The 56425-nt window shown below is 61.5% G+C and carries 57 protein-coding genes (1 of these 57 cut by a window edge); 23 read left to right on the plus strand and 34 right to left on the minus strand.

Annotated elements, in window-relative coordinates:
* Positions 1-109 precede the first annotated feature (109 nt).
* Together speD and speE are read left to right on the plus strand one after the other, a co-directional pair.
* Positions 110-634, plus strand: coding sequence for an adenosylmethionine decarboxylase (gene speD, locus E0501_RS06830; protein WP_137700562.1), 525 nt, complete (start codon positions 110-112; stop codon positions 632-634).
* Positions 631-1476: a polyamine aminopropyltransferase gene (gene speE / locus E0501_RS06835; protein ID WP_137700563.1), complete on the plus strand. Its 846-nt coding sequence runs from the start codon at positions 631-633 to the stop codon at positions 1474-1476. Before speD ends, speE begins: the two co-directional genes overlap by 4 nt.
* Before the next feature lie 73 nt (positions 1477-1549).
* Here the strand turns inward: speE and E0501_RS06840 are convergent, their stop codons facing one another.
* Positions 1550-1972, minus strand: coding sequence for a PaaI family thioesterase (locus E0501_RS06840; RefSeq protein ID WP_137700564.1), 423 nt, complete (start codon positions 1970-1972; stop codon positions 1550-1552).
* 58 nt (positions 1973-2030) lie between these two features.
* Between E0501_RS06840 and E0501_RS06845 the strand changes: the two genes are divergently transcribed.
* Together E0501_RS06845 and E0501_RS06850 are read left to right on the plus strand one after the other, a co-directional pair.
* Positions 2031-2816: an enoyl-CoA hydratase gene (locus E0501_RS06845; protein WP_137700565.1), complete on the plus strand. Its 786-nt coding sequence runs from the start codon at positions 2031-2033 to the stop codon at positions 2814-2816.
* A 22-nt stretch (positions 2817-2838) separates the two neighbouring features.
* Positions 2839-3696: a DMT family transporter gene (locus tag E0501_RS06850; protein WP_137700566.1), complete on the plus strand. Its 858-nt coding sequence runs from the start codon at positions 2839-2841 to the stop codon at positions 3694-3696.
* Here E0501_RS06850 and E0501_RS06855 read toward each other — a convergent pair.
* A complete protein-coding gene (locus E0501_RS06855; protein WP_137700567.1) occupies positions 3693-4475 on the minus strand; it encodes a carbon-nitrogen hydrolase family protein in 783 nt (260 codons plus the stop codon). The genes E0501_RS06850 and E0501_RS06855 overlap by 4 nt on opposite strands.
* Positions 4476-4660: 185 nt before the next feature.
* On the opposite strand from E0501_RS06855, the gene E0501_RS06860 reads away from it, so the two are divergent.
* The 4 genes from E0501_RS06860 to gluQRS are packed head-to-tail and all read left to right on the plus strand — an operon-like array spanning position 4661 to position 8932.
* Positions 4661-6025, plus strand: coding sequence for a cytochrome-c peroxidase (locus E0501_RS06860; protein ID WP_235857757.1), 1365 nt, complete (start codon positions 4661-4663; stop codon positions 6023-6025).
* 39 nt (positions 6026-6064) lie between these two features.
* A complete protein-coding gene (gene trmFO / locus E0501_RS06865) occupies positions 6065-7420 on the plus strand; it encodes a methylenetetrahydrofolate--tRNA-(uracil(54)-C(5))-methyltransferase (FADH(2)-oxidizing) TrmFO (RefSeq protein WP_137700568.1) in 1356 nt (451 codons plus the stop codon).
* Positions 7421-7442: 22 nt separating this feature from the next.
* The gene (locus E0501_RS06870; protein WP_137700569.1) at positions 7443-8057 is read left to right on the plus strand and encodes a class I SAM-dependent DNA methyltransferase; all 615 of its coding nucleotides are present in this window, start codon (positions 7443-7445) and stop codon (positions 8055-8057) included.
* Positions 8054-8932: a tRNA glutamyl-Q(34) synthetase GluQRS gene (gluQRS, locus tag E0501_RS06875; protein WP_137700570.1), complete on the plus strand. Its 879-nt coding sequence runs from the start codon at positions 8054-8056 to the stop codon at positions 8930-8932. The genes E0501_RS06870 and gluQRS overlap by 4 nt, the downstream gene beginning before the upstream one ends.
* Here the strand turns inward: gluQRS and hisI are convergent.
* Complete coding sequence (gene hisI / locus E0501_RS06880) at positions 8929-9291, minus strand: phosphoribosyl-AMP cyclohydrolase (protein WP_137700571.1); 363 nt, start codon at positions 9289-9291, stop codon at positions 8929-8931. The two genes, gluQRS and hisI, sit on opposite strands and share 4 nt — an antisense overlap.
* A gap of 66 nt (positions 9292-9357) precedes the next feature.
* Here hisI and E0501_RS06885 point away from each other — a divergent pair, with 66 nt between their 5' ends.
* Positions 9358-9807, plus strand: a complete 450-nt coding sequence (locus tag E0501_RS06885) for an iron-sulfur cluster assembly scaffold protein (protein ID WP_137700572.1) — start codon at positions 9358-9360, stop codon at positions 9805-9807.
* Positions 9808-10001: 194 nt separating this feature from the next.
* On the opposite strand, the gene E0501_RS21670 is transcribed toward E0501_RS06885, so the two are convergent.
* From E0501_RS21670 to sciP, 5 genes are all read right to left on the minus strand, one after another.
* Positions 10002-10124, minus strand: a complete 123-nt coding sequence (locus E0501_RS21670) for a hypothetical protein (protein WP_268888881.1) — start codon at positions 10122-10124, stop codon at positions 10002-10004.
* 110 nt (positions 10125-10234) lie between these two features.
* Positions 10235-12325, minus strand: coding sequence for an ATP-dependent DNA helicase RecG (gene recG / locus E0501_RS06890; RefSeq protein ID WP_137700573.1), 2091 nt, complete (start codon positions 12323-12325; stop codon positions 10235-10237).
* Positions 12322-14442, minus strand: coding sequence for an NAD-dependent DNA ligase LigA (gene ligA, locus E0501_RS06895; RefSeq protein WP_193555875.1), 2121 nt, complete (start codon positions 14440-14442; stop codon positions 12322-12324). The genes recG and ligA overlap by 4 nt, the downstream gene beginning before the upstream one ends.
* 348 nt (positions 14443-14790) lie before the next feature.
* Positions 14791-15507, minus strand: coding sequence for a response regulator transcription factor CtrA (gene ctrA / locus E0501_RS06900; RefSeq protein ID WP_137700575.1), 717 nt, complete (start codon positions 15505-15507; stop codon positions 14791-14793).
* A 95-nt stretch (positions 15508-15602) separates the two neighbouring features.
* The gene (gene sciP, locus E0501_RS06905; RefSeq protein ID WP_137700576.1) at positions 15603-15881 is read right to left on the minus strand and encodes a CtrA inhibitor SciP; all 279 of its coding nucleotides are present in this window, start codon (positions 15879-15881) and stop codon (positions 15603-15605) included.
* A gap of 123 nt (positions 15882-16004) precedes the next feature.
* Here sciP and mnmA point away from each other — a divergent pair, with 123 nt between their 5' ends.
* On the plus strand, positions 16005-17147 hold the full coding sequence (gene mnmA, locus E0501_RS06910) for a tRNA 2-thiouridine(34) synthase MnmA (protein ID WP_137700577.1): 1143 nt from the start codon (positions 16005-16007) through the stop codon (positions 17145-17147).
* A gap of 76 nt (positions 17148-17223) precedes the next feature.
* On the opposite strand, the gene lpxB is transcribed toward mnmA, so the two are convergent.
* From lpxB to pyrH, 13 genes are all read right to left on the minus strand, one after another.
* On the minus strand, positions 17224-18372 hold the full coding sequence (lpxB, locus tag E0501_RS06915; RefSeq protein WP_137700578.1) for a lipid-A-disaccharide synthase: 1149 nt from the start codon (positions 18370-18372) through the stop codon (positions 17224-17226).
* The gene (locus E0501_RS06920) at positions 18369-19271 is read right to left on the minus strand and encodes an LpxI family protein (protein ID WP_137700579.1); all 903 of its coding nucleotides are present in this window, start codon (positions 19269-19271) and stop codon (positions 18369-18371) included. Before E0501_RS06920 ends, lpxB begins: the two co-directional genes overlap by 4 nt.
* A gap of 4 nt (positions 19272-19275) precedes the next feature.
* Positions 19276-20058, minus strand: a complete 783-nt coding sequence (gene lpxA, locus E0501_RS06925; RefSeq protein ID WP_137700580.1) for an acyl-ACP--UDP-N-acetylglucosamine O-acyltransferase — start codon at positions 20056-20058, stop codon at positions 19276-19278.
* A 5-nt stretch (positions 20059-20063) separates the two neighbouring features.
* On the minus strand, positions 20064-20525 hold the full coding sequence (gene fabZ / locus E0501_RS06930; RefSeq protein WP_137700581.1) for a 3-hydroxyacyl-ACP dehydratase FabZ: 462 nt from the start codon (positions 20523-20525) through the stop codon (positions 20064-20066).
* A gap of 72 nt (positions 20526-20597) precedes the next feature.
* Complete coding sequence (locus E0501_RS06935) at positions 20598-21206, minus strand: OmpH family outer membrane protein (protein ID WP_137700582.1); 609 nt, start codon at positions 21204-21206, stop codon at positions 20598-20600.
* Between the two features lie 4 nt (positions 21207-21210).
* A complete protein-coding gene (gene bamA / locus E0501_RS06940) occupies positions 21211-23553 on the minus strand; it encodes an outer membrane protein assembly factor BamA (protein WP_407943402.1) in 2343 nt (780 codons plus the stop codon).
* Between the two features lie 151 nt (positions 23554-23704).
* Positions 23705-23833, minus strand: coding sequence for a hypothetical protein (locus E0501_RS21675; RefSeq protein WP_268888882.1), 129 nt, complete (start codon positions 23831-23833; stop codon positions 23705-23707).
* Between the two features lie 94 nt (positions 23834-23927).
* Positions 23928-25271 (minus strand): RIP metalloprotease RseP, encoded by a 1344-nt coding sequence (gene rseP / locus E0501_RS06945; RefSeq protein WP_137700583.1) that lies wholly within the window; start codon positions 25269-25271, stop codon positions 23928-23930.
* 37 nt (positions 25272-25308) lie between these two features.
* The gene (gene dxr / locus E0501_RS06950; protein ID WP_137700584.1) at positions 25309-26481 is read right to left on the minus strand and encodes a 1-deoxy-D-xylulose-5-phosphate reductoisomerase; all 1173 of its coding nucleotides are present in this window, start codon (positions 26479-26481) and stop codon (positions 25309-25311) included.
* Positions 26478-27266 carry a phosphatidate cytidylyltransferase gene (locus E0501_RS06955; RefSeq protein WP_137700585.1) on the minus strand — a complete coding sequence of 263 codons (789 nt, stop codon included), beginning with the start codon at positions 27264-27266 and terminating at the stop codon, positions 26478-26480. The genes dxr and E0501_RS06955 overlap by 4 nt, the downstream gene beginning before the upstream one ends.
* Positions 27263-28000 (minus strand): polyprenyl diphosphate synthase, encoded by a 738-nt coding sequence (gene uppS, locus E0501_RS06960; RefSeq protein ID WP_137700586.1) that lies wholly within the window; start codon positions 27998-28000, stop codon positions 27263-27265. The genes E0501_RS06955 and uppS overlap by 4 nt, the downstream gene beginning before the upstream one ends.
* A gap of 37 nt (positions 28001-28037) precedes the next feature.
* Positions 28038-28607: a ribosome recycling factor gene (frr, locus tag E0501_RS06965; protein WP_137700587.1), complete on the minus strand. Its 570-nt coding sequence runs from the start codon at positions 28605-28607 to the stop codon at positions 28038-28040.
* Positions 28608-28696: 89 nt separating this feature from the next.
* On the minus strand, positions 28697-29428 hold the full coding sequence (gene pyrH, locus E0501_RS06970) for a UMP kinase (RefSeq protein WP_137700588.1): 732 nt from the start codon (positions 29426-29428) through the stop codon (positions 28697-28699).
* Between the two features lie 117 nt (positions 29429-29545).
* Between pyrH and miaA the strand changes: the two genes are divergently transcribed.
* The 7 genes from miaA (at position 29546) to E0501_RS07005 (ending at position 39012) form a co-directional block, all read left to right on the plus strand.
* A complete protein-coding gene (gene miaA / locus E0501_RS06975; RefSeq protein WP_137700589.1) occupies positions 29546-30418 on the plus strand; it encodes a tRNA (adenosine(37)-N6)-dimethylallyltransferase MiaA in 873 nt (290 codons plus the stop codon).
* A gap of 88 nt (positions 30419-30506) precedes the next feature.
* The gene (locus E0501_RS06980) at positions 30507-31301 is read left to right on the plus strand and encodes an AraC family transcriptional regulator (protein WP_137700590.1); all 795 of its coding nucleotides are present in this window, start codon (positions 30507-30509) and stop codon (positions 31299-31301) included.
* Between the two features lie 249 nt (positions 31302-31550).
* Positions 31551-33218, plus strand: coding sequence for an ABC transporter substrate-binding protein (locus E0501_RS06985; RefSeq protein WP_137700591.1), 1668 nt, complete (start codon positions 31551-31553; stop codon positions 33216-33218).
* Between the two features lie 121 nt (positions 33219-33339).
* Complete coding sequence (locus tag E0501_RS06990; RefSeq protein WP_137700592.1) at positions 33340-34425, plus strand: ABC transporter permease; 1086 nt, start codon at positions 33340-33342, stop codon at positions 34423-34425.
* 543 nt (positions 34426-34968) lie between these two features.
* Positions 34969-36138 carry an ABC transporter permease gene (locus E0501_RS06995; RefSeq protein ID WP_137700870.1) on the plus strand — a complete coding sequence of 390 codons (1170 nt, stop codon included), beginning with the start codon at positions 34969-34971 and terminating at the stop codon, positions 36136-36138.
* A 133-nt stretch (positions 36139-36271) separates the two neighbouring features.
* On the plus strand, positions 36272-38371 hold the full coding sequence (locus E0501_RS07000) for a dipeptide ABC transporter ATP-binding protein (protein ID WP_137700593.1): 2100 nt from the start codon (positions 36272-36274) through the stop codon (positions 38369-38371).
* A 98-nt stretch (positions 38372-38469) separates the two neighbouring features.
* Positions 38470-39012, plus strand: coding sequence for a VOC family protein (locus tag E0501_RS07005; RefSeq protein WP_137700594.1), 543 nt, complete (start codon positions 38470-38472; stop codon positions 39010-39012).
* 24 nt (positions 39013-39036) lie between these two features.
* On the opposite strand, the gene E0501_RS07010 is transcribed toward E0501_RS07005, so the two are convergent.
* A complete protein-coding gene (locus E0501_RS07010; RefSeq protein ID WP_137700595.1) occupies positions 39037-39624 on the minus strand; it encodes a lytic transglycosylase domain-containing protein in 588 nt (195 codons plus the stop codon).
* A gap of 188 nt (positions 39625-39812) precedes the next feature.
* Here E0501_RS07010 and ssb point away from each other — a divergent pair, with 188 nt between their 5' ends.
* Positions 39813-40292 (plus strand): single-stranded DNA-binding protein, encoded by a 480-nt coding sequence (gene ssb, locus E0501_RS07015; protein WP_137700596.1) that lies wholly within the window; start codon positions 39813-39815, stop codon positions 40290-40292.
* A 215-nt stretch (positions 40293-40507) separates the two neighbouring features.
* Positions 40508-41470, plus strand: a complete 963-nt coding sequence (locus E0501_RS07020; RefSeq protein ID WP_137700597.1) for a GNAT family N-acetyltransferase — start codon at positions 40508-40510, stop codon at positions 41468-41470.
* Here E0501_RS07020 and E0501_RS07025 read toward each other — a convergent pair.
* Positions 41409-42557 carry a deoxyguanosinetriphosphate triphosphohydrolase gene (locus tag E0501_RS07025; RefSeq protein ID WP_137700598.1) on the minus strand — a complete coding sequence of 383 codons (1149 nt, stop codon included), beginning with the start codon at positions 42555-42557 and terminating at the stop codon, positions 41409-41411. The two genes, E0501_RS07020 and E0501_RS07025, sit on opposite strands and share 62 nt — an antisense overlap.
* 85 nt (positions 42558-42642) lie before the next feature.
* Between E0501_RS07025 and E0501_RS07030 the strand changes: the two genes are divergently transcribed.
* Positions 42643-42966, plus strand: a complete 324-nt coding sequence (locus tag E0501_RS07030) for a HesB/IscA family protein (RefSeq protein WP_137700599.1) — start codon at positions 42643-42645, stop codon at positions 42964-42966.
* Between the two features lie 5 nt (positions 42967-42971).
* On the opposite strand, the gene E0501_RS21305 is transcribed toward E0501_RS07030, so the two are convergent.
* Genes E0501_RS21305 through E0501_RS07045 form a run of 4 tightly spaced genes read right to left on the minus strand, consistent with a single transcriptional unit; the run spans position 42972 to position 45515 of the window.
* On the minus strand, positions 42972-43331 hold the full coding sequence (locus E0501_RS21305; protein WP_193555877.1) for a hypothetical protein: 360 nt from the start codon (positions 43329-43331) through the stop codon (positions 42972-42974).
* The gene (locus E0501_RS07035; RefSeq protein ID WP_193555878.1) at positions 43332-43892 is read right to left on the minus strand and encodes a hypothetical protein; all 561 of its coding nucleotides are present in this window, start codon (positions 43890-43892) and stop codon (positions 43332-43334) included.
* The gene (locus tag E0501_RS07040; protein WP_137700600.1) at positions 43889-44965 is read right to left on the minus strand and encodes a DUF6902 family protein; all 1077 of its coding nucleotides are present in this window, start codon (positions 44963-44965) and stop codon (positions 43889-43891) included. Before E0501_RS07040 ends, E0501_RS07035 begins: the two co-directional genes overlap by 4 nt.
* 55 nt (positions 44966-45020) lie before the next feature.
* A complete protein-coding gene (locus E0501_RS07045) occupies positions 45021-45515 on the minus strand; it encodes a DUF6749 family protein (RefSeq protein ID WP_137700601.1) in 495 nt (164 codons plus the stop codon).
* 325 nt (positions 45516-45840) lie between these two features.
* Between E0501_RS07045 and xth the strand changes: the two genes are divergently transcribed.
* Positions 45841-46620: an exodeoxyribonuclease III gene (xth, locus tag E0501_RS07050; protein ID WP_137700602.1), complete on the plus strand. Its 780-nt coding sequence runs from the start codon at positions 45841-45843 to the stop codon at positions 46618-46620.
* 10 nt (positions 46621-46630) lie between these two features.
* Here the strand turns inward: xth and pgi are convergent, their stop codons facing one another.
* Genes pgi through zwf form a run of 3 tightly spaced genes read right to left on the minus strand, consistent with a single transcriptional unit; the run spans position 46631 to position 50375 of the window.
* A complete protein-coding gene (gene pgi / locus E0501_RS07055; protein ID WP_137700603.1) occupies positions 46631-48253 on the minus strand; it encodes a glucose-6-phosphate isomerase in 1623 nt (540 codons plus the stop codon).
* Positions 48250-48924 carry a 6-phosphogluconolactonase gene (gene pgl, locus E0501_RS07060; RefSeq protein ID WP_137700604.1) on the minus strand — a complete coding sequence of 225 codons (675 nt, stop codon included), beginning with the start codon at positions 48922-48924 and terminating at the stop codon, positions 48250-48252. Before pgl ends, pgi begins: the two co-directional genes overlap by 4 nt.
* On the minus strand, positions 48921-50375 hold the full coding sequence (gene zwf, locus E0501_RS07065; RefSeq protein ID WP_137700605.1) for a glucose-6-phosphate dehydrogenase: 1455 nt from the start codon (positions 50373-50375) through the stop codon (positions 48921-48923). The genes pgl and zwf overlap by 4 nt, the downstream gene beginning before the upstream one ends.
* A gap of 178 nt (positions 50376-50553) precedes the next feature.
* On the opposite strand from zwf, the gene E0501_RS07070 reads away from it, so the two are divergent.
* A complete protein-coding gene (locus E0501_RS07070; RefSeq protein WP_137700606.1) occupies positions 50554-51504 on the plus strand; it encodes a radical SAM protein in 951 nt (316 codons plus the stop codon).
* On the opposite strand, the gene E0501_RS07075 is transcribed toward E0501_RS07070, so the two are convergent.
* Complete coding sequence (locus E0501_RS07075) at positions 51501-52595, minus strand: anhydro-N-acetylmuramic acid kinase (RefSeq protein WP_137700607.1); 1095 nt, start codon at positions 52593-52595, stop codon at positions 51501-51503. The two genes, E0501_RS07070 and E0501_RS07075, sit on opposite strands and share 4 nt — an antisense overlap.
* 61 nt (positions 52596-52656) lie before the next feature.
* Here E0501_RS07075 and tyrS point away from each other — a divergent pair, with 61 nt between their 5' ends.
* Entirely contained in the window at positions 52657-53913 is a 1257-nt protein-coding gene (gene tyrS / locus E0501_RS07080) for a tyrosine--tRNA ligase (protein WP_137700871.1), read from the plus strand.
* 7 nt (positions 53914-53920) lie between these two features.
* Here tyrS and E0501_RS07085 read toward each other — a convergent pair whose 3' ends face one another.
* The 3 genes from E0501_RS07085 to E0501_RS07095 all read right to left on the minus strand — a co-directional run.
* Complete coding sequence (locus E0501_RS07085) at positions 53921-55246, minus strand: HlyC/CorC family transporter (protein WP_137700608.1); 1326 nt, start codon at positions 55244-55246, stop codon at positions 53921-53923.
* 80 nt (positions 55247-55326) lie between these two features.
* A complete protein-coding gene (locus E0501_RS07090) occupies positions 55327-56262 on the minus strand; it encodes a site-specific tyrosine recombinase XerD (RefSeq protein ID WP_137700609.1) in 936 nt (311 codons plus the stop codon).
* Position 56263: 1 nt separating this feature from the next.
* Positions 56264-56425: the 3' portion of a hypothetical protein gene (locus E0501_RS07095; RefSeq protein ID WP_235857758.1), read on the minus strand. Its footprint extends 1347 nt past the window's final position; the window shows 162 of its 1509 coding nt (coding positions 1348-1509); its start codon lies beyond the right edge, outside the window; it ends in the stop codon at positions 56264-56266.

Below are 56425 nucleotides of genomic sequence, written 5' to 3' on the forward strand. Positions count from 1 at the left end.
CCCCCCTAAATGCCCCCTCACTTTCGGAACCGATCCCAACTTCGAGTTGTCTTCGGGGGGGCGCTAAGGGACCGACTGGAACGCACTACTGGATTGAAAGGGGAGCGCCATGACGGACGCCAGCCTCTTCCAACTGGGGTACGGTCTGGAGACAGGCGCCCAAGAGGAAGATACCGCCCGCGGTTTCGAAGCCGCGAACGATGACCAACCGATTGCCCGTGATATCTTTGACGAGACACGCGACGACCATTTCATTCGCCGCGATGGCACCGTGTTCGCCGGCACCCATCTCATCATCGAGGTGGTCAACGGCACCGGGCTGGACGACGAAGCCCGCATCCAGCAGGCCTTTCGCGACTGTGTCGATACCTGCGGCGCCACGCTTCTGCATATCCACACGCACAAGTTCAGCCCCCAGGGCGTCAGCGGCGTGGCGGTGCTGGCCGAAAGCCATATCTCCGTGCACACCTGGCCCGAGATTGGCTACGGCGCCTTCGATGTCTTCATGTGCGGTGACGCGCGCCCCTGGCTGGCCGTCGATGTGCTCAAGGCCGCGTTCGACACCGCGGATGTGCGTGTGAAAGAGCTCAAGCGCGGCGAAGGCGTGGTCAGCGAAGCCGGAGTGGCGGCATGAGCGAGTGGTCGACCGAAACCCTGCATGCCGATTACGCGCAGTCCCTGCGCATCGAGCGGCTGCTCTATGACAGCGAGACCGAGCATCAACGCCTCAGGGTCTTCGAAAACCCGACCTTCGGTCGCGTGCTCACTCTAGACGATGTCGTACAGACGACGGAAGGCGACAATGCCATCTATCACGAAATGCTGACCCATGTGCCGATCCTGGCGCATGGGGCGGTCCGCCGTGTCTGCATCGTCGGCGGCGGCGATGGCGGCATGGCCCGCGAAGTGCTGAAACATGCCGGCATCCAACATGTCACCATGGTCGAGATCGACGCGGGCGTGGTTGAGTTCTCGAAACAGTACCTGCCGAACCTGTCGCAGGGGGCTTTCGACGATCCGCGGCTGGAACTCGTCATCGCCGATGGCGCGGAGTTCATGAAAGCCACCGACGGCGGGTTCGACGTCGTCATCGTCGATTCCACCGATCCCGTCGGTCCTGGCGAAGTGTTGTTTACCGATACGTTCTACGGCCACGCCAAACGCGCGCTGGCCGAAGGCGGCATTCTTGTCACGCAGAACGGCGTGCCCTTCCTGCAAGGCGACGAACTGGCCAACACCATGCGTGCTTTCAAGGCGCTCTTCGCGGATGCCACCTGCTATCTCGCCACCATTCCCACCTATGCCGGCGGGCCGATGGCGTTCGGCTGGGGCACCGATGGCGATGCGCGCGCAACGCCGCTCGACGTGCTTGCGGGCCGGTTCAGCGCCTCGGGGCTCAGCCCCTTCTACTACACACCGGCCGTGCACCAGGCGGCTTTCGCCCTGCCCGGTTATGTCCAGCGGCTGATCCCCTAGGCCCGCGCCGCTCTTTCATCTTGCCTTGAAATATCCCGGGGAGCGCGAGGGGCTGGCCCCTCGCTCCGCGCTCTCAGCCTTTCGGTGGGATCGAATAGGTCAGCGATGCCCGCGCCACCGGCGCGTCCATCCCGTCGGAAAACAGCAACGCCTCGCCCACGGCCAGCACACGGCCCAGCTTCAGCAGCCGGCACCTGGCGATCAGGTCGACCCCCGCCTGCGGTTTGCGCATGAAGTCGATCGAGGCATTGGTGGTGACGGCCAGCGCCTTGCGCCCCACCATCGCCAGCGTGATGGCGTAGACCGCGCAATCAGCCAGCGAAAACATGCTCGGCCCCGACACGGTCCCGCCCGGTCGCAGATGCCGGTCCGCCACCTTAAGGCGCATATCCACTTCCATGTCGGCCAGCCGGTCGACGGCAAAATCGTTTTTGACTTGCGGAAAGACTTCTTCAAGGTAGTCCATCAACTCGTCTGCATTCATCTGTAGCGGCATGTCTTCCCTCCTTGCGCCTGCGCGCATAGAGTTGCCGCCAAAGACAGGAGAGAACAAGATGGCATTGCTGGAACGTAACGACACTGGCGGGATCGCCCGCCTTCACCTCAATGACCCGGGCAAGCTCAACGCCCTTTCCGACGAGATGCTGGCCGCGCTGCAGTCGCAGTTCGACGCGCTCAAAGAAGATACCTCCATCCGCGCCGTCGTGCTCTCGGGCGAGGGCAAGGCGTTCTGCGCGGGCCATGACCTCAAGCAGATGCAGCAGGGCCGCCAGGCCGAGGATGGCGGTAAGGCCTATTTCAAGGATCTCTTCGACCGCTGCACCCAGATGATGCTGAGCATCCGTAGCCTGCCGCAACCGGTTATCGCCATGCCGCATGGTATCGCCACCGCCGCGGGCTGCCAGCTTGTCGCCTCCTGCGACATGGCTGTCGCCGCCGAAGGCACGCGATTTGGCGTCAATGGTGTGAATATCGGGCTCTTCTGCTCCACGCCCATGGTCGCGCTCAGCCGCAACGTGCCGCGCAAGCAGGCCTTCGAAATGCTGACCACGGGCGAATTCATCGACACCGATCGCGCGCTGGCCATCGGTCTCATCAATCGTGTCGCATCCCCCGAGGCGCTCGAGGCGGAAACGATGGCACTCGCCGAGACCGTCGCCTCGAAACTGTCCGCGGCGGTCAAGATCGGCAAACGTGCCTTCTATGACCAGATCGAAATGACGCTCGATCAGGCCTACGCCTATGCTGGTGACGTGATGGTCGAAAACATGCTCTACCGCGACACCGAGGAAGGCATCGCCGCCTTCATCGAAAAACGCCCGCCGGACTGGCAGCAATGACACCTCAAAGCCGGAAGGCTGAATGACGCTTTTCGGCTTTTCCCTCGTCATCTTCGCGGCCGTCTGCCACGCGACATGGAATTTCCTGGTCAAGCGGATCAACGCGGGTCCGGAACTCGTTTTCCTGTTCTCGGCCATGTCGACGCTGGTATACCTGCCGCTGGCGCTCTGGTATGGACGCTCGCTCGCCACGTTCGAACCGATCCATTACCTGTTTCTTTTCGGCACGGCGCTTCTGCACACAGGCTATTTCGTCATGTTGCAGACGGGCTATCGCCACGGCGATCTGTCTCTTGTCTATCCCACCGCGCGGTCCACCGGCCCGATGCTGTCGGTCACCTTCGCCATCCTCGTTCTGGGCGAGGCCGCCTCGTGGCAGGCGATTGCCGGCGGTGTGCTGATCATCTTCGGCGTGCTGATGCTGGGCGGCGGGCTCAAGGCGCGCAAGGGCGACGGCACACTGCGCTCGATCGGGTTCGGCCTTGTGGTGGGCTGTTTCATCGGCGCCTATACGGTGTGGGATGCCTATGCCGTGGCGCATCTGATGATCGCACCGGTGCTGATGGACTGGTTTTCCAATCTCGGCCGCACCCTGATCATGACACCTGTTGCCCTGCGCCGGCGCGCAGCGCTGCGCCTTTTGTGGCAGAACCACTGGCTCGAGGCGCTGCTCGTCGGGATCATCTCGCCCCTGGCCTATATCCTCGTGCTCTACGCCATGACCTTCACACCGGTGCTCTACGTCGCACCGCTGCGGGAAACCTCGGTTCTGCTCGCGGTGTTGCTCGGCTCCTGGCTCCTGCACGAGGGCGATCTGCCCCGGCGGCTCAAGTGGGCGACGGTGATCGTCGGCGGAGTGGCGCTGCTGGCGACCGGCTAGTCCAGCCGCAAACTGTCCCGTTCGGCCAGATAGGGCAACCGTGCCTGCGCCGCCGCCACCCGTGCCGGGTCCAGGTCGGCGATCAGCATCTGCTCGCCTGCCCCCGCGCGCGCCAGTTCCTCGCCATCCGGCGCCGCGACAAAGCTTTCGCCAAGATAACGTAACCCGCCTTCTTCGCCGCAATGGTTGGCATAGGCCAGAAAGACCCCGTTTTCGAAGGCGCGCGCCGGCACCATCTGCCGGGAGACCCAACCCCAGTTGTCTGACAGGGCCGTCGGAACCAGGATTACCTGCGCCCCCTGCGCCGCAACATGCCGCGCGGGTTCGACGAACTCGATGTCATAACAGACGAGCGAGGCAAAGCGCATTCCGCCCAGATCGAAGAGCGCACAGCCCGCGCCGGGGGAATAATAGTCGCGCTCGGGCCCGGGCGGGATCGCCAGCTTGCGCTGATGAACCAGCCTCGCGCCGTCCGGTCCGTAGCATTGCACGGCATTGTAGATGCGGCCCTGGTCCGTTTCGGCAAAGCCGCAATGCACCGCGATGCCATGCGTCCGTGCCATGTCCGACAGGGTTCGGGCGATTGCCCCATCGGCGGGTTCGGCCCGGTCGGCGATACGCTTACCGATATTGTATCCTGTTGCGAACAGTTCCGGACAAAGCGCCAGGTCGGCGCCCCGCTTTGCGGCCTTTGCCAACCGTCCCGACAACCAGACCAAACGCTCCGCAACGTCGGCCAGCGCGGCCGGTGCCTGCAAGACGGCCAATCGCACGCTCATTCTCTCAGTCCGCCCTCGCCGCTGTTACGTATCTTCGCCCCGCATATTCCACGTTTTCGTGGAAACAAACCGATGCCGAGCGGCAGAACTGTCCCGAAACCGGCAGCCGGGCACGATCGTTTCCATTTCGCAGCCCGATTTTTTCCACAATTGCCATTGTTCTGCCCCAATTCACTTTGGTAACCATGTCAGCAACCGAAAGCATGAGTGAAATGAATTCCATCATGCGCAAGTGGGTCACCGCCGGCATCCTGTCTCTCCAGGCCACTCTCTCTCAGGCCGCCGATCTTCCGAACCCGGTGACCCACTCGGCCTTCCCCGAGTTTGCCTTTTCGACCTTCCTTCTGGGCCGCGATCTTTTTTATGATCCCATCCTGTCGGGCAATCGCAACATCGCCTGCGCCACCTGCCACCATGCCGTGCTGGGTTCCGGCGATGGCACGGCGCTTGGCATCGGCGAAGGCGGTGTGGGGCTTGGCCCCAATCGCCACGCAGAGCCCGGCACCCCGGCCCGCGCCCATGTGCCTCGTAACGCGCCGGCCCTGTTCAACCTCGGGGCCTCGGAATTCACCACGCTGTTTCACGATGGCCGCGTCATGCGTGATCCCGCCGCGCGTATGGGTCATGCCATGCCCGAGGGCCGCGCGCTGGAACGCCCGGTGCCACTGACGCTTGCCGCGCAGGCCCTGCTTCCCATCCTGTCGCCGGAGGAAATGGCCGGTGCCCCCGGCGAAAACGACATTGCCGACGCCGTGGCGCGCGATGAAATCCGCGGCCTGAACGGTGCTTGGCAGATGCTGGCCGAACGGGTCGAGGCCGTGCCGGAATACCGCCGCCGCTTCAATGCGATCATCGGCCCGGACGAGCCGATTCACATCACTGACATTGCCACCGCGATTGCGGCCTTCATCTCGTACGAGTTCCGCTCGACCGACAGCCCGTTCGACGCCTGGCTGGCTGGCCGCAGGAACGCGCTGACCCCGCCGCAGCGTCGCGGGGCCGAGCTGTTTTACGGCAAGGCGCAGTGCAGCAGTTGCCATGCCGGGCCGTTCCAGACGGATCACGCCTTTCATGCCATCGGCATGCCGCAGATCGGTCCCGGCAAGGATTACGACGTGCCGGGGGCAGATCGTGGCCGGGCAGCGGTCACCGGGGATGACTCTGACGCCTATCACTTCCGCACGCCGTCTCTGCGCAATGTGGCGCTGACCGCGCCCTATGGCCATGCCGGGGTTTATGCCACGCTCGATCAGGTCATCCGCCATCATCTCGATCCATTGGCGGCCCTCGATCGGTTCGATCCGGCTTCGGTGCAGTTGCCCGCGCTGGACGGTCCGGGAATGGTGCCCGCCACCGGCTCCGACAAATCCGAGATCGAACGGATCAAGGCCGCTGCCGAAATCGACCTGCCGCCGCTTGCCGAGGCCGAAATCGACGCGCTGATAGCCTTTCTCGACGCGCTGACCGATCCCAATGCGGTGATCGGCCGGCTCGGCGCGCCCGGGAGCGTGCCCTCGGGCCTTCCCGTCGACCAGATGACATTGCACTGACCCTTTCCAAACCCGGTGCAATCGCCTACATCGCGCGGCATGACCGATACTCTTCATATCGTTGGTGGCGGGCTCGCCGGGGCCGAAGCTGCATGGCAGGCCGCCCGGATGGGCGTGCCCGTGGTAATCCATGAAATGCGCCCCCAGGTCGGCACCTTTGCCCACAAGACCGGTGATCTGGCCGAAATGGTCTGTTCTAACTCGTTCCGCTCGGATGACAGCGAACAGAACGCGGTGGGCCTGCTGCACTGGGAAATGCGCGCGGCCGACGGCCTGATTATGCAGATGGCCGACCGCCATCGTCTTCCCGCCGGTGGTGCCCTCGCCGTCGATCGTGACCCCTTCGCCCAGTCGGTCACCCGGGCGCTGCTCGATCATCCGCTTGTAACGCTGGAACCGGGTGAAATCACCGCCCTGCCCGAGGACGGCCGCTGGATCATCGCCACGGGTCCGCTCACGTCCTCGGCACTTGGCGCGGCAATCCAGGCCGAAACCGGGGCCGAACGCCTGGCCTTCTTCGACGCCATCGCGCCCATCGTCTATGCCGACAGCATCGACATGTCCGTGGCCTGGATGCAGTCGCGCTATGACAAGGGCGAAACCGAAGCCGAGCAGAAGGCCTATCTCAACTGCCCGATGACAAAGCCGCAATACGAGGCCTTCATCGACGCACTGCTGGCCGCCGACAAGACCGAGTTTCACGAGGGCGAGACCGCCAAGTACTTCGATGGCTGCCTGCCGATCGAGGTTATGGCCGAGCGAGGTCGCGAAACCCTGCGCCATGGCCCGATGAAGCCCGTTGGGCTGACCAACGCGCACAAGCCCGATGAAAAGCCCTATGCCGTGGTCCAGCTGCGCCGTGACAACGCGCTTGGCACGCTCTACAACATCGTCGGCTTCCAGACAAAGATGAAGTACGGCGCGCAAACGGATGTTTTCCGGATGATTCCCGGGCTTGAGAACGCCTCCTTTGCACGTCTTGGCGGCATCCATCGCAACACCTTCATCAATTCGCCGACGCTGCTGGATGATCGGATGAGGCTGAAATCACGGCCCAATATCCGCTTCGCCGGTCAGGTCACAGGGGTCGAAGGCTATGTTGAATCTGCCTCGATGGGCCTGCTGGCGGGCCGCATGGCCGCAAGCGAAATCCTCGGGCGTGATCTGCCCCCGCCGCCGCCCGAAACTGCTACCGGCGCGCTGATCACCCACATCACCGGCGGCGCCGAGGCCAAGACGTTTCAGCCGATGAACGTGAATTTCGGCCTCTTCCCGCCTGTTGACGGGCTCAAGGGCGGGCGGCGTGGCCGCAAGGATCGCTACAAGGCCTATACAGACCGGGCCAAAACCGCCTGGGCCGACTGGCTCGGCCAATCCGCTCTGGACGCGGCCTGAGCCCGGGCCTTATGCTCAGCCCATGAGCAAAGGATTTCTTGATCAGGCCTATCACGTGCCCGAAGGCGGCGATACGCGCAGGCTCTATTCCGAATGGGCCGAAACCTACGAGCGCGAGCTGAGCGACAACGGCTATGTCACACCACAACGCATCGCCGCCGCCCTGGCAAAATTCACCAAGGATCCGGCGGCGCCTCTCCTCGACTATGGTTGCGGTACAGGCATGTCCGGCGAGGCCCTGCGCGCAGCAGGCTTTTCCACGATAGACGGCGTCGATGTCACAGCGGAAATGCTCGACATCGCACGCGCCAAGAGTATCTATCGCACCATCACGATTGCCGATCCGGCCGAACCGGCCCCGGTCACGCCCGGCGCCTACCCGATGATTGCCGCGATCGGTGTGATCGGCATCGGCGCGGCGCCCCTGTCGCTGTTCGATGAATTGATGCACGCTTTGCCTAAGGGCGGGCTCTTCGCGCTTTCGTTCAACGATCACGCGCTTGAGCATCCCGAGTACGAAGCCAAGGTCAATGAATGGGTCGATAGCGCCGCCGCGCGTCTCTTGATGCGCGAATACGGGCCGCATATCCCCGGAAAAAACCTCAACGCTAACGTTTACGTACTTGAAAAAGCGTGACTTTCAGAACCCGTTTCGCCCCATCCCCGACCGGCCCGCTGCATCTCGGCCATGCCTTCTCGGCGCTGTTGGCCTATGATCTGGCACAGGCTTCGGATGGCGAGTTTCTGCTCCGGATCGAGGATATCGACCAGTCCCGTTCCCGTACGCTGTGGGAAGATCAGATATACGACGATCTCAGCTGGCTCGGCCTGAAATGGCCCGCGCCCGTCTTGCGCCAATCCGACAGGCAAGGCGTCTACCGCGCGGCACTCGCGCATCTGTGGTCGCGCGGCCTGCTCTATCCCTGCACCTGCAACCGGCGCGACATCGCCGCCGCGACCAGCGCGCCGCAAGAGGGGGGTGAACCGCTGATCGGTCCCGATGGCATCGTCTATCCCGGCACATGCCGGCCCGCGCACCCGCCCACCGGTTCCCTGCCCGACGCGGCACTGCGCCTCGACATGGCGCGCGCCGTCGCACTGCTGCAGGCCCAACCGCTGCGCCCGCCCCTTGCATTCGTCGAAGCCGGTGCCGGTCCCGAGGGTGAAACCGGTCTTGTGAGCATCGAGCCCGACTGGCTTATCACCCATGTCGGCGACGTGGTGCTGGCGCGGCGAGACATGGGAGGTTCCTATCATCTCTCGGTGGTGCTGGACGACGCCGATCAGGGCATCACCCACGTGGTGCGCGGACAGGACCTGTTCAGCGCCACGGCCATTCACGTGGTGTTGCAACGCCTGCTGCAACTGCCCACGCCGATCTATCATCACCACCGGTTGATCCGCGATGAAACGGGCAAACGGCTGGCCAAACGCGATGATGCCCGGGCGATTTCAACCTACCGCGGCGAAGGCAAAACCCCGCAGGACATCCGCACCATGGTCGGGCTTTAACCCTCCATCGGCGCCATGATCTCCACCTCGTCGCCCTCACGGACAGCAGTATAGAAACAGCTGCGCCGGTTCGTGTGACAGGCCGGCCCAGTCTGCCGCACCAGAACCAGCAGGCAATCGCGGTCACAATCCACCCGCAACTCCACCAGTTCCTGCAGATGACCGCTCGATTCTCCTTTCACCCAGAAGGACTGCCGCGAGCGGCTCCAATAGGTGACCCGCCCGCTCTCCAGCGTCCGGCGTACTGCCTCGGCGTTCATCCACGCCATCATAAGCACCTCGCCACTCTCGGCCTCCTGGGCGATGGCCGGGATCAACCCCTTGTCATCGAATTTCAGGCTTTCGGCGTCAAAGCTCATTCCTGCCCCCTTTGCATCTCCGGCCATGGGGTCTATCTATGGCATAACTCCGCGGAAGGAAAAGCCATGAGCGACACAGACCTCATCAAGCTCTATTCCGAGCGCATTCTTGCGCTTGCCGCGGATATTCCGCATCTCGCCAGGCTGGATGCACCCGATGCCACGGTCAAACGTCGCGCGCCTCTCTGCGGCTCCACCGTGACGGTGGATATCAAGGTCAAGGATGGAAAGATCGTCGACTACGGCCAGGACGTGAAGGCCTGCGCTCTTGGCCAGGCCGCGGCCAGCGTCGTCGGTGCCAACATCATCGGCCGCACCCGGGACGAGGTCGAAGCCGCGCGCGACGCCCTGCGCGACATGTTGAAGAACGATGGCCCCACGCCGCCGGCGCCGTTCGACGGGCTTGAAGTGCTGCGCCCGGCGCGTGACTACAAGAACCGCCACGCCTCCATCCTTCTCACGCTCGAAGCGACCGCCGAGGCTTTCGAGCAAGCCGCCCAAAGCAACTGCGCATAAAAAAACCGCCGCGCTTGGAAACCCAAGGCGGCGGTCAGGTGCGTGATCCCGTCTGACCCTGTCAGAAATTCGGGGCGGTTGAGGCAGGCCCCTCAGGACATTTGGGACAGGCAGTGTCAGTCTCGGCGCGATTGGGACAGGAAGGGCGCCGCCGACAGGGCCTTTGGATCACGTGGCAGAAACTTGAAATCGGGTCAGGCAAGCCCCGGCAGATGCAGCCCGGCAATCAGCAGAACCATCAATGACACCGCGCCGATCGCATCTTTCCAGATGGTGTCCTGGCTGCGTTCAACGACGGCTTTGATCTGGCTGAACATGTCGGTCTCTCCTGCTCTCGGGCTTGTTTGTTGCTCCTTTGTTCTCACTTTTGTTCCGGTCTGTAAAGAACTTTTTAAGAACATTCGTGAACTTTTCGTGATTCGGAAGGCTAACCCACTGAAATCAAACGAATTGCCTGATCCTGTTCCATCAGCCAGAGAAGAACACGCGCCGCCCGCCCGCGTTCCGTGTCCAACTCCGGATCATCCGTCAGCAGTTTGCGCGCATCCGTCTGTGCCACCGCCAACAGGGCCGCCTGGTTTTCCATGTCGGCCACCCGAAACCGAGGCAGACCCGATTGCGCCGTGCCGATCAGGTCACCGGCGCCGCGCATCTCCAGATCCACTTCCGCGATCCTGAACCCGTCCTCGGTGTCGCGCAGCGTGGTCAATCGGCGCTCGCCGCTTTCGCTCAGCGGCGCCTGGTACATCAGAAGGCATGTCGACGCCCCCGATCCGCGCCCGACCCGCCCGCGCAGCTGATGCAGCTGTGCCAGGCCGAAAATCTCAGCCCGTTCGATCACCATGATCGTAGCGTTGGGCACGTCGACGCCGACCTCGATCACCGTAGTCGCCACCAGAACGCTGGTTTCTCCGCGCTGAAAGGCCGCCATCGCCGCGTCCTTTTCGGCCGGCGGCATCTGGCCATGCACCAGCCCCACCCTGCCCTCACCCAGGGCGGCCCGCAGGTGTTTGAAACGCTCTTCGGATGCGGTCAGGTCGACGCTCTCGCTCTCTTCGACCAGCGGGCAGACCCAATAGGCCTGCTTGCCCTCTGCCACCGCCTTGCGCAGATGATCTACCACCTCGTCCATCCGCACGGTCGAGACCATCGCCGTCTTGATCGGTTGCCGTCCGGGCGGTTTTTCATCCAGCACCGAAACGTCCATATCGCCATACTGCGCCAGCGCCAGGCTGCGCGGTATGGGTGTGGCCGTCATCACCAGAACGTCGGCCCCGGCGCCCTTCTTGCCCAGCTCCAGCCGCTGGCGCACACCGAAACGGTGCTGTTCATCGACAATGGCCAGTCGCAGATCGTGAAATTCCACGTCTTTCTGGAAAACCGCGTGTGTGCCCACCAGGATCTGGATATCGCCACGCTCCAACGCCGCCAGCTTGGCCTTGCGCTCGGCCCCCTTGTCGCGCCCGGTCAGGATTTCCACCACCACGCCCGCGCTTTCGGCCAGCGGGCGCAGCCCATCCAGGTGCTGCCGCGCCAGGATTTCGGTGGGGGCCATCATCACCCCCTGCCCGCCCGCCTCCACGGCAATCAGCAAGGCCATGAAGGCGACAAGCGTCTTACCCGCGCCCACATCCCCCTGCAGCAGCCGGTTCATCCGTTGCGGCTTGCCCATATCGGCGGCAATCTCGTTGATCGCCCGGGTCTGCGCCCCGGTCGGCCGAAACGCGAGGTTCTCCAGCACCCTTGCCTGCAGTTTGCCCGTGCCATGGCTTTCGCGCCCCTTGGCGCGCCGCAGCTTCGCGCGCGCGAGCGCCAGAGTCAGCTGATGCGCCAGGAATTCGTCATAGGCCAGCCGTTCGCGGGCCGGCGCGGTGGCGGCCAGGTCGGCCAGTGACGTGGGCGCATGCGCAGCGCCGACCGCCTCGTGCCAGTCGGGCCAGCCGGCCTTGGCCTTTTGCAGCGGGTCGATCCATTCCTGCAACTCCGGCGCCCGCTCAAGGGCCGAGCGTGCGGCCTTGGCCATGGTTTTCTGCGTCACGCCCGCGGTCAGCGGATAGACCGGCTCGAAGGCGGGAATGTCCCCGGCTTCCTCGGGCAGCACGACGTGATCGGGATGCACCATCTGTGCGATCCCGTCGAACAGCTCCACCTTGCCCGATACCACCCGTTTGCTGCCCGTGGGCAGGATGCGGCGCAGGTATTCATCGCGGGCATGGAAATAGACCAGCTGGAACCCGGTCTGCGCATCCTCGACATTGATGCGATAGGCCCCGCCCCGGCTGCGCGGATGGCGATGCTGGCCCACCGTCACCTCGACCGTCAGCGTCGCCGGCAGATCGGCCCCCTGCACGCTGGCGCGCCGCCGCCGGTCGATCACCGAATAGGGCAGCGTGAACAGCATGTCGCGCGGCTTGTCGATATCGATCTGCGCCAGGTGCTTGGCAATCTTCGGCCCAACACCTTCCAGCGTCTCGATATCCGCAAATAGCGGGAACAGGGGTTCCGGCCGCTTGCTCATAGCCCCTCGATCATCTCAAGCCAGGTGTCCTCGTCGATCATCTCGACGCCCAGTTCTTCGGCCTTTTTCGCCTTCGATCCGGCCCCGGGGCCGGCGATCACCAGGTCGGTCTTTTTCGACACGCTGCCCGACACCTTGGCGCCCAGGGCCTCGGCGCGCGCCTTGGCTTCGGCGCGGGTCATCTTCTCCAGCGTGCCGGTAAAGACCAGCGTTTTGCCCGCAACAGGGCTTCCCGCGGCCTGCACCTGTTCGGCAGGTTCGATCTCCAGATGCGCGACCAGCCGATCGATGCTGGCCCGCTCGGCCTCCTGCGCAAAGGCGGTCACCAGTGATGTCGCCATCACCGTGCCAACCCCGTCGATGTTCATAAGCTCGTCCCAGGCCGGCCCTTCCAGCGGCGCGGCCTTTTCCATCGCCTGTTCGAAGGTCTCCCAATCCCCGTAGTGCTGCGCAATCAGCCGCGCCGCGGCTTCGCCCACATGCCGGATGCCAAGCGCAAAAAGAACGCGGGCAAAGCCGATGCTGCGCCGCTCGTCGATGGCATTGAACAGGTTGCGCGCACTGGTTTCGCCCCAGCCATCCCTGTTCTTCAGCCGGGCGAGGTTTCTTGTATCCCGTTCTTCCAGCGTGAAAATATCCGCAGGCTCGCGGATGGGCAGCACCTCGTCGGCATAGAACATCTCGATCTGCTTGGCGCCCAGCCCTTCGATGTCAAACGCCTTGCGACTGACGAAATGCTTGAGTTTTTCCATCGCCTGCGCCGGGCAGATCATCCCCCCGGTGCAGCGCCGCACCGCGTCGCCTTCCTCGCGGATCGCCTCGCTGCCGCATTCGGGGCAGACCGTGGGGAATTCGTAAGGCCGGGCATCTTCGGGCCGTTTCGACAGGTCCACATCCGCCACTTTCGGGATCACATCGCCTGCGCGGTACACCTGTACCCAGTCGCCAACGCGAATATCCTTGCCGTCGCGGATCTGCTCGCCCGAGCTCGACCGGCCCGCGATGTAATCCTCGTTGTGCAACGTTGCATTCGAGACCACCACGCCGCCCACGGTGACCGGGTGCAGCCGCGCCACTGGGCTCAGCGCGCCAGTCCGGCCAACCTGGATGTCGATCGCCTCCAGCCGTGTCCAGGCCAGTTCGGCGGGAAACTTGTGCGCAATCGCCCATCGCGGCGTGGTCGAGCGGAACCCCAGCCGTCGCTGCAGGGTCAGGTCGTTGACCTTGTAGACCACCCCGTCGATGTCATAGCCCAGCGTCGCGCGCTGTTCCTCGATCGCACGATAGTGGCGCAGCATGTCGTCCAGCCCGCTGCACAATTCCGTCAGCGGGTTCACATCGAAGCTCAGGCTTTTCAACCGCGCGATGGCCTCCATCTGGGTCTCGCCCAGCGGTTCGCTCAATTCGCCCCAGGAATAGGCGAAGAATTTCAGCGGCCGGTCGCGGGTGATCGCCGCATCCAGTTGCCGCAGCGATCCGGCGGCGGCATTGCGCGGATTGGCGAAGGTTTTGCCGCCGCGTTCGGCCTGGCGTGTGTTCAACGCCTCGAAATCGGCGTGGCTCATATAGACCTCGCCGCGCACCTCCAGAATGTCGGGCGCGCCCTCGAGCCGATGCGGAATGTCATCGATTTCGCGGGCATTGGCGGTCACGTTTTCGCCGGTCTCGCCATCGCCGCGCGTTGCCGCCGTCACAAGCTGCCCGTTCTCATAGCGCAACGACAGGCTCAGCCCGTCAATCTTCGGCTCGGCCGTATAGGCGATGGTGTTCTCGATGCCCAGGTAGCGCCGCACACTCTCGTCGAATTCTGTCACGTCGGCGTCTTCGAACGCATTGGCAAGGCTCATCATGCGGACGGCATGGCGTACCTTGGAAAACCCCTCGGCCAGCTCGGCGCCCACCTGATCGCTGGGGCTGTCGGCGCGTTTGAGATGCGGAAAGCGTGTTTCGATTGCCTGGTTTCGCGCCTTCAGCGCATCATAGGCAGCGTCCGTAATCTCCGGGGCGTCATGCGTGTGATAGGCCGTGTTGGCGGCCGCGATTTCCTCGGCCAGCCGCGCCAGTTCCGCCTCGGCTTCGGCCGCGCTCAGCTCCTCTACCGGCTTCTCGCTGTTCACTGTCGCCCCCCGCGCCTGTCGGCATCCTTCCGCCGCCCCGTCAGGGAAGGTGATAGCACGCCGCGCGTCAAGGTCCAGACCAACCAGGCAGTCTCCCGGCAGCGGGTCCCGGGCCTGCCCAGTCCGTCGCCTGCCGGTTCTTTGCCCGTCACCTTCTTTGCCCGTCACCTTCTTCGCCCGGCATCCTTCGATGTCGCGGCCCTGCAGCGCCATGTTTATGATCCGCGCCGGCGAAACCCTGGCCGCAGATGAAATGTGCCGCGCGGGACAAACCCGCGCGGCACAGATTCGTGAGTGGTTTTCTTTCCGGCGCAGCGGCCCGGGCGCGCGGCGCTCTGCGGCAGTTGCCTAGGCCCCCATGGCGATCTTGCGGTTCGGTTGATTCAATTCGCCCGGGTCGCGCAGAACATAACCGCGGCCCCAGACCGTCTCGATGTAGTTTTCCCCTTCCGTCGCCGTGCTCAGCTTCTTGCGCAGCTTGCAGATGAACACGTCGATGATCTTCAGTTCCGGCTCGTCCATGCCGCCGTAAAGATGGTTGAGAAACATCTCCTTGGTCAGCGTCGTGCCCTTGCGCAGCGACAGCAGCTCCAGCATCTGGTATTCCTTGCCCGTCAGGTGCACGGGTCGGCCGTCCACCTCCACCGTCTTGGCATCCAGGTTCACGCTGATCCGCCCGGTCTTGATCACCGATTGCGAATGCCCCTTCGAGCGCCGGATGATCGCGTGAATCCGCGCGACCAGTTCCTCGCGGTGGAACGGCTTGGTCAGGTAATCGTCCGCACCGAAGCCGAATCCCTTGAGCTTGTTTTCCGTGTCATCCGCGCCCGACAGGATCAGGATCGGGGTATCGATCCGCGCCATGCGCAACTGTCGCAGCACTTCATGCCCGTTCATGTCTGGCAGGCCGAGGTCGAGAAGGATCAGGTCGTAATCGTAGAGCTTTGCCAGATCTATGCCTTCCTCGCCCAGGTCCGTCGTGTAGACGTTCAGGTTCGCGTGGGTCAGCATCAGTTCGATGCTCTTCGATGTCGTGGGATCATCTTCGACCAGCAGCACACGCATATTGATTTCTCCGATTCAATGCCTTTGTCGGAATTAAACGTGAACAAAAATGGTTAACCACAAGTTACCGACGTAAGAAAAATATACGATACCCGCTAAGGTTGTCTATATTTTTGCAAAAAGGTCGCCTTGAGCGCCTGCTCACCATGATCGTTCACCGCGGATAGCCACTCAAGGAATTCCTCCTGGCTGATGCCGTAACGCTGCATCGCCTCGTCCTGCGTGATCAACCCGTATGTCACGCCGCGCACCACGGCCGCCTTGCGGCTGGCCACCCAACGAACCGTGCCCTCGGGTGGCAGATCGCCCCGTGACATCACCGAACCATCGGGAAGCGTCACCGCCCTTGGCCCGTCCACTTTCTTCAGATACATCGCCACACCTCGTCCTTGCGATGGCATATTGATGCATCTTCCCGCCTTAACGCCGGATGAAACCGGTCCTTGAGAGTATCTAGGATTTTCCTATATTCCCCTATGTCTCACAGGAGCTTTTCCATGTCCCTCGATGCCACGCCCCCGCTCAACTCGCTGGGGATCGCAAAACCCGTCTCCGAAACCCGCGTGGTCGTTGCCATGTCGGGCGGCGTGGATTCCTCGGTCGTCGCCGCCATGCTCGCCGAGGAAGGGTATGACGTGGTGGGCGTCACGCTGCAGCTCTACGATCATGGCGCGGCACTTGCCAAGAAAGGCGCCTGCTGCGCCGGCATCGACATCCACGATGCACGCCGCGTGGCCGAGGAAATGGGCTTTCCCCATTATGTGCTCGACTATGAAAACATCTTCCGCGACGCGGTAATCGACGAATTTGCCGACAGCTACCTTGCCGGCGCCACGCCGGTGCCCTGCATCCGCTGCAACGAGAGGGTCAAGTTCAAGGACCTGCTGGAAACGGCCCGCGACCTCGACGCCGATTGCATGGCCACCGGCCACTACATCCAGCGCAAGATGGGCCCGCACGGGGCCGAGTTGCACACCGCTGCAGACGCCGGCCGCGATCAAAGCTATTTCCTGTTTTCGACCACCCGCGAACAGCTCGACTTCCTGCGTTTCCCGCTCGGCCACCTGAAATCCAAGGACGAAACCCGGGCGCTTGCGGAAAAATACGGGCTGTCCGTCGCATGGAAACCCGACAGCCAGGATATCTGCTTCGTCCCCAATGGCGACTACGCCAGCGTGATCGAGAAACTCCGTCCCGGCGCCGCCGAGCCGGGCGAGATCGTCGATATCGATGGCAATGTTCTCGGAACGCACAAGGGCGTGATCCACTATACGATCGGCCAGCGCCGCGGCCTCGGCATCGGCGGGCTCAGCGATCCGCTCTACGTGGTGAAACTCGATGTCGACAATCGTCGCGTGATCGTCGGCCCGAAAGACATGCTCGCCACCCGCACAGTTCCGGTGCGCGAAGTGAACTGGCTGGGCGATGATCCGTTCGAAGCCGTCGCCACGCGCGAAATCTCGATCAAGGTCCGCTCCACGCGCCCGCCGCGTCCCGCCATCCTGCGCGCCCTGTCGCCCACCACCGCCGAAGTCGAGCTGCTCACCCCCGAGGAAGGCGTCTCCCCGGGCCAGGCCTGCGTGTTCTACGAAACCGGCGGCACCCGCATCTTCGGCGGCGGCTGGATCCACGCGGGCTGAGGCTGTCACCGCCACGCTCGTTCATCTTGCTGAAAATATCCCGGGGGGTCTGGGGGGCTGGCCCCCGTGTCGGCCCTCACATCCGCGCGAGAACCGCCCGGGCCGCGCGCAGCCCCGGTGCCTCTCCGCCACGGCCCAGTCGCTCCATCGTCAGGTCCAGCGCGGCCAGCTGCGCCCCGGGGTCGTCCAGCATCGCGTCAAGCGCGTTTGCCATCGCCTCGGGCTGACAGGCCGGCCCCAGGAATTCCGGCACCACGCGGCTCTCGCTGACCAGGTTCACCAGTGTCACCGTATCGATCAGGGCCATGCGTTTCATGATCTGCCAGGTCAGCCAGGCGAAATCATACCCGATCACCATCGGCGTCCGGGCTGCCGCCAGCTCCAGGGAAACTGTGCCCGACGCGGCCAGTGCGCCATCCGCCGCGCGGAACGCCACGCGCTTCTGTGCAGCGAAGCTCTCTGCGGTCTGCCCCCTCGGGTCGAGCAGCACAGGATCGCCCGCCCAACCCGCGACGGACTGGGCCAGCAGTTCGGCCACCGGCGCGGCGGCTGGTACGACAACCCGGATACCCGGCCTTGCGGCGACGAGCCGTGCCACGGTTTCGCCGAACCGCTGGGCCAGCCGCTCCACCTCGCCCCTGCGTGATCCGGGCAAGACCAGCAGAACCTCGCCTGTCAGGCCATAAGCGTCGCGAAATGCTCTCACCTCGGCGTCGCTTGCCACCGGTTCGTTCACCACTGGATGCCCCACGAAATCACAGTCCATCCCCACGGCTTCCATATAGGGCGGCTCGAACGGCAGCAGCGCTAGCACATGATCGACATACCGCGCCATCTTGCGGGCCCGACCCGGACGCCATGCCCAGACCGATGGCGCCACGTAGTGCACCGTGCGGATGTCCGAGGCCGCCTTGACCCCCTTGGCCACGCGCAGCCCGAAATCCGGCGCGTCGATGGTGATCAGAACATCCGGTTGCCAGTCCAGCACCGCTTGCACCACCTCGTCTCTGCGGCGAAACAGGTGGCGCAGTTTCGGCAGCACCTCGGCCAGCCCCATCACCGAAAGCTCTTCCATCGGGAAAAGGCTGGCAAGCCCGTGCGCCGCCATCCCCGGCCCGCCCACGCCACGAAATTCCACCGCCGGCACCAGTTCGCGCAGGCCCGCCATCAGCGCCGCGCCAAGCCGGTCTCCGGAAACCTCGCCTGCGACCAGGAATATCTTCATGCCGCCTCGCGCACCCAGAGAAACATGTTCATCGCATCCAGGATTTCGATCACCTGCGCCTCATCCAGCACGATCACCCCGCCCGCCTCGATCACGATGCCGTCGAAGCCGGCTTCGGCGGCCCGGATCGCCGTGGCGGGGCCGATCGTCGGCAGGTCGGCGCGCCGGTCCTGGCCCGGTTTCGGCCCCTTGAACAGGATCGCGCCGGCTCCCGGTGCCTCGTGCGCCTCTCTGGCAATGCGCCCAAGCCAGTTGCGCGCGTCCTCAGTCAACCCACCGGTCGCGTCGAACGCCGTTGAGAGCAGGTCTGCCCCATTCGGGCCGTCATGCATCAGCGCGAATCCGGCCAGCATCGCATCCGTGCCGCGCTCATCTTCGCGTGCCAGAACGTGCCCCTTGCGCAGCACGCAGGCCTGGCCCTGGTCGGCCGCGCCCAGTTCGGCTAGCACCCGGTCGCCCAATGCGGCGTCGGCGCGGTGCCCGTCACGGGGATGGCGCGCGGTCGGCACCCCGGCACGGGCAATGATATCCGGCGCGATTTCGTGTGCCGCCCGAATGCTGAATCCGGTTTGCTCGAAAAGCTGCAGGATCACGCGCAACGCCCCGTCGTCGCCCCGGGCCAGCGCCTCGGTGAACAGCGGCACCAGCGGCCGGGTTTCGTCATCCAGCTTTTCCGGGTCGAGCTCGGGGCGCTCGATGGCGCCGCAAAAACACACCTCGTTCACGCCGCGCTCGCCCAGGTTCAGCAACAGCGTGCCCAGCGTCTCCAGTCGAAAACACAGATCGACGGGCAGGTGGTCCGGCGGGCTGCCCTCAAGCGCACAGACCAGCGGCGGTTGCTCCAGCGCGGCGGCCACCCGGTCGGGCAGGCTGCCCCGCCCTGCGATCAGCGCCAGCATCTGCTCAACTCGGCGTCAGGAAGGACCGATCGCTGCCGCCGGTGATGAACTCGACGATCTGGCGCACATAGGCGCTGTCGGTTTCCTCGCCCAGGCGCCTGGCGCGATCCTGGAACGCACCTTCGCCCTGCGCCAGCATCTGGAACGCGGCACGCAGAGCGGTGATGTCCGAGCGCTCCACCCCGCGGCGTTTCAGCCCGATCAGGTTCAGCCCGTCCAACTCGCCCCGCGGCCCCTGCACAAGGCCATGCGGGATCACGTCATTGGTGACCATGCTCAGCGCGCCGATGATCGCGCCCTGCCCGATCCGCACCCATTGGTGCACGCCGCACAGCCCGCCGACGATCACGTCGTCCTCGATCATGCAATGACCGGCGATGGCCGAATTGTTCACGATGATCACCCGGTCGCCGATCGTGCAGTCATGCGCGATGTGACAGCCCGCCATGAACAGCCCGTCATCGCCCACCCGTGTGATCCCGCCACCACCCTCGGTTCCGGTATTCATCGTCACGTGTTCGCGGATACGGTTGCGCGCGCCGATCTCCAGCCGGGTTTTCTCGCCCTTGAACTTCAGGTCCTGGGGCACCTCGCCGATCACCGCAAAGGGAAAGATCTCGGTGTCCTCCCCGATGGTGGTATTGCCCGTCACCACCACGTGGCTTTTCAGGTGCACACCGCGCCCCAGCGTCACGCCGCTGCCCACGAGGCAGAATGGCCCGATCACGCTGCCCTCGCCGATCTGCGCGCCATCCTCGATGATCGCACTGGAATGGATCTGGCTCATGCCGCTCACTCCTTGGGCAGGTCCATCATCGCGGTGAACTCGGCCTCGGCGGCCATCTCGTCCCCGACCTTGGCCACGCCCGTGAATTTCCAGACCTTCGCGCCGGGTTTGCCGCGCACCGTTTCAAGATACATCTCCAGCACGTCACCCGGGCCCACCATGCGGCGGAATTTGCATTTGTCGATCGACATGAAATAGACCAGCATTTCCTTGTCGGCCATGTCCAGGGCCGTGCCGACCATCACCGCGGCCGTCTGTGCCATGGCTTCAACGATGGTCACGCCCGGCATAATCGGCTTGCCCGGGAAATGGCCCTGGAAATGCGGCTCGTTCATGGTCACATTCTTGATTCCCCGGGCCGATTGATACCCCTCGATATCCTCGACACGGTCAACCAGCAGGAACGGATAACGGTGCGGGATGATACGCTGGATCAGGTCGATATCCGCGCGGGCTTTCTGGCTCATGTCGGTTCCTCTCACTGGGCTCTGCCGATGCCCTAGCAACTCTGCGATCACGGGGCAAGCGCCTCCGCGGTCTCACTCCTGCGCTGTGGGCTGTGCCGGATCGGCGGGCGTTGTCTGCGGCGCCTCGAGCGCCTGTCCGTCGCCGATGGCATCGTCGATACGCGCGACCGCAAGGTCGGTCACGTTCACCACGTCCGTGCTCAACAGCACCGTGCGCGAATCCAGCAGAACCGATGCCCCGCTTTCACGCATCAGCGCCTCCAGCACCGGGCGCGCCACGCCCAGGAAACGCCGCTGCGCGTTGTCGCTTTCCTCGGCCAGCCTGCGCGCCTTGGCCTCTTGCTCGTTGCGAATGCGCTGTACCTTGGCGTCAAAGGCGTCGGCCTCGGCGCGAAACGCCTCCGGGGTCATCTCGGCACGTTGCTCTGTCAAAGCCTTTTCTTCCGCCGTCAGATCCGCCTCGATCTGACGGTTCTCGGCCGATAGCACAGCGCTTTCGGCTTCCAGTTCCGCCGCCACCCGGCGCCCGAACAGCGTCTCTGCAAAAAGCCGGTTCGTATCCACCACCAGGATCGCGCTGTCGGGCAGGCCCAATTGCTGCGCCTGCGCCAAGACAGGCACCACCCCAAGGAAAAGCGCGGCGATCACGCCGCGCAGTTTGGCATATGCAGCCACCGCCATATCCTCAGAAATCGGCGGAAATGGTCACCTCGAACTGCTGTTCGATGTCCTGCGGCTGCTTCTTGAGCGCCCGTGACCAGTTCAAACGCAGCGGACCGACCGGGGTATCCCAGAATATCGACAGGCCTGCCACATGACGTACCGGACCGTTGGTGTAGATGGTATTCGCGTTGGTCGTATCCAGTCCCCAGACCGAGCCGATATCGTAGAAAACACCGCCGTTGATCCCGTATTCCTCGGGCAGGCCCAGCGGGAACTGCGCTTCGAACTTCGCCGTGGCATAGAAGTTGCCGCCAAGCGCATCGTCCACCACGCCGGGCACGTATTCACGCGGTCCGATCCCGTCATAGGCAAATCCGCGAATGACGTCGCTGTTGAACAGGAAGCGCTCGGTCACGCGGCTGGATTGCCCGCTCTTGTAGTTCACCATGCCACCGGCCAATGTCGCCCGCAGCGTGACTTCCTCGTTCAGGATCTTCGTCTCGGCGATGATCCGGCCCGACGACCGGACAAACTCGGCCTGTCCGCCAACGCCACCGAAATCCTGAGCGAACTCCAGCAGGACACCCGCATTCGGGTTCAGCCCGGTCAGCCGCGAGTCATACGAGAAGGTATAGCCAAGCGAGCTCGCGGTGCGCTTGCCCGCGGCGGCCTCGCCCGCCAGGATCGCGCCGTTGCCGATGTAATTGGTGATCTGGGTCTGGTCCAGCTTGTAGTTCACGCCAAAGCGCGATCTTTCGCTGATCGGGAACTCCAGGCCGAACCCAAGGCGCGCTTTGCTCGTGTCGAACAGAGAGTTGTAACCCTCGGTCTCGAGATAGCCGATGTCGAAATAGAATTTCACGTTGCGGCCCAGGAAGGCGGGTTCGGCGAAATAGAACCCGTAATTCGCGTTGTCTTCGGCCCCCGAGATCGAGAAGCGCACTTCCTGCCCACGACCGAGGAAATTCAGTTCCTCGAACTTCACGACCAGGCCGAACCCGGTTTTCGACGAGAACGCGCCGCCGAAGGACAGCGAACCGGTCGTCGTTTCCTCAAGGTTGACATCGACGATCACCTGTTCCGGGCTCGATCCCTCGCGCGCCTGCACGTCAGCGTCCGAGAAATACCGCAGCGCGCGGATGCGTTCGGCGCTCTCGCGGATCTCACGCGGGTTGAAAGGGTCGCCCTCGACGATACGGAACTGCCGCCGAACGACACGGTCCAGCGTGGTAGCGTTGCCTTCGATATCGATGCGCTCGACGAACACGCGCGGCCCGCGTGTCAGCACGAACTCGACATCCAGGGTCAGATCGCGGTCATTGCGCGTGATGCGCGGTTCGACGCGCAGGAAATCAATGCCCTTCTTGATCGCCAGGCGTTCCATCCGCGCAATCGAGTTCTCCACCAGGGTCGGCGTGTAGACGACGCCCGGGCGCACTTTCAGGATCGCGTGGAACTCGTCCGCGTCGGCCTCGTCCATTTCACTGACGGTCGTGATTTCGCCAAAGCGGAACTGCTGGCCTTCCTGCACGTTGAAGGTCAGGAAATAGCCGTCGCCTTCACGCGCCAGCTCGGCATTCACCGACGTGGTGCGGAAATCGATGTATCCACGGCTGAGATAGAAATCGCGAAGTACCTGCTGGTCGAACTGCAGGCGGTCTTCCAGGAAGGTGTCCGACTTGATCAGGAACCGCAGGGCCCCGGCCTGCTTGCTTTCCAGCACGCGCCGCAGGCGGCGGTCGGAATACACCTGGTTGCCGACGAAACCGATCCGTTCGATCTCGACGATGCCGCCTTCGAAAATCTCGAACACCAGGTCGACGCGGTTGTCGCTGCGCCGGATGATCTTCGGCGTCACCCGCGCGGCGGTGCGGCCATTCTGCAGGTAGGCCTCTGCGATCGTCTCGGCATCGCGTTCGGCCTTGGTCGGCGAAAACACCAGCCGCGACCTGGATTCGATATAACTGGCAAGCTCCACGTCCTTCAGGCGTTTGTTGCCTTCAAAGCTGATGCGGTTGATTGTCGGGAATTCTTTCACCCGGATCACCAGGCGGCTGCCCTGTGGCTCAATCGACACGGTTTCGAACAGACCGCTGCCCAGAATGCGCTGGTAGGCGTCGTTCAGTTCGGCTGCCGACACCTGTGTTCCACGGGCGATTCCCGCGTAACTCAGGATTGTTCCGGGCTCGATCCGCTGGTTTCCTTCGATCGCAACCGAGGTGAAGCGATACGATTGCGCCTGCGCGGGTTCAGGCAACGACGCGAAAGCTATTGTTAAACCAAGGAAAATGGCACCAAGTGCCAGGTGGATGGTTTTCGCTTGCTCGATAAGACCGATTTTACGGCCCCTTTTATACTGCATCATGTGGCCAACCCGATGAGACACCCCAATTACTGCCTCAGTAAAGCCTATCATGACACTTGTCAAAAATGCAAAATGCACCCCGCCGGGGGTGCATTATCATGGCGCCTGTAATCGGACCGATCGTTCTTTCCGGCCCGTCGGGCGCGGATCTTCAGAACATCGTGCCCAGATAGGCCCCGGCCAGAAGGGCAATGGTGATGGTGCCGATATACAGCAGACGGTCCCAGTTCAGGTCCCACAGCAGATGAAGGCCCCGGGCTCCCTTGGCGATCGTATCCATGTCTCACCCCTTTCGTTGCGGTTCATGGCCCAGAATGGAGATCGAATATGGCGGAACAAGGGCCGTAATTAGGGCAAGAATGTGGCGGCTATTCTCAGGGACAGAACAGATCGTTGCTCAGGGCAAAGATCATCAACGACAGGATCAGCGTGAGCCCGATCGTCATCAGGATGCGCAGCGCCTTGTCGCTGGGCGGACGCCCGGCCACGGCCTCATAAGCGTAGAATACAAGGTGCCCGCCATCCAGCACCGGAACCGGGAAAAGGTTCAGCAGCCCGACGGCGGTTGACAGGACGGCAATGAACCAGATGAAGTTCTCCGCCCCCTGGCTCGCCATCTGGCCCGACACCTGGGCAATCCCGATCGGCCCTGACATGTTGCACGACGAAATCGCCCCGGTAATCATGTGCCACAGCCCCGAGATCGACCCCTGGATGATCCGTTCGGTCTGCATCACCCCGCCCAGAACCGCGCTTCCCACGCCGGTCATTTCGGTCGCCGGCTCGAACAAAAGGCCCCCGGCAATGCCGATGCGCCAATGCGTCTTGAACCCGCCTTCGTCCTGCGGTTCGTCGGTGCGGCGTGGCACTAGCGTGAATTCCAGCGTCTCGCCGCCGCGCCATACCGTCAGCAACAGCGGCTTGCCCTCGCCCCCCTCGACCCGCTCTTTCAGCTGGTCGAAGGCAAAGATCGTGTCGCCGTCCACCGAAGTGATCACGTCACCTACTTCCATGCCGATGTCATAAGCCGCCGATTGCGGCGCCAGCTGCGTCACCAGCGGCGGATAGGGATAGGGCGCGCGCACGGTCTGCTCGGCTCCGTCACGGCGTACGCGGTAATCGACCACCGGCTCGACCGGGATTTCGTCGCCAAAGGCGCTGAATGCCTCCGCGTCTTCGAAGGACGGCACATCCAGCCCGCCGATGCCCAGGACCTCGTCGCCCACGCGCAACTCCTGCACGGCGCCGGGCAGCGGGCGCAGCTCGCCCACGCTCAGCGGTTCGGCCACGCGGCCCTGCCACAGGATCACCCCGGCAAAGACCACAATGGAAAGAGCGAAATTGAACAACGGGCCCGCCGCCACCGTCGCGGCCCGCGCCCAGAGCGGCGCGCCATGCATCGAGTGGCGCTTTTCATCGTCGCTCAGCCCGGCCATCGCGTCTTCGTCCTTGCCCGATGCGGCATTGGAATCGCCCAGGAACTTCACGTATCCGCCAAATGGCAGCGCGGCGATCTGCCATTTCGTGCCGTGTTTGTCATGGCGCGACCACAAGACAGGCCCGAAACCCAGCGAGAACACCTCGGCGCGGATCCCCGACCATCGCCCGACGATGTAGTGGCCATATTCATGAACAGCCACGATCACCGACAGCGCCACCACAAAAGCAATCAGCGTCATCGCAAAGCCGCCGACCTGCGGAATCAGGGAAATATCCAAAACGTCGTCCTGCCTGTTTTTCGTTCTTCTTGCATTCTCACGCGGCCAGGCCGCTCATCACCTCTTCGGCGCGGATACGGGCCATGTGGTCGGCCGCGCGGATGTTATCAAGGGTCATGGTGGCATCAATAAGGCCCAATTCGGCCTCGGCGCGCTCCAGAACCGCCTCGACCACCCCTGCCATCGCGGTAAACCCGATCCGCCCGGCAATGAACGCATCCAGCGCGGCTTCCTTGGCGGCATTGAAGACCGCCCCGGCCAGCCCGTCGCGCGCCATCACCTCGCGGGCAAGCCGCAGCGCGGGGTATCGTGCCTCGTCCGGTGCACGGAAATGCAGCTGGCCGATCTGCGCCAGGTCCAGCCGTGCCACCGGCAACTCCGCGCGCTCGGGCCAGTTCAGCGCATAGCCGATCGCGTGGCGCATGTCGCTGACGCCCAGATGTGCCATCAACGCGCCATCGCGGAACCCCACCAGAGCATGCACAAGGCTCTCGGGATGGATCAGCACCTCGATCCTCTCGGGGTCGATTCCGAAATATTCCTTTGTTTCAATTACTTCCAGCGCCTTGTTGAACATCGAGGCGGAATCGATCGTGATCCGCTGGCCCATGTTCCAATTCGGATGCGCACTGGCCTGTTCCACCGTCGCGCGGGCGAGATCCTCAAGCGGCCAGTCCCGAAACGCCCCGCCGCTCGCGGTGATGATGATCCGCTCGACCGTATCCATCTCTTCGCCGACCAGCGCCTGGAACACCGCCGAATGCTCGCTGTCCACTGGCAGAACCGTGGCGCCGTGGCGGCACGCCGTCTGCATCAGCAGCGCCCCCGCCGTGACCAGCGATTCCTTGTTGGCCAGCGCCAGCGTGCTGCCCTGCTCCAGCGCCCGCAGCCCCGGCGCCAGCCCGGCCGCGCCGACAATCGCGCTCATGATCCAGTCGGCGGGACGCGCGCCCGCCTCTTCCAGCGCCGCCTCGCCGGCCGCGGCCTCGATCCCGCTGCCCGCCAGTGCCTCTTTCAGATCTTTGTAAAGCGCCTCATCCGCCGTCACCGCCAGATCGGCGCCAAAGCGGCGCGCGTCGCTCGCCAGCTGCGCGATGTTCTGCCCGCCGGTCAGAACCGCAACGTCATAAGCGTCCGGCGCCCGCGCGATCAGGTCCAGTGTCGATTGGCCGATGGACCCGGTGGCGCCGAATACGGAAATCCGCCTCATAGCGCCCCTTGCACGATCAGCCAGGCCGACATCATCAGCGCCGCGCCCATCATTCCGTCGAACCGGTCCATCACGCCGCCATGCCCGGGGATCAGGTTCGAACTGTCCTTCACCTTCATCCGCCGTTTCAGCGCGCTTTCCGCGATATCTCCCATCTGCGAGGCAAAGGACAGCGCCACCGCTGCCATCACGATGCCCCAGGGCAGATCGTACTGCACCGACATCCACGCGCTCAGCGCAGCCGCAGCGATCCAGCCCGCCACCGTGCCCGACCAGGTTTTCTTGGGGCTCAGTTGCGGCCAGAACTTCGGCCCGCCGATGATCCGACCCGCGAAATAGCCGGCGATATCGGTCACCACCACCACTCCGATCAGCCACAAGGTCCAGAATAACCCGCCCTCTTCGCGCAAGGTCACCAGCGCCAGCCCGGCCAGCCAGATGCCGGCGCCATAGGCCAACAGCAGCCCGACATGCTGCCCGACACGGCCCACGGCGACGATCAGGAACAGGCCCAGCATCAGCATACTGATGCCGAAAGGCACGAAAAGCGCGATTTCCAGCGTGATCGCCCCCACCAAGGCCACTTGCCATGCCATCGTCGGATGCCCGGGCGCCAGCATGCGCACCAGTTCCCACAGCATCACGCCCACGATCAGCACGCCCAACTCGTCGAACCACAGCCCCCCTGCCCACAGCGCCGCGGCCCCCACGACGATCAGCACAAGCGCCGAAATCAGGCGCGGGCCGAGGTCGCTCCATTTCGATGCGGTGGCGCCGTCGCTCATGCCTTCACTCCTCCGAACCGTCGCTCCCGCGTGCCATAAGCCAGCACCAGGTCAGCGAAGATCTGGGCGCTGAAATCCGGCCACAGCGTGTCGATGAATTCATATTCCGCATAGGCCGACTGCCACAGTAGGAAGTTGGAAATCCGTGCCTCGCCACTGGTGCGGATCACCAGGTCCGGATCAGGCAAAACACATGTATCCAAATACTTTGGCAGCGTTTCTTCATCTACGGTTTCCGGGTCGAGCCGGCCCGCCGCGACGTCCTGCGCCAGGCGCTTGGTGGCGCGGGCCACCTCGTCGCGTCCGCCGTAGTTCAGCGCGATGGTCAGGTGCACCCGGTCATTACCGGCGGTAAGCTCTTCCAACTCGTCCATCAGCGCTTGCAGCTTCTTGTCCAGTCGCACCCGGTCGCCGATGAACCGCACCCGCACGCCCTCTGCCTTGAGCGCGCGCGCTTCCTTGGTGATATAACGGCGGAACAGGCTCATCAGCCCGGCCACCTCGACCTGCGTGCGCTTCCAGTTTTCCGTCGAAAACGCGAATATCGTCAGGTATTTTACACCCAGGTCCGGGCAGGCCTCGACGATTTCGCGCACCCGCTTGGCGCCGGCGTGATGGCCAAACAGCCGCGGCCGCCCGCGCGCCTGCGCCCAGCGGCCGTTGCCATCCATGATGATCGCCACATGACGCGGCCCGCGGCCACCTGCCCTGTCGGTCTTGTCCTTGGGGGCCATGGCCCGCTCCTTCATGGCCGTCGCCGCTCGCACCGGCTCAGACCTGCATGATCTCGCCCTGCTTGTTCTCCAGGGCGTCGTCCACCGCCTTGATGAACTTGTCGGTCAGGTCCTGCACCTCGTCTTCCCAGAACTTCTGGTCATCCTCGCTCACCTGCCCGTCGGCCTTGGCCTTCTTGATCTGGTCCATCCCGTCGCGCCGCACGTTGCGCACCGCCACGCGGGCGTGTTCGGCATATTGGGCCGCCACCCGGGTCAGTTCCTTGCGGCGCTCCTCGTTCAGTTCGGGGATCGGCAGCATCACGATCGTGCCATTGGTCTGCGGGTTGATCCCCAGGCCGCTGTTCATGATCGCCTTTTCCACCGCGCCCACCAGCGAACGGTCCCAGACGTTGATCGTCACCAGCCGCGGCTCGGGCACGTTCACGGTGCCAACCTGGTTGATCGGCGTCTGCGCGCCATAGGCATCGACCATCACCGGCTCCAGCATCGAGGCACTCGCCCGTCCCGTCCTCAGAGACGCGAACTCGGTTCTCAGCGCCCCCATTGCACCCTGCATGCGGCGCTCAAGGTCATCGGTATCCAGCATAAACTCTTCGTCGGCCATCTGCTATCGTCTCCCAGCCGGTCAAAATTCAACGCCCCTGCTATATCCGCTAAGGCGCATGATTGTATAGAGGGGCCTCCGCGCCCGGCTCAGCCGCCCACGGTGGTGTAGGTGCCCTTGCCCGCCAGGATGCCGCGGAACCCGCCCGGCTCGTCCAGCGAAAACACGATGATCGGCAGGTTGTTGTCGCGCGCCAGCGCGATCGCGCTGGCATCCATCACCTTCAGGTGCTTGGCCAGAACATCGTCATAGCTGATCCGGTCGAAGCGCACCGCGTCATCATTCGTGACCGGGTCCTTGTCATAAACGCCATCCACCTTGGTGCCCTTGAAGATCGCCTCGCAGGCCATCTCGCTGGCGCGCAGCGTCGCGGCGGTGTCGGTGGTGAAATACGGGTTGCCTGTGCCCGCCGCGAAAATGCAAACCCGCTTCTTTTCCAGGTGGCGCACCGCGCGGCGGCGGATATAGGGCTCACAGATCTGGTCCATCGGGATGGCGCTGATCACCCGGGTGAACACGCCGAGGCTTTCCAGCGAGGATTGCATCGCCAGGGCATTCATAACCGTGGCCAGCATCCCCATATAGTCGGCGGTGGTGCGCTCCATCCCCTGCGCGCTGCCCTGAAGCCCGCGAAAGATGTTCCCGCCCCCGATGACCATGCAGATCTCGACACCCAGGTCATGGACCGATTTCACCTCTTCGGCGATTCGCTTGACGGTGGGCGGATGCAGCCCGAACCCCTGGTCCCCCATCAGCGCCTCACCCGAGATTTTCAGCATCACACGTTTGAAGCGGGTCTCGGGGGTGGCGTCCTTGCTCATGGGGGCATCCTTCGGGCAGCGATCAGGTCGCGGGCAAAATGACGGTTTTCCCGACGGCATGCAATCCGTGAAAGCCCCTGTCTGTCCATTTCGCCGCAACCACGCTAGGCAGGCCCCATGATCCAGCTTGATGACATCCCCGCCGACCGCCCGGTGCTGATTGCCGGACCGACCGCCAGCGGCAAATCTTCGCTCGCCCTGCACATTGCCGAGGGACAGGGCGGCACGATCATCAATGCCGATGCCTTGCAGGTCTTTGCCAACTGGGACGTGCTTACCGCCCGCCCGCCCCGGGTCGATCTCGCCCGCGCGCCGCACGCGCTTTATGGGCACGTGCCGGGCGATGCCACCTATTCCGTGGGTCACTGGCTGCGCGATCTGCGCCCGCTGCTGGCGCAGACACGCCCGATCATCGTCGGCGGCACAGGTCTTTATTTCACCGCGCTGACGGAAGGGTTGGCCGACATCCCCGAAACCCCGCCTGCGATCCGGGCCGAGGCCGATGCCCGCATCGCCGCAGAAGGCCACGCCGCCCTGCTGGAGGAACTTGATGCCGAGACCACCTCGCGCATCGATACCCTCAACCCTATGCGTGTTCAGCGCGCCTGGGAGGTGCAACGCACGACCGGGCGCGGCCTGGCCAGTTGGCAGGACGAAACACCACCCCCGCTCCTGCCCCTGTCAAATTGCACCGCGCTGCTCCTCGATGCGTCGAAAGACTGGCTGACCCCCAGGATCGAGGCCCGTTTCGACCTCATGCTGCGTGATGGCGCCCTCGACGAGGCCCGCGCGAACCTGCCCGGTTGGGATCCCGCCCTGCCCTCCAGCCGCGCCATCGGCGCGCCCGAGCTCATCGCCCACCTGCAGGGGCAGCTGACCCTCAATCAGGCGCGTGAGGCCGCGATCATATCGACCCGCCAATATGCCAAGCGCCAGCGCACCTGGTTCCGGGCGCGCATGGCCGCCTGGCGGCATGTTCCCGCCGCCTGAGGCAGGCTTTGCATGCAACGTGTGGCGCCGGCGCGCATCTGCCGCTAATCCTTTGAAAAAGACCATCCAACAGGACAGTGCCGCACCCATGACGCAGGATATCCCGCGCATCCAGACCCTCGCCGCGCTTGGCGGCAAATCCGCCTGGCGCCTCGCGCTGCATCACAGCCGCGATGAGCATCTTCTTGTCTGGATCACCCGGGGACAGGGCCGCGCCATCGTCAACGGTCAGCGCAAGGGGCTTGGGATCAACAACATGTTGTTCATCCCGGCGCAGACCCTGTTTTCACTCGATCCCGGATCGCAGGGATTCGGCCTCGCGCTTCTGGTGCCGCCCACGGCCGGGCTTCCGCTGCCCGGTCGCGACCAGCACCTGCGCATCCGCGATGTGCATTCCCAGCAGGAACTCACCTCGCTGATCGAAGCGATGCAGCGCGAACAGGCCAGCAAGCGCGATTTCCACGGCGCGGCCGCCCGCGCCCACGCTACGCTGATCGCCATCTGGCTCAAGCGCGCGCTTCTCGATGCGCCGCATGTCACCGACGCCCGCGCCGAAAGCCGCCTGGCCGCGTCCTTCTGCGACCTGGTCGTGCGCGATTACCGCTCGGGCCAGCCGATGGCGACCTATGCGGAAAAACTCGGCGTCACACCGACTCATCTGGCCCGCACGCTCAATGCCACCGCCGGGATGAGCGCGGCCGCGATCCTGACGGAGCGCAGCCTGCATGCCGCGCAATGCCTGCTCAGCGACAGCGACCATCCCGTCAACCGCATCGCCGATCACCTGGGCTTCGGCAGCGCCGCCTATTTCACCCGCTTCATACAGCAGCATACCGGCAAGACACCGTCGCAACTGCGCGGCGCGACGGCAAAGGTGTCCTGAAAACTCCGCTTTTCCATTTGCGCAACCGTGCAGTTGCAGCATGTCATCCTCACGCGGATGTGTCGCTTTTTCGCGACCCAAATGTCGTTTTTTTTCCGGTAAATGCCGAAACCGGTCATTGACGCTCGGGGGTAAAACATGCGGGAATGGCCCCGGCAAATTGGGGGGAGCCATGGACCGCATCTCATTTGACGGTTCAGGTTCGCTTCCCGAAAGACCAGTAAAATCGTGTGTCACAGGGAGAACAAGATGACGCAAACCATCAATGGAAAACCGGTTCACAAGGCTGCGCTGATGTATGCCGACGAGTTCAAGGCAGGCAAACTCAGCCGCCGTGAATTCCTCGCACGCACGACAGCGCTTGGCGTGACCGCTTCCGCGGCCTATGCGCTTGGCGGCCTGTCGCAACCGGCCCAGGCCGCTTCGCATGGCATGGCCCGCAAGGATGGCGGCACCCTGCGCATCCAGCAAGAAGTGCGCGCCCTCAAGGATCCGCGCACCTATGACTGGTCGCAGATCGCCAACTTCTCGCGCGGCTGGCTTGAATATCTCGTGCAGATCAACGCCGACGGCTCGGTCGAAGGCCGCCTGCTGGACAGCTGGGAAGTCAACGACGACGCCACCGTTTACACCCTCAACGTCCGCAAGGGCGTGAAGTGGAACGACGGCAGCGACTTCACCGCCGAGGACGTGGCCCGCAACATTGCCGGCTGGTGCGAAAAGGACGTCGAGGGCAACTCGATGGCCGGCCGCATGGCAACGCTGATCGACGCGAACACGAACAAGGCCGCCGAAGGCGCGATCGAAGTGGTCGACAGCCACACCGTGAAGCTGAACCTGCCGGCACCCGACATCACCATCATCGTGGGCATGGGCGACTACCCGGCTGCCATCGTGCACAAGGACCACGATGCCGAGGACATGGTCGGCAAGCCGCTCGGCACCGGGCCCTACCTGCCCGAAAGCCTCGAGGTGGGCGTCAAGGGCGTACTGGTGAAGAACACCGACCACGCCTGGTGGGGCGGCGACGCGGCCAAGCTCGACCGGATCGAGTTCATCGACTACGGCACCGACCCGTCGGCCTGGGTGGCCGCGGCCGAATCCGAAGAGATCGACATGACCTACCGGATCGACGGTGAGTTCATCGACGTCTTCGACACGATCGACGGCTGGGTGAAATCGGAAACCGCCACGGCGAACACCATCGTGATCCGTCCCAACCAGCAGGCCGAAGTCGACGGCAAGAAGCCCTATGCCGACGCCCGCGTGCGCCGCGCGCTGGCGATGGCCGTGGACAACGCCGTCTGCCTCGAACTGGGCTTCGCGGGCAACGGCACCGTGGCCGAAAACCACCACGTCTCGCCGCTGCACCCGGAATATGCCGAGCTGCCCAAGCAGGCGCATGATCCCGCCGGCGCCAAGGCGCTGATGGACGAGGCCGGCATGGGCGATTACGAGCACGAACTGCTCTCGATCGACGATGACTGGCGCAAGAACACCACCGACGCCGTCGCAGCCCAGCTGCGCGATGCCGGCATTAAGGTGAAGCGCACGGTTCTGCCCGGCTCGACCTTCTGGAACGACTGGGCCAAGTACCCGTTCAGCTCGACCAACTGGAACCAGCGCCCGCTGGGCGTCCAGGTGCTGGCGCTGGCCTACCGCTCGGGCGAGGCCTGGAACGAATCGGGCTTTGCCAACGAAGAGTTCGACACGCTTCTGACCGAGGCCATGTCAATCGCGGATGCCGATGCGCGCCGCGAAGTGATGGGCAAGATCGAGAAGATCATGCAGGACGAAGGCGTGATCATTCAGCCCTACTGGCAGTCGCTCTACCGCCACTACAAGGAGGGCATCGTCGGCGCGGAAATGCATCCGTCCTTCGAGATCTACCCGCACGCACTGGGTTGGGCCGCCTAAGGCCTCTCCGGGCCGTCCCCTCGGGGGCGGCCCTTTTCGTACCGGGGGCGTTCAACCCCGGACCAAACAGACGGGCACATACAAAAACCAGCCCGCCAATGCCTGACTGACAGGGGCGAAAATGGGACTGTTCATCTTACGCCGGTTAGGAGTGATGCTGCTCACAGCACTCTGCCTGACCTTCGTGGTCTTCTTCCTGACCAACCTCTATCCGAACCTCGAAAAGCTCGCCAAGACGCAGGGCAACATGCGGATGACCGACGAGCAGGTCGAGAACTGGCTCAGCAACCGTGGTTATCTCCAGCCCCTGCCGGTGAAATACGCCGAGTGGCTGGGCGTCGCGCCCGGCTTTGTCCACACCAACGCCGAAGGCGAGGTGACGGGCCGCTGCATTCGCCCGGGGGTCGAACCTGAAAAGGCTCCCACCTATTGCGGCGTGCTTCAGGGGGATTGGGGATATTCGACAGTCTTCAAGGAACCGGTGACGCAGATCATCAGCATCCGGCTTGCCCTGACGGCCAAGCTGATGTTGTGGGTCATGCTCCTGATGGTCCCCGCCGCCCTGGCGATCGGCGTTCTGGCCGGCATGCGCGAAGGCTCGCGCACGGACCGCACGCTCTCGACGGTCTCGATCACCACCACCGCGACGCCTGAATACGTCTCGGGCGTCATCTTCATTGCGCTTCTCGCCTCGTCACGCTTCGGGCTTTCGCCACTTCTGGCCGAATGGGGCCTGATCGAGGGCAAGACCCTCTTCAAGGGCACCGCGACCTCGGCGATGGAAAGCGCGAATTTCGAGAACTTCTTCCTGCCGGTGCTGACCATCGCGCTCTACGGGATGGGCTATATCGCCCGGATGACCCGCGCCTCGATGGCCGAGGTGATGACCGCGCAATACATCCGCACCGCGCGGCTCAAGGGCGTCAGCTTCCGAAACATCGTGATGAAGCACGCGCTTCGCAACGCTCTCATCGCGCCCTTCACCGTCATCATGCTCCAGATCCCCTGGCTCCTGAACGGGGTCGTGATCGTCGAAACGCTCTTCAACTACAAGGGCTTCGGCTGGACGCTGGTGCAGGCGGCGGGCAACAACGACATCGAACTGCTACTCGCGGTCTCGGTGGTCTCGGTCGTCGTGGTTCTGATCACGCAGCTGATTTCGGATATCGGCTACGTGTTCCTCAACCCACGCATCCGGATTTCATAAGGGAGGGCCGAGAACATGGAACCGCTTACCTGGTTTGGCGCTTACGGCAGCTCCTTTGCTCCGCTGCTCATGGTGCTGATCACCCTGGCCGTCGTCTGCGGGCTTTGTGCCGCGCTTCTGGCCTTCACCAACAGCTCCCCCGCGACGAGCTTCTCGCTCTTCAACGGTATCGCTGTCCTTTTCCTGCTGCTGGTCGGCTTCTCCTACGTCTACTCGGGCCTGTCCGGCGCCGAGGGCGGCGGCATGGCGCCCTCCAAGCTCGGCTGGTTCCTCGCGACCATCGCCGGGCTCGGCGTGTTCGCGGCGATGCTGGCGAGGTTCATGGGAACCTTCTTCGATGATCCGGCCGCCTTCGCTGGCACGATCTTCAAATGGGCCATCTACGGTGTCGGCGCGGTCGTCGCACTCTGGCTCCTGGTCACGCTGGTCTGGCAGAATGCGGCACACAAGGAATGGCTGGCCGGGCTCGATCCGGCGGCGATGCCCGCCGCCGAGGAGATCAGCCAGAACGAGGCCGTCTCGCGCCTGCATAGCCGGGGTATCATGGCCAGCATCTTCGTGCGCTTCACGCCGGTCTGGATTTCGCTGATCGTGCTCTTCGCTGTGTCGATCCAGTTCAAGCGCCGGCTTGGCCTTTATGGCAAGCTCTTTGACAGTGTGATCGGCATGATCGGCTTTGGCCTGGTCATGTTCTGGGTGTTCACTGCCGTCTATGTCGGCCTTTTCGACTGGATCGCGACTCACCCGCCGCTGGAACAGGTTTCGGGCATGAAGAACAAGGTGCCCGGAACGCCGCTTCGCGGTGCCACGGCTGAACAGTATCCGTTCTACCTGCTGGGTGGCGACCCGCTGGCGCGTGACATCTTCTCGCGCATGGTCGAAGGCAGCGTGATCGTGATCCGCATCGCGCCGATGGCAACACTCTTTGCCTTCATGGTCGGCATCACGCTCGGCCTGCCTGCCGGCTATTACGGCGGCAAGCTCGACACCTTCCTGTCGTTCCTTGCCAACCTCATCCTCGCTTTCCCGGTCATCCTGCTCTTCTACCTGCTGGTGACGCCGGAAATCGTGCTGACGGGGCTGCCGCAATACATGGCGCTGGTGTTGTTCCTCTTCCCGCTGATCTTCTTCGGGGTATTGATCAATTCGCGCTTCCGCACGCAGCCACAGAAAAACTACATGTGGCTGGCGATCGTGCTGATCCCGCTCTTCCTGGTCTATGCCTCGGCGATCAACGATCCGGGCGCCAACTCGAAGATCCGTTTCTGGCCGCTCGACTTCTTCGACATCCCCGGCGGAATCCTGGTTGTGTTCGTGTCGGTGGTCTTCGTGAACTCGCCCACCGTCTTCCGGATCGTGCGCGGCCTCGCGCTCGACATCCAGACACGCGACTATGTCGCGGCGGCGCAGACCCGCGGCGAACGGCCCTGGTACATCATGCTTTGGGAAATCCTGCCCAACGCACGCGGCCCGCTGATCGTCGATTTCTGCCTGCGGATCGGCTACACCACGATCCTTCTCGGGACCCTGGGCTTTTTCGGCCTCGGCTTGCCGCCCGAGTCTCCTGACTGGGGATCGACCATCAACGAGGGCCGCAAACTGCTCTCGATCTACCCGCACCCTGCCCTGCCTCCGGCCTTCGCGCTTCTGACCCTGGTTCTGGGTCTGAACCTGCTGGCCGACGGGCTGCGCGAAGAATCGCTCAAGGACTGATGCGCCATGACCCAATCGCACGGCAGAGTAACGAACGCCCATCGGGCCAAAGCGGCATCCGTCGGCAGCCGGATGTCAGCCGGGGGGTGCACGCAAGTCACCCCCCCGATGCGGGCGTGAAAGGAGAAAGTTAATGTCGAAGATTCACGACTATAGCGGCCCCATCCTCGAGATCGACAAACTGTCGATTTCCTTCTTCACCCGGCTGCGGGAAATCCCCGCCGTGATGGACTTCTCGGTCAAGGTCGCCCCCGGCGAAGCCGTTGGACTTGTTGGAGAATCCGGTTGCGGCAAATCCACCGTGGCGCTTGGCGTCATGCGCGATTTGGGCAAGAACGGCCGCATCGTCGGCGGTTCGATCAAGTTCAAGGGCCGCGACATGGAACGGATGAGCGCGGACGAGCTGCGCGACATCCGCGGCAACGAAATTGCCATGATTTATCAAGAGCCTATGGCCTCTCTCAATCCCGCCATGCGGATCGGCAAGCAGCTGATGGAAGTGCCGATGATTCACGAAGGCGTGAGCGAGCACGAAGCCTACCAGCGCGCCCTCGAAGTGGTCACGGACGTGAAACTGCCCGACCCCGAACGCATGCTGCGCTCCTTCCCGCACCAGCTCTCCGGCGGCCAGCAGCAGCGCATCGTCATCGCTATGGCCTTGATGTCAAAGCCTTCTTTGCTGATCCTGGACGAGCCGACAACCGCCCTCGACGTCACCGTCGAAGCCGCCGTGGTCGAACTGGTGAAGGATCTCGGCAAGAAATACGGCACCTCGATGCTGTTCATCTCGCACAACCTCGGCCTGGTGCTGGAAACCTGCGACCGGATCTGCGTGATGTATTCGGGTGAAGCGGTCGAACGCGGCGATATCGAGACCGTGTTCAACAACATGCAACACCCTTATACGCAGGCACTTTTCCGTTCGATCCCCCTGCCCGGCGCGGACAAGAATTCGCGCCCGCTGGTGGCCATTCCCGGCAACTTCCCCTTGCCACATGAACGCCCGCCCGGATGCAATTTCGGCCCCCGCTGCGATTATTTCGAAGCCGGCCGATGCGACGCGGACTTCGTGCCGATGGCCGACGTCAACGGTGATGGCGAACATGAAACCCGCTGCCTGAAATTCCGCGAGATCGACTGGAACGCACCAATCGCCAAAGCCGAACAGAAGGGCAAGGCCGAGGTCGGCAAGGTCGTCCTCAAGATGGACAACCTCAAAAAGTATTACGAGGTGGCCGCCAACGCCCTGTTCGGCGGAGGTGAAAAGCGCGTGGTCAAGGCCAACGAAACTCTCAGCTTCGAAGCCCGAGAAAGCGAAACGCTTGCAATCGTTGGCGAATCCGGTTGTGGTAAATCCACCTTCGCCAAGGTGTTGATGGGTCTCGAAACAGCCACCGACGGAGAGATCCTGCTGGACGGGCAGAACATCGAACACACACCGATCGAAAACCGCGACACCAAGACCGTCGCGGACGTTCAGATGGTGTTCCAGAACCCGTTCGACACGCTCAACCCGTCGATGACCGTTGGCAGCCAGATCATGCGCGCCCTCGATATTTTCGGGATCGGCGCCAATGATGCCGAGCGCCGTCAGCGTATGCTGGAACTGCTCGATCTTGTGAAACTGCCGCGCGCCTTTGCCGATCGCATGCCGCGGCAGCTTTCTGGCGGTCAGAAACAGCGCGTCGGCATCGCACGTGCCTTTGCCGGCGGTGCTCGTATCGTGGTGGCGGACGAACCGGTTTCCGCACTTGACGTCTCCGTGCAGGCGGCAGTGACCGATCTGTTAATGGAAATTCAACGAAACGAGAAGACAACGTTGCTGTTCATTTCGCACGACCTGTCGATCGTTCGTTACCTCTCTGATCGGGTCATGGTTATGTATCTTGGCCACGTGGTCGAGTTGGGCAGCACGGATGATGTGTTTGCCCCGCCCTACCACCCCTATACCGAGGCGTTGCTCTCGGCGGTTCCGATCGCCGATACCAATGTCGAGAAAAAGCACATCGTTCTCGAAGGCGATATCCCTTCGGCAATGAATCCGCCGCCTGGCTGTCCTTTCCAGACGCGCTGCCGGTGGAAAGACAGGGTGCCTGGCGGCCTTTGCGAGAAAGAGGTCCCGCCCGTGCGACAGCTGACCGAGGGGCATCAGATCAAGTGCCACCTGGCAGATGCAGAACTGGCGACGATGGAACCGGTGATCAAGCTCGCCGAGAACAAGGCAGCCGAATAAGCTAAGAGACCGGGCGCACCCCGCCCGGTCATTTTTCTTCTTGTTGGTTACAAATGCAACCTTCAGACAGTGCCCCGACCACGCAAAGGAGAAACGCCATGAAAATCGAGAAAATCCACCACGTCGCCTATCGCTGCAAGGACGCCAAGCAAACGGTCGAGTGGTATGGCAAGATGCTGAACATGGACTTCATCCTCGCCATCGCCGAGGATCATGTTCCGTCAACCCACGAACCTGATCCGTACATGCACATCTTCCTCGATGCTGGCGATGGAAACGTGCTGGCGTTCTTCGAATTGCCGACAAAGCCGGAAATGGGGCGTGATCCGAACACCCCCATCTGGGTTCAGCATATCGCGTTTAAAGTGAAAGACCGCGATGAACTCATTGAATTCAAGGAACATCTGGAAAGCAACGGGGTCGAGGTCCTGGGTGTGACCGATCACTCGATCTTTCACTCAATCTACTTCTTCGACCCCAATGGTCATCGGATCGAACTGGCCTGCCCGGACCCTGAGGAAGAAGCCATGCTGGCGCGCCTCGACGATGTGAAATGGGAGATGCTCGAGGAATGGAGCCGCACCAAGAAAGCACCGCAACACGCCGACTGGCTGCACGCAAAGGAACTTCAGAAAAGCTGAGAAACTCGTGGATCGGGGCGGCGTTCAGCTGCCCCAGATCTTGCGCACGTAGTTGCGTGTTTCCTTGTAGGGCGGCACACCGTTATACTTCTTCACCGCATGCGGACCGGCATTATAAGCGGCAAGCGCAAGGCGCCACGACCCGAACTCGCGGTATTGCATCTTGAGGTAGCGCGCGCCGCCTTCAAGGTTTTCGTATGGGTCGTGGGGATTAACCCTAAGTGTTCGCGCGGTGACCGGCATCAGTTGGGCAAGGCCGATTGCCCCTTTGTGCGATTTTGCGCTCGCCCGCCAGCCCGACTCTTGCTGCACCAGTCTCAAGAACAGGTCCTCTGGCACGCCGTGCCGCCGCGCCGCCTCGCGCGCCATCGCCAGGTAAGGCCCACGGTACTTGCCGTTGTAGGATTTGCCGCTGCCCCATTTCGTGGGCGTGTTCACTGTCGGCGGCTGCAAGCGGACCGAAGCCGCATATTGGCTCCGGGCCCGTGTATCGAGGATGCGCGTCTGCGACTTGAACAGTTTGCTACGTGATTTCGACGAAAAGATATCCGCATCCGCCACGTTCGGTAGTGCCAGTGACAGGCCAGCAATCAGTACGAAAAAAGGCCGCATACCCAGAATGCCCCCAATAAAGGTTTCCGCATTTTAATCAAATTTTGCACGATTCTGCCACCCCGCAGCTGTCGCACCCCAAGGAACCATATACTGGCGATCGGCTCACTAAAACTTTAAGCTTTCCTTCATGGTTTTGGAGTGATGTAACCAGAGCCAAATCAGACGGGATTCTTGAGGAGAAAGTGATGGCCGGCTCGGTGAACAAGGTAATTCTCATTGGCAATCTGGGCCGCGACCCCGAGGTGCGCACCTTCCAGGACGGTGGCAAATTGTGCAACCTGCGCATTGCAACCTCGGAGAACTGGAAAGACCGTAACACCGGTGAACGTCGTGAACAGACGGAATGGCACTCCGTCGTTCTCCGTGGTGAAGGCCTCGTGCGGGTGGCAGAACAATACCTGCGCAAAGGCTCCAAGGTGTATATCGAAGGTCAGTTGCGTACCCGCAAATGGCAGGATCAGAACGGCCAGGATCGCTACTCGACCGAAGTTGTCGTCTCGGGCTTCGGCGGCTCGATGGTGATGCTTGATGGGCGTGGCGGTGAAGGCGGCGGCGGATATGGCGGCGGATCGTCAGGTGGCTATGACTCGGGCGGGTATGACAGCGGTGGTCCAGGCCAGAGCGGCGGCCCGAGCCGGGACTTCGACGACGAGATCCCGTTCTGATCATCAATCGGCCGTCCCCCGGGGCGGCCTTTTACATCACGGCCATCAGCACGGTTATCAGGCCCACTGGCAAAGAAAAAATCATAGCCAACAGAAATGGCACCCATAGCGTCATGCGCGGGGCGGGAATTCGATGTCCAAGGACGGTGTGAACAGGTTGGCGGTTCATTCGCCAGATTAACCACGAATTAGGTTATCGCGATGTAAACAACCGTATGTTAGATGAGAATTTCCAACAGGTTCTTTCACCCCCCCGCCTGGCCCAATCGAATATTTATGCACGTGCCCTGCAGGAAACCGGGCACCGGATCGAGCGGCAAGCCCACCAAGATGTGGGACAAGCCGTTGTATTACATCGGCGGATTGGTCCGATGAATGTTCGTCTCTTGCCCGGAGGCATTGTTTGGCATCATGCGGTCGGTTCCGCGGAACGCGTGGACTTTCTGCGCGCGCTCCTGAAATCAGCAGGCCACGACGTGCTGTTCATGAATTGCATGTCACCACCAGATACGGCCTGTCTGCAAATGGCCGGCGCCATGCCGATCCTGGTCGGCCGCTACGAAGCGGTGCTTGATCTGTCTGCCGACCAAGAGATGCGTCTTTCCCGTATGCACGGAAAGTTCCGCAATCGCGTCCGCCACGCGCAGAACCTTGGCCTCAACATCACACACCGGCCCTTCGACCCAAAGCGCGACCGGGGTTTTATCGAAAGAGAACGACGCCAGCGGCAAGAACGCGGCTACAGCGATCTTCCGTTGGCCTTCACGGTCGCTTTAGCCAGACAGGCTTCGCAGGATGCTCGGATATTCATCGCCAGCCGGAATGGCCAGAACTGCGCTGCGATGCTATTTCTCCGTCATCAAAGGGCGGTGACCTATCACATCGGGCAGACATCGGATTTCGGCCGCCAAGTGTCTGCGCATTCCCTGCTGTTGTGGGAAGCGTCTAACTGGTTTGCCCTGCAAGGCGACCTGCGCATGGACCTTGGTATGATCGACACTGAAAAAGGTGATGGGCTTGCGCGTTTCAAACTCGGTATCGGAGCACGTCCGGTATCGACCGGCGCGACATTTCTCTACAGCACGCTGACAAAACCGCTTGTCCGGTTCGTCGCATTCATTCAACGCCACACAGCCGCTCGTGCTGCTGAAGGGCAAAGCGGTCCGTCATTCCGCTGATATAGTCGGCGACGATTCGGGCCAGTTGCTCGTCGCCTTTTACCCGCTGAACGTCCTCGCGCCATTGTCGCGGCAGAAGGTCCGGGCGCGACAGGTAGAGAGGAAATAGATCGCGCACCACATTCGTGACCTTCTTGCGCATTTCGACAACGCTTGGCGCACGGTACATGCGTTCAAACAGAAATTTTCGGATGATGTTCAGATCAGCCCACAGCCCCGGGGAAAACTGGACCATCATTCGGCCGGCATGTCGGATATCCTCCACGCGTTCGGGGGCCAATTCAACCAGGCGCTGGCGGGTGACAGCGATGACATCCTCGACCAGAACACCAAAGAAACGGCGCAGGCCCTCATGCAGTCTTCGATACGCATGCAAGTCCGGGTACAAGCGGTCAACCTCAGCAAAACAATCGACCAGCACCGGAAGTTGTACAAGCTCTTCCGTGGTGAACAGTCCGGCGCGCAAGCCGTCGTGCAGGTCGTGGTTGTTGTAAGCGATGTCGTCGGACAAGGCCGCTACCTGTGCTTCGGGGCCCGAATGCGTATCCAATTCGAGATCCTGCCGGGCATTGTACTCGGCCAGGGCATACGGGAGTTCTCCGGTCACTGGGCCGTTGTGCTTGGCAATGCCTTCCAGAGTCTCCCAGGTCAGATTCAGACCATCCCACTCGGCATAGTGGCGCTCCAGTGACGTCACGATGCGCACCGCCTGGGCATTGTGATCAAAGCCCCCATAAGGCTGCATCAACTCGTGCAATGCGTCCTCACCGGTATGGCCGAAAGGTGTGTGTCCCAGATCATGCGCCAAGGCTACTGCTTCGGTCAGTTCGGAATTCAGGTTCAGCGCTACTGAAATCGTCCGCGCGACCTGCGCCACTTCGATGGAATGAGTCAATCGCGTGCGGAAATAGTCACCTTCGTGCTCTATGAACACCTGCGTCTTGTGCTTGAGACGACGAAATGCGCTGGAGTGAATGATGCGGTCACGATCGCGTTGAAAGCACGTACGAAACACGCTTTCGGCCTCTGGATACAGACGCCCCCTGCTCATTTTCGGATCGGTTGCATAAGGCGCTTGGCTGCTCATTTGGTCGTATGCCTGTTCTTGTCGGGGCCTTGTCGTTTACATATATTCCATCCGAAAGAGATGCGAAACCACGCCGAGGATCAACATGCAGCTGCCTCCCAAAGTCACAGAACGTGCGTTCGCCCGGCTGGCCGAAATCGGTGCTGCTGATCAAGGCCAGGCGCTGCGTATTGCCGTGGAAGGCGGGGGGTGTTCCGGATTTCAGTATTCCATCACGCTTGACACCACTGCTCCCGGCGACACGGTGCTGGAGGGTAACGGCGAACAGGTCGTTGTTGATGAAGTCAGCCTGCCGTTTCTGTCCGGAGCGACCATCGACTTCACCGAAGAGCTGATTGGCGCGCGTTTCATCATCGACAACCCCAATGCAACCAGTTCTTGCGGCTGCGGAACATCGTTTTCGATGTAGGGTCATCAAGACGCAGCCGAGGAAACCGCCCTGTCAAAGCCGGTCAAACTGCCATGGGTTTTCCGGGCGGTTTTAGGCGCGTTGTGAAAGACCAGAAACAGGCCCGAACCCATGATGATCGCGGCGCCCAAGTAGACGTTCGCGGCCGGCCATTCCCCGAAGACAAGTGCACCGATGCCGACCATCCAGATAAACTGAAGTTTCATGAGGGTTGTGACGACATGCGCCGGTAATATCCGGACAGCTTCGACCAAAAGCCAGCGCGCGAAAAAAAGCAGTACACCATAGCTCATGGAAAGTGCGAGCCCTTTTGCGCTCATTGGGTGCCACGTTTGCGGCAACGCGACCAGCATCACCAGGAGCATTCACAAATTCGGGTAGAAGACCTGCGCGAGGGAGTTGTTTCCGTGCCGGCTGATATAACGCGACAAGACAATCGAAAACGTGCCGGCAAGGGCCGCCAGCATGGCAAGAGCGTGACCAGCCGTCGCGCTGTCTAATCCCGCTGGGAACAGGCACCAGGCTCCGATCAATCCAAGAGAAACTGCTGCCCAGGATGCCGGTGATACTCGCTCGCCCAGAACCGGAGCAGCCATCAGCCCGGCCAGAAGCGGCATCATCCCTATGAAGATGAACACATCAGCAAAGGGCAAAAGACGAAATGATTGGAAAAACAGAAGAGCCGCAGAGATTGTCGCGGCGGATCGCAATGCCATTGCGAATTTGCAGGTTGTCCGCAGCGATTGCCACTTACTTGTTCCGTAAGCAGTGGTAATGCAAAGTCCAACCATCACGGCTCCGGAGATCGCATACATCTGTGGCGCAGCCACCAGTGTAGTCAGCTTTTTCGTCAATCCGTCGGCCGCCGCGATGAAAAAGGTATATGAGACGACCAATGACGCGCCGATCAGCCCCGCGTTTTTCATGATGCCGCCGCCAAGTGACTTGCGCGACTGAACCCCGCAAAAAATGCTTCAAAATCCATGCTGGCTGATTCAGCCTGCCACAAGATTCCCTGAGCTTCCTCGCTTAGATTATCTAGGATTTTTCCGCGCATGGCCTGCCAGTCGGTGCTGCGTGCACTATCAAGGTGCAACATGGACTCCGACATCCCGCGCAAGGGCGCCTGGGGTACCTTTGGCGCGAAGAAAGCCATTCTTTCCGGATTGAAGTTCCTGCGAAACATGGGTTGGCCAGTCGTGGCAAGAAACCAATTGCAGACAAAGAACTCGTGATAATCGTCCAAGACCGATACAGCAGCGCCGGACTGGATGTCGTACATACTGGAATGGCGCGCCAGCCAGACCTCCCAGATCTCGGGAGGTGCAAAACCGGCATAACGCATTGCCACGCAAACCTCGGCCAAGAGATCCGCATTCTGGTCAAGGAAGGCAAGTGTCCCGGTAAAATCCAAGCTTACCTCGACGGCGGGGTCCAGATCCGGGATTTTTCTGCCGTATTCGCTCAGGTAGAAAACCGCATGTGTCAACTCGTATGCGGCTTTCTTGTTTGGCAACGCAAATGTGTGTGTGCGAGCAGTGAAAGTCCGGATGCGATCTTCCAGGCTGTCATCACCTTTCATGGGATCGCGGCCGCGGCGGAGCATGAGCCTTTTGGCTTCTGCACGCTGCAGGTCTGACAGTTCTCCATCGATCATTCCGTTTTCGAGGACCCACTGCACGAGCTTTTCCCCCTTTTTTCCGCCGATCCCCAGATCTTCGAGATCCAAACATATCGACAAGAGGAACCGATAATACTGGGGGAAGAAAAGTAACTGCTTCTCAAGCCCATCGTAGAACCCTTGGTGCGCAGCAAGGGTGTCCCGTGAAACCTTGGCACCAGTGCATTCGAGAATGTTCAGAAGCTCGGCGTTTTCTTTCAGCCAGAACACGTCATCGCCAAAACGCCGATTGCGGGCAAAACACTCCAGCAAGGCGCGTTGACGCTCTTGGTCGGTCTGGTTTTGGGACGGGGCTTTGAATTGAACCACTTTCGACATTGATTATCTCCATTCAGATCCGAGCGGACCCGCCGCCCCGTCCCTTCAACCACGCTTATGCGCCCGAGCTGTACATTTCGACGGCATCGCCCTCCTGTGCCGCGCTCACCGATTTTGGTGCGGCCCCGGACGAGAACATCTCGACACCGCCGCCCGTGCTTGCGCCCGGTTCCGTCGGCGCAGCTCCTGAACTGAACATCTCGACCGCATCGCCGGTCACGACATCATTTGCGGATGCAGGCGAAGCACCCGAACTGAACAGTCCCGTGACATCGCCGACAATGGCGCCCGAGGTAGCACATGGGCTCGCACCGGATGAGAACATCTCTACGGCCTCCCCGGTCATTGTCCGGGAGGCCATTTCCGGAGCGGCTCCGGAACTGAACATTTCAACGGCCTCTCCGGCCAACATGCGACCAGATGCTCGCGGGGCGGCGCCTGACGAGAACATCGAGCAGGCATCGCCTTCATGAAGGCTTTCGATTTCCCCGCGAAGAGTACCGTTGGAAATGCGGCTGTGGTTTTCGGTGGTTTTTGGCAGTGCAGACATCGTTTCTCTCCCTTTTGGTGTGGTGACATAACGATTACACTTTTAACGTGTTTTGCAATCCTTTTTTCCCGCGGCACGAGCATTCCCGAAGTTGAATCAATTCGGAGGATTCGGCCAACTTACTGGTTTTTCGTTAATTTTCGCGCCCGCAAAGCCCTGCGATTTACGAAACTGTCACATGCGACTCAAGGCACATCACAGGCTGGCACATCCGTTGTCGCGGATACGAACTGACGAATCACACCGAGTGCAGGTTCGAAACTCAGGCTGATTTTCGGTGGTGGCGGATTGATGGTCGGTGTATCAAATCCACAAGGAGCCTGGCATGAAAATCGCGACCTTCAACATCAACGGCATAAAGGCCCGCATTGGCGCGCTTTCCGATTGGTTAAAAGAAGCCGACCCGGATGTCGTTTTACTGCAAGAACTGAAATCAGTTGACGAAAACTTTCCTCGAGAACATTTCGAAGACCTTGGATACACGGTCGAAACGCATGGCCAAAAATCCTTCAATGGAGTTGCGATACTTTCAAAGCTTCCTTTGGAGGATGTAAGTCGCGGGTTGCCAGGTGATCCGGAAGACGAGCAGGCGCGCTGGATTGAAGCAACGGTCATTGGAAAGCATGCCATTCGTGTCTGCGGCCTTTACCTGCCAAACGGAAATCCCGCACCGGGTCCCAAGTATGACTACAAGCTCGCATGGATGAAGCGCTTGCAGTCTCATGCGAAGAAACTGCTGCAATCGGAAGAGCCCCTACTGATGGCCGGCGATTACAATGTCATTCCACAAGATGAGGATGCGGCACGCCCCGAGGCCTGGCGCGAAGACGCGTTGGCCATGCCGGCGAGCCGCGAGGCGTTTCGTCGCCTAATGAACTTGGGCTTTACCGATGCGTTTCGCGCCTGCACACAGGGTCCGGGGCACTATTCATTCTGGGACTACCAGGCCGGGTCCTGGAATCGAAATGACGGCATCCTTATCGACCACGTTCTTCTCAACCCGCAATGTGCCGATCTTCTCGAGGACTGCCATATTGAAAAGGATGTCCGTGGACGAGAAAAACCGTCTGATCACGTGCCCGTTTTCGTCGTATTGAACGCCTGAGGCAAAGGCATCAGATATCTTCGCTTTGTTTTGTCAGAAATGATGCCAACAGCCGGGTCGATCCGTTCTGGGCCCTTGTCGGCTCACGTTCCTCGAAAACGGGGAATAAAGATTTCGCTATCTCCTTGCCGAGTTCGACCCCCCATTGATCGAAGGAATTGAGGCCCAGGATCACGCCTTCGACAAACACGCGGTGTTCATACAATGCAATGATTTGTCCCAGTATGCGCGGTGTGAGCTTTGGATAGGCCAAGGTCACCGAGGGACGATTGCCAGGAAACACACGCTGTCTGGCCTGCTTTTCGATGTCGTCGTCAGTCATTTCATGGCCTGGAAACAGAGACAGTGTTTCCTCGAGGTCCCTGCCGCACATCAATGCCTCGGACTGAGCAAGGCAATTCGCCTGAAGCAGCTCGTGATGGCGTGTCAGCTCCGGTTCATGCCCCCGCGACGCGATCAGGAATTCACATGGAACGATCTGGTTCCCCTGATGAAGCAATTGAAAAAACGCGTGCTGCCCATTCGTGCCGGGTTCGCCCCAGACGATAGGTCCACCACCATGTGACAACGCCTCGCCGTCAACACCCACGCTCTTTCCATTACTCTCCATCTCAAGCTGCTGAAGATAAGCCGGCAACCGTGAAAGGCGATGTTCATACGGAAGAACGGCACGCGTGGGATATCCCATGCCCTGATGATGCCAAATGCCGATCAGCGCCAACATCGCGGGCATGTTCCTGTCCAGCGCCGTGGTGGCAAAATGCGCATCCATTCGCGCTCCACCCTCCAGGAACTCTCCGAACCGCTCGGCGCCTATAGCGATCATCAGGGAAAGACCGATTGGGCCCCAAATCGAATACCGGCCCCCTACCCAGTCGGCGAACCCGAAAACGCGTTCAGTCGGAATCCCGAACGCCGCTGTTCTTTCCTTGGCAGTGGAAACGGCGGCAAACTGAGCAGATGGATCCGTTACGGACCGTGCCATCCATTTCTGCACGCTGCTGGCATTCGTCATCGTTTCGATCGTCGTGAACGTTTTCGACGAAACGATCACGAGCGTCGTTTCAGGCGCTAGGTTGCTGAGCGTATCCGCAAGGTCGGCTCCATCAACATTTGAAACGAAATGGCATCTTGGTCCATCATGATATGGGGTCAGGGCCCGCACGGCCATGGCTGGCCCCAGGTCCGAGCCACCAATCCCGATATTGATCACATCCGTGATCGCTCCGCCCTGCCCCGCGATCCGACCATCCCTGACCATCTTTGCGAAGGCTTTCATCCTTTCGAATGTCTCGCGCAGGTCGGGCATCACATCCACGCCATCGACGAAAACAGGCGGGCCATTGAGGTTGCGCAAAGCCGTATGCAAAGCGGCCCTGTTTTCGCTCGCATTGATCTTTTCACCGGTGAACATCGAGCGGCGCGCATCTTCGACACCGGCGGCATGGGCCAGTTGGATCAGTGTTTCCCGCGCCGTATCGTCAAGAGCTGTCTTCGAGTAGTCAAACAACATATCGCTTGCGACGAGAGAATAGCGTTCCGCACGCGTGTCATCTTCGAACAGTCCCGCTATGGACCGCGATTTCGCGGCCTCGGCAGCTGAGAGAACGGCCTTCCAGGCTTTCGCCGTCATGCCGGTGCCCAATGGACGGTCAGATCCTCCAGCATCGCCGCGACCGGTGCTTGCTCGGGATCGAGTCGCACGGCTTTTTCCAGCGCATTGCGTTTTGGGTTTCCGGTGATCACCAGATGCTTGTTCATCGCGGAATTCAGGACCCTTGCCGAAAAACTGACACGCGGTTCCTCGGCCTGGTTGGCACGGATTGGCACCAGGACAGGCGCATCTCGTGACAGGGCCTGAGTGATATTCTCAGTCCCCGGAAACAGAGAGGCGCAATGCATGTCCGCGCCCATGCCTAGCAGGAGAACGGAAATCGGCAACACAGGGACAAGAGACGCCTCGATTTCGGCAAGAACATCTTCTGGTTCATCGGCCTTGGCATAGAGCGGGTGGAATGTTGCCGCTGCTGCCCTACCGGTCAAAAGCCGTTCTTTGACAAGGCGAGCATTCGATCTCACATGCACTTCGGGCAACCAACGCTCATCTGTCAGCACGACATCGACACGTTCCCAGTCCAGATCGGCCGCGCACAGGTTGTCGAAGACCGGCCCCGGAGTTTCGCCCCCCGGCACGGCCAGCGTTGCACGGTCTTCGTGGAACAAAATATTTTCAAGATCGCCGGCAAGTGCATTGGCAAGATCAATCGCCATCATTTCGGCATCGGCATAGTCAACGTTTTTCATTTTCTTATCTCCCGCCAGCGACGTCCGTCGCGATGCATAAGGGCCAAGGCTTCCACAGGGCCAGAACTTCCCGAGTCGTAGACCAATGGCCTGTCTCCTCGCTTTTCCCAGGACGCGATAACGGGGTCGGTCCAGGCCCAGGCGGCTTCGACTTCGTCACAGCGCATAAAGAGCGTCTGATTTCCTCGGATAACATCCATTATCAGCCGTTCATAGGCATCGGGCACATGCTCGGCATCGGGGCCGAGAGCTTCGGCAAAGGACATGTCGAGGGGAACGTCGATCAGGCGCATGCCGCCCGGTCCCGGCTCCTTGATGGTAACGCCCAGTTCGATCCCTTCGTTCGGTTGCAAAACAATGGTCAGGATATTGCGGTGGCGGCCGGCTTCGGCCCCGAAGATCGAGTGTGGCGCGTCCTTGAAAACTACGGCTATCTCGCTTGTGCGTGCCTTCAGGCGCTTGCCCGTCCGTAAATAGAAGGGCGTTCCTGCCCACCGCCAGTTGCTGATACGGGCCTTGATTGCAACAAAGCTTTCGGTGGTTGAGTACGGATCTCCCACATGTTCAAGGTAGCTTGGCTTGTCTTCGTCCGCACCATATTGGCCCCGCACGATATCATGGCCTTCGACAGGATCCAGAGCGCGGATCACTTTGAGCTTTTCGTCGCGCACGGCATCAGGTTCGAATTTTGCGGGTGGCTCCATCGCGATAAGGCACAACAGCTGCATGAGATGGTTCTGCAGCATGTCCCGCATCGCGCCGGACCGGTCATAATACTCTTCTCTGCCGGCAACCCCGACGGTCTCTGCCACCGTGATCTGGATGTGATCCACATACTGGCTGTTCCACAAGGGTTCGAACAGCATATTGCCGAACCGGACCGCCATGAGGTTCTGTACCGTTTCCTTGCCGAGATAGTGATCGATCCTGTAGATTTGGCTTTCGTCAAAATGCTTCGACAGCGTGGCGTTCAAAGCTTTTGCTGACGACAGATCGCGCCCGAAAGGTTTTTCGACCACGATCCGCGCTTGGCCATCCGCCATTCCGAATTCGTACAACCGTTCGGCCAAGTCCCCGAACAGCGACGGACCGACCGAGAAATAGAAGGCCTTTACCCGGTTCGGGCTAATCAGGCCTGCAAGTGCTTTCCATCCGGTATTCCCGCGTGCATCAAGCGTGACGTAATGCACTATGTTCAGGAATGCCGCCAAGTTTTCCTGATCCCGCGCATGGGCCGCATCGAATTCCCCGATTGCTTCACGCACGAAGAATCGGTAGGCAGCATCGTCCATCTCGGTTCGCGCCGCTCCGACAATTCGCGCGCCCTGCTCCATCTGACCGGCACAGAACCGACGAAAGAGCGCCGGCAGAATTTTCCGGCGCGCGAGGTCGCCCGTCCCTCCGAATACGACCAGATCGAAGGGATCGACAGGAATTACGCGTGAAACCATTCGATTGCCTTTTCTTTCCGATCATGCGGTGTTTGCAGGACCAGCACCATCCGTTTGGCTGACATTCGCATTGAGTTTATCACGTCGGTTTGGCTTCACAATGGCGTCAAGGCGTGAACACGCCCTTTCGATCTGCGGAAGCCTCGGCTAGCACTTGGTAAAGCCGAGGTATTTTCCGATGAAAGACAACGTGGCGTCGCCCAATTCGGGCAAGTTCGAAGATCCCTTCGTTACTGCAGACGGTCAGGCCCGAGCGCAAGTGGCGTTGACCCGGCCTGAAACTCTTTGGTTCAACACCGGTACGCTGTGCAACATAACATGTGAAAACTGTTACATTGAAAGTTCTCCTCGCAATGACGCGCTGGCGTACCTGACGATCAACGATGTTGTGGCCTATCTGGACCAGCTTGAGCAGCGCCGCTGGCCAGTACGCGAGATCGGATTCACCGGTGGTGAGCCGTTCATGAATCCCGAAATCATCGCAATCATCGAATGCGCGCTGCAGCGCGGTCATGAAGTTCTGGTGCTGACCAATGCGATGCGCCCAATGATGCGCCCGCGTGTGCAAGATGGGTTAACACGGTTGAACGCGGCGTTTCCGGGCAAGCTGACCTTGCGAGTTTCGCTCGATCACCACACAGCGCAACAGCATGACATGGAGCGCGGAGACGGCGCATTTTCGACAACGTTGATTGGCATGGATTGGCTGCGCGATACCGGCATTCCAATGACCGTTGCGGGGCGGACGATCTGGGGCGAAACTGAAAATGCGGGGCGGGCTGGCTACCACGCCCTATTCCACGATCGCGGATACAATGTCGACGCTTGGAGCCCGGTCGAGACCGTTCTGTTCCCTGAAATGGACCTGTCCGCACCGGTGCCTGAAATCACGACCGCCTGTTGGGGAATCCTTGGCAAATCACCGGACGACGTGATGTGCGCTTCCTCGCGCATGGTCGTGCGCCGCAAGGGGGCGAAGAGCGCGACCGTGCTTGCCTGTACGCTGCTGGCATATGACCCGCAGTTCGAGTTGGGGGAAACGCTGGAACAGGCCGAAAAGCCGGTTCAGTTGAAACACCCGCATTGTGCGAAATTCTGTGTTCTGGGCGGCGCGTCCTGTTCGGCCTAGTCCGGAGCGCTGATCTCGCCGCCGCCAACGGCGGCACGGACACCCGTGGTCGACCGGCATGATGTCGGCAAACCGCGTGCTACACGAACCGCGAGATAGGCAAACGCCTGCGCTTCCAGCATGTCACCGTCGAGTCCGACCTCTTCGACCGGGATAACCGGACAATCAAGTGCTGCCGCCAGCATCTTCATCATTACCGGGTTCTTGCGACCGCCGCCTGTTACAAGCAACTTTTCAGGTGCAGTCGGGCAATGCTCCATGGCCCTGAGAACAGCCGCCGCCGCCATGCCGGTAAGTGTGGCCGCGGCATCAGCATCGTTCAACTCCCGAACCAGATCAATCATGTCTGCGAATGCATCGCGATCCAGTGACTTGGGCGGCAATTTGAAAAAATAGGCGTCATCCAGAAACAGTTCCAAGGCGCCAGTCTCAACCTTCCCTTTTCGCGCAAGCACACCGTCGCGATCGCACTCCAACCCAAGCCTTTCCTGAACGAGATCATTGATCGGCGCGTTGGCTGGACCGGTGTCAAAAGCCAGCAGCGCGCCTTCCTCCTCGGGCGACGTCTTGGCGGGATCGACCCAGGTGATGTTCCCCACGCCGCCCAGATTGAGAAACGCCAGAGGTTCTGTCGCGCCAATATATTGCGCGCAGGCGAAATGGAAGAACGGTGCCAAGGGCGCTCCTTCCCCCCCAAGACGCACATCCGCGGTTCTGAAATCCCAGACGACGGGGCTTCCCAGTTCTTGGGCAAGGCGCGCACCATTCCCGATCTGATGCGTTCCGCGCCCGCGCGGGTCATGTGCGACCGTCTGACCATGAAACCCAACGATGTCGATCTCGGCAAACTTGCCGAGAACCTCCACGTGGGCCTGCTCGACGATCTGTTCCGCTGCGCTGAGATCACTTTCGAACCATTTGCCCAGGGCCGCACGCAATACCTTCCGTTCGGTCTCTGAATAGGGTCGATAGGCGCTGTCTCCGAACCCGAAAATTGCCCGTCCATCCGTTTCAACGACGGCGGCATCGACACCGTCGAGTGAGGTTCCGCTCATCGCGCCCAATGCCCGTACCTTGCCAGCCTTCAACATGGACTTTTCCTTCTGCCGCGCCCGCCCTATACAGGCGCGCAAACATTACGGGACAAAGCCAATGACCTACCACCCCAAATCGGATTTCATGCGTGTCATGATCGAGCGCGGCTTCCTTGCCGATTGCACCGATTACCAGGGCCTTGACGAGGCACTGAGCAAGGGTGTCGTGCCGGGATATATCGGCTTTGATGCAACGGCCAAATCCCTGCATGTCGGCTCGCTCATACAGATCATGATGCTGCGCTGGCTGCAGAAGACCGGCCACAAACCCATCACGCTCATGGGGGGCGGCACCACCAAGGTGGGTGACCCGTCGTTTCGCGCGGATGAGCGCCCTTTGCTGACGCCGGAACAGATCGACGACAACATCGCCGGCATCAAGCAGGTTTTTGCGGCTTACATCGATTACGAAAGCGACACCGCCAATTGCGCACTGATGCTCAATAATGCGGAGTGGCTGGACGATCTGAACTACCTGGATTTCCTGCGCGATATCGGGCGGCATTTCAGCGTCAACCGCATGCTTTCTTTCGAGTCCGTCAAGTCGCGCCTGGACCGCGAGCAAAGCCTGAGTTTTCTCGAGTTCAACTACATGATCCTTCAGGCTTACGACTTTCTCGAGCTCAACCGCCGATATGGGTGCCTGCTTCAAATGGGCGGGTCGGATCAGTGGGGCAATATCGTCAACGGTATCGACCTGACTCGGCGTGTGCTCGACCACGAGGTCTATGGCCTGACATCACCTTTGTTGACGACCTCGGATGGGAAGAAGATGGGCAAGAGCCAGCACGGCGCCGTGTGGCTCAACGCGGAAATGCTGAGCTCCTATGAGTTCTGGCAGTTCTGGCGCAACACGACAGATGCTGATGTTGGCCGGTTCCTGAAACTCTACACCGAGATGCCCGTGGACGAGTGCGAACGATTAGGTGCGCTTGCAGGTGCCGAGATCAATGAAGCCAAGATCACACTCGCCAATGAAGTCACGGCGCTGCTGCATGGCCGAGAGGCGGCGGAGGCCGCAGAAGCAACGGCGCGCGACGTTTTCGAAAAAGGCGGCGTCGGTGACGATTTGCCGACACTTGAACTTACGCCGGAAGAAATCGGGGATGGCATATCGGCGGCGCAGTTGATTGTTCGCTCGGGCCTTGTGAATTCTGGGAAAGAAGCAAAGCGACTGATAGCGGAACATGGTGCGCGTATCGATGACCAGCCCCTCACGGATCCGGGGCTCATGTTCGACGTCGAAGCATTGGCTGCACCAATCAAGCTCTCGGCCGGAAAAAAGCGGCACGCAATCGTAAAGATCGCGGAGTAAGTCCGGCTCAGCCCCCGCTGCGGCGGGACAAAGGTCTTATTTTCAAACGGGTGACACGGTTTTCCTTGCGCGCAACAACCTCGAAGCGGAAGCCGTGGAATGAAAACACCTGCCCCACAGCAGGGATCATCTGCGCATCGTGAATGACAAGGCCTGCGACCGTATTGGCATGCTCGTCCGGCAGGTTCCAATCCGTTGCCCGGTTCAGATCGCGAATCGTCATCGCTCCGTCGACCAGGAATTGGCCGTCATCGCTTTTTCGGATCGCGTGCTCGGCATCCGGGTCGAACTCGTCCGTGATCTCGCCAACGATCTCTTCAAGGATATCCTCAAGGGTGATCAACCCCTGCAGCGAACCGTATTCATCGACGACCAATGCGAAATGCGTCCGGCGTCTCAGAAACTGGCGCATCTGATCGTCGAGCGTCGTCGTTTCGGGCACGAAATAGGGTTTCATGACCACGTCGGCAATCTTGAAATCGGCCAGTCCATCCGGTGACGCCGATGGGCCGAACATCAGCTTGTGCATGCCGCGCAGAAGGTCCTTTGCATGCACCACACCGATGATGTTGTCCGGATCGTCCCGAAAGACAGGAAGGCGCGTGTGATTGCTTTCAAGGCACTGCGCAAGGATCGCCTCAGGGTCTGTGTCGGCATCGATCATCTCGATCTGCGAACGGTGCAACATGATTTCTTCGACCGCGCGTTCGCCCAGATCAAGCGCGCCAAGAATCCTGTCGCGGTCTTCTTTCTCGACAACGCCCTCGGAATGCCCAAGATACAGCGCACCCGCGATCTCTTCGCGAACCGCGAGGATGTGACTGTCGGGGTCCGTTTTCACGCCGAAAACGCCCAGTACGCGACGCACGAGCCAGCGCACCGCACTGACGATCGGCGAAAAAAACGTGATCAAGACCTGGATTGGCCGTGCAACAAGGCTTGCCGCGGCCTCCGCGTTGGTGATCGCATATGTCTTTGGCAGCACCTCGGCGAAAATCAGAACCAGAAGCGTCATTACCAGCGTTGCCAATGCCACACCGCTTTCGCCGAAAACGCGCGTGAACAAGGCTGTTGCCAGCGACGCGGCGAGAATGTTCACCAAGTTATTTCCAAGGAGAACCGAGCCGATCAGCCGCTCATTGTCCTTGGTAATCTCGAGCGCTCGCTCTGCCCCGCGCGACCCCTTGTCGGCGCGCGAACGCAGTTTGCCGCGCGACGCCGCCGTCAGCGCCGTTTCGCTGCCTGAAAAAAAACCAGACAAGATTAGCAGCAGGAATATTGCGGCGGTTGTGATCCAGAAGGCTCCGTCAACCACGGCGTCGGAAGGTTCCATTGTCCCAGATATTTGTTGCTTACGCTGCTTTCGTTATGGGGGCGCAGGAGCCGCTCTTCAAGGCCCTGACTCAAATTCGTCTAGTCCTCGCTCCCCGGCCGGGACAATGGATGATGCTCGAGCACAAGCTCGCGCAGGCGTTCATCAAGAACATGGGTATAAATCTCGGTTGTCGCGACGTCGGCATGCCCCAGCATCACTTGGATCGATCGCAGGTCTGCACCGCCTGCCAGAAGATGCGTGGCAAACGCATGGCGCAACGTGTGCGGCGTCACTTTGGCGGGTGAAATTCCAGCAGCGACTGCGAGCTCTTTGATAAGCAGATAAAAGCGATGACGTGTCAGATGCCCGGTTTTGCCATGGGAGGGGAACAGAAAGCGTGACACAGGCTTACCGGTCTTTTGACGCAATTCCTGTATCTTATCCCGTTCGGTGAGCCATTCAGCCAACGCAGCCCTTGCCGGAGGCGACAACGGCACCATCCGCTCCTTTCCGCCCTTCCCCATCACCAGAAGCATTCGCGGATCACCCCGCGCCGCGGAGACCTGAAGTGACACGAGTTCGCTGACCCGCATGCCCGTGGCGTAGAGAAGCTCGATCAAGCACGTGTTGCGCAATCGGTCCGAAAGCATGCGTCCATGGCTGCGGGATACGGCAAGAAGGCTATCGACCTCTGCATGGCTCAAAGTCTTGGGAAGGCGCTTGCTGCGGCCCGGGCCGCGGATTTCGATGGCAGGGTTATCGCCGCGCCAACCTTCTTCAAAGGCGAAGCGATATAGCTGCTTGATCGCAGAAAGCCGCCGCGCTCGCGTGGATTTCGCTAGCCCTTCGTTTTCGCAATCCACAAGAAACGCCTCGATATCGTGACGCGTTGCATCCGCCGGACTTGCGTTCTTTCGAGCGAGCCACGCTTCGAATGCCTCCAAATCCCGGCCATAGGCCAAAAGCGTGTTTTCCGCAGCGCCCAGTTCGGCGGCTTGGGCTTCCAGGAAAGGAGGTATCCAACTACGCGCCATTCTAGCCGCCCTGATTGAGCAGCATGAGCTGCAAACTCGCACGACGCGCGGTATCCTCGAGTCCCAGAGCTCTCAGGCCGCGCAATCCGTCCTCGATATCTGAAAAGTTTCCTGATGCACCGCTTGTTACCAAAGCCATGGCACGCAAGATCGCCTCACCCAG

Origin of the sequence: Marimonas lutisalis (assembly GCF_005434965.1) — a bacterium.
Taxonomy (GTDB): domain Bacteria; phylum Pseudomonadota; class Alphaproteobacteria; order Rhodobacterales; family Rhodobacteraceae; genus Marimonas_A; species Marimonas_A lutisalis.

Bases quoted from the DNA above. Each gene is read 5' to 3' on its own strand.
- speD (WP_137700562.1), top strand. From the start codon at position 110: ATGACGGACGCCAGCCTCTTCCAACTGGGGTACGGTCTGGAGACAGGC.
- speE (WP_137700563.1), top strand. From the start codon at position 631: ATGAGCGAGTGGTCGACCGAAACCCTGCATGCCGATTACGCGCAGTCC.
- E0501_RS06840 (WP_137700564.1), bottom strand. From the start codon at position 1,972: ATGCCGCTACAGATGAATGCAGACGAGTTGATGGACTACCTTGAAGAA.
- E0501_RS06845 (WP_137700565.1), top strand. From the start codon at position 2,031: ATGGCATTGCTGGAACGTAACGACACTGGCGGGATCGCCCGCCTTCAC.
- E0501_RS06850 (WP_137700566.1), top strand. From the start codon at position 2,839: ATGACGCTTTTCGGCTTTTCCCTCGTCATCTTCGCGGCCGTCTGCCAC.
- E0501_RS06855 (WP_137700567.1), bottom strand. From the start codon at position 4,475: ATGAGCGTGCGATTGGCCGTCTTGCAGGCACCGGCCGCGCTGGCCGAC.
- E0501_RS06860 (WP_235857757.1), top strand. From the start codon at position 4,661: ATGTCAGCAACCGAAAGCATGAGTGAAATGAATTCCATCATGCGCAAG.
- trmFO (WP_137700568.1), top strand. From the start codon at position 6,065: ATGACCGATACTCTTCATATCGTTGGTGGCGGGCTCGCCGGGGCCGAA.
- E0501_RS06870 (WP_137700569.1), top strand. From the start codon at position 7,443: ATGAGCAAAGGATTTCTTGATCAGGCCTATCACGTGCCCGAAGGCGGC.
- hisI (WP_137700571.1), bottom strand. From the start codon at position 9,291: ATGAGCTTTGACGCCGAAAGCCTGAAATTCGATGACAAGGGGTTGATC.
- E0501_RS06885 (WP_137700572.1), top strand. From the start codon at position 9,358: ATGAGCGACACAGACCTCATCAAGCTCTATTCCGAGCGCATTCTTGCG.
- E0501_RS21670 (WP_268888881.1), bottom strand. From the start codon at position 10,124: ATGTTCAGCCAGATCAAAGCCGTCGTTGAACGCAGCCAGGACACCATC.
- recG (WP_137700573.1), bottom strand. From the start codon at position 12,325: ATGAGCAAGCGGCCGGAACCCCTGTTCCCGCTATTTGCGGATATCGAG.
- ctrA (WP_137700575.1), bottom strand. From the start codon at position 15,507: ATGCGTGTGCTGCTGGTCGAAGATGATCCCACGACATCGAAGAGCATC.
- sciP (WP_137700576.1), bottom strand. From the start codon at position 15,881: ATGTATCTGAAGAAAGTGGACGGGCCAAGGGCGGTGACGCTTCCCGAT.
- mnmA (WP_137700577.1), top strand. From the start codon at position 16,005: ATGTCCCTCGATGCCACGCCCCCGCTCAACTCGCTGGGGATCGCAAAA.
- lpxB (WP_137700578.1), bottom strand. From the start codon at position 18,372: ATGAAGATATTCCTGGTCGCAGGCGAGGTTTCCGGAGACCGGCTTGGC.
- E0501_RS06920 (WP_137700579.1), bottom strand. From the start codon at position 19,271: ATGCTGGCGCTGATCGCAGGGCGGGGCAGCCTGCCCGACCGGGTGGCC.
- lpxA (WP_137700580.1), bottom strand. From the start codon at position 20,058: ATGAGCCAGATCCATTCCAGTGCGATCATCGAGGATGGCGCGCAGATC.
- fabZ (WP_137700581.1), bottom strand. From the start codon at position 20,525: ATGAGCCAGAAAGCCCGCGCGGATATCGACCTGATCCAGCGTATCATC.
- E0501_RS06935 (WP_137700582.1), bottom strand. From the start codon at position 21,206: ATGGCGGTGGCTGCATATGCCAAACTGCGCGGCGTGATCGCCGCGCTT.
- bamA (WP_407943402.1), bottom strand. From the start codon at position 23,553: ATGATGCAGTATAAAAGGGGCCGTAAAATCGGTCTTATCGAGCAAGCG.
- E0501_RS21675 (WP_268888882.1), bottom strand. From the start codon at position 23,833: ATGGATACGATCGCCAAGGGAGCCCGGGGCCTTCATCTGCTGTGGGAC.
- dxr (WP_137700584.1), bottom strand. From the start codon at position 26,481: ATGAGGCGGATTTCCGTATTCGGCGCCACCGGGTCCATCGGCCAATCG.
- E0501_RS06955 (WP_137700585.1), bottom strand. From the start codon at position 27,266: ATGAGCGACGGCGCCACCGCATCGAAATGGAGCGACCTCGGCCCGCGC.
- uppS (WP_137700586.1), bottom strand. From the start codon at position 28,000: ATGGCCCCCAAGGACAAGACCGACAGGGCAGGTGGCCGCGGGCCGCGT.
- frr (WP_137700587.1), bottom strand. From the start codon at position 28,607: ATGGCCGACGAAGAGTTTATGCTGGATACCGATGACCTTGAGCGCCGC.
- pyrH (WP_137700588.1), bottom strand. From the start codon at position 29,428: ATGAGCAAGGACGCCACCCCCGAGACCCGCTTCAAACGTGTGATGCTG.
- miaA (WP_137700589.1), top strand. From the start codon at position 29,546: ATGATCCAGCTTGATGACATCCCCGCCGACCGCCCGGTGCTGATTGCC.
- E0501_RS06980 (WP_137700590.1), top strand. From the start codon at position 30,507: ATGACGCAGGATATCCCGCGCATCCAGACCCTCGCCGCGCTTGGCGGC.
- E0501_RS06985 (WP_137700591.1), top strand. From the start codon at position 31,551: ATGACGCAAACCATCAATGGAAAACCGGTTCACAAGGCTGCGCTGATG.
- E0501_RS06990 (WP_137700592.1), top strand. From the start codon at position 33,340: ATGGGACTGTTCATCTTACGCCGGTTAGGAGTGATGCTGCTCACAGCA.
- E0501_RS06995 (WP_137700870.1), top strand. From the start codon at position 34,969: ATGGCCAGCATCTTCGTGCGCTTCACGCCGGTCTGGATTTCGCTGATC.
- E0501_RS07000 (WP_137700593.1), top strand. From the start codon at position 36,272: ATGTCGAAGATTCACGACTATAGCGGCCCCATCCTCGAGATCGACAAA.
- E0501_RS07005 (WP_137700594.1), top strand. From the start codon at position 38,470: ATGAAAATCGAGAAAATCCACCACGTCGCCTATCGCTGCAAGGACGCC.
- E0501_RS07010 (WP_137700595.1), bottom strand. From the start codon at position 39,624: ATGCGGCCTTTTTTCGTACTGATTGCTGGCCTGTCACTGGCACTACCG.
- ssb (WP_137700596.1), top strand. From the start codon at position 39,813: ATGGCCGGCTCGGTGAACAAGGTAATTCTCATTGGCAATCTGGGCCGC.
- E0501_RS07020 (WP_137700597.1), top strand. From the start codon at position 40,508: ATGTTAGATGAGAATTTCCAACAGGTTCTTTCACCCCCCCGCCTGGCC.
- E0501_RS07025 (WP_137700598.1), bottom strand. From the start codon at position 42,557: ATGAGCAGCCAAGCGCCTTATGCAACCGATCCGAAAATGAGCAGGGGG.
- E0501_RS07030 (WP_137700599.1), top strand. From the start codon at position 42,643: ATGCAGCTGCCTCCCAAAGTCACAGAACGTGCGTTCGCCCGGCTGGCC.
- E0501_RS21305 (WP_193555877.1), bottom strand. From the start codon at position 43,331: ATGCTCCTGGTGATGCTGGTCGCGTTGCCGCAAACGTGGCACCCAATG.
- E0501_RS07035 (WP_193555878.1), bottom strand. From the start codon at position 43,892: ATGAAAAACGCGGGGCTGATCGGCGCGTCATTGGTCGTCTCATATACC.
- E0501_RS07040 (WP_137700600.1), bottom strand. From the start codon at position 44,965: ATGTCGAAAGTGGTTCAATTCAAAGCCCCGTCCCAAAACCAGACCGAC.
- E0501_RS07045 (WP_137700601.1), bottom strand. From the start codon at position 45,515: ATGTCTGCACTGCCAAAAACCACCGAAAACCACAGCCGCATTTCCAAC.
- xth (WP_137700602.1), top strand. From the start codon at position 45,841: ATGAAAATCGCGACCTTCAACATCAACGGCATAAAGGCCCGCATTGGC.
- pgi (WP_137700603.1), bottom strand. From the start codon at position 48,253: ATGACGGCGAAAGCCTGGAAGGCCGTTCTCTCAGCTGCCGAGGCCGCG.
- pgl (WP_137700604.1), bottom strand. From the start codon at position 48,924: ATGAAAAACGTTGACTATGCCGATGCCGAAATGATGGCGATTGATCTT.
- zwf (WP_137700605.1), bottom strand. From the start codon at position 50,375: ATGGTTTCACGCGTAATTCCTGTCGATCCCTTCGATCTGGTCGTATTC.
- E0501_RS07070 (WP_137700606.1), top strand. From the start codon at position 50,554: ATGAAAGACAACGTGGCGTCGCCCAATTCGGGCAAGTTCGAAGATCCC.
- E0501_RS07075 (WP_137700607.1), bottom strand. From the start codon at position 52,595: ATGTTGAAGGCTGGCAAGGTACGGGCATTGGGCGCGATGAGCGGAACC.
- tyrS (WP_137700871.1), top strand. From the start codon at position 52,657: ATGACCTACCACCCCAAATCGGATTTCATGCGTGTCATGATCGAGCGC.
- E0501_RS07085 (WP_137700608.1), bottom strand. From the start codon at position 55,246: ATGGAACCTTCCGACGCCGTGGTTGACGGAGCCTTCTGGATCACAACC.
- E0501_RS07090 (WP_137700609.1), bottom strand. From the start codon at position 56,262: ATGGCGCGTAGTTGGATACCTCCTTTCCTGGAAGCCCAAGCCGCCGAA.